The sequence below is a fragment of the Clostridioides sp. ES-S-0108-01 genome (genome assembly GCF_020662285.1).
Lineage (GTDB): Bacteria > Bacillota > Clostridia > Peptostreptococcales > Peptostreptococcaceae > Clostridioides.
The window spans coordinates 57,672-115,342 of sequence record NZ_JADGMN010000002.1 but is presented as its reverse complement, the minus strand read 5'-3'; the positions used below and the strand labels follow the sequence as shown (position 1 = coordinate 115,342).

45 protein-coding genes, 2 pseudogenes and 1 other annotated feature (1 of these 48 only partly in view) are annotated in these 57,671 nt (G+C 30.1%); of the genes and pseudogenes, 5 read left to right on the top strand and 42 right to left on the bottom strand.

Annotated features, from left to right (window positions below; genetic code table 11):
- The 13 genes from acsC to IR152_RS02870 form a co-directional block, all read right to left on the bottom strand.
- On the bottom strand, nucleotides 1-1,150 hold the 5' portion of the coding sequence (acsC, locus tag IR152_RS02930; protein WP_227450323.1) for an acetyl-CoA decarbonylase/synthase complex subunit gamma. The gene continues 218 nt to the left of window position 1, outside the view; 1,150 of the gene's 1,368 nt are visible here — the first part of the coding sequence; its start codon is at nucleotides 1,148-1,150; its stop codon lies off the left edge, out of view.
- 30 nt (nucleotides 1,151-1,180) lie between these two features.
- Nucleotides 1,181-2,125, bottom strand: a complete 945-nt coding sequence (gene acsD / locus IR152_RS02925; protein WP_227450322.1) for an acetyl-CoA decarbonylase/synthase complex subunit delta — start codon at nucleotides 2,123-2,125, stop codon at nucleotides 1,181-1,183.
- A gap of 19 nt (nucleotides 2,126-2,144) precedes the next feature.
- Nucleotides 2,145-2,915 (bottom strand): carbon monoxide dehydrogenase accessory protein CooC, encoded by a 771-nt coding sequence (locus IR152_RS02920; RefSeq protein WP_227450321.1) that lies wholly within the window; start codon nucleotides 2,913-2,915, stop codon nucleotides 2,145-2,147.
- Nucleotides 2,916-2,970: 55 nt separating this feature from the next.
- On the bottom strand, nucleotides 2,971-4,356 hold the full coding sequence (gene lpdA / locus IR152_RS02915; RefSeq protein WP_227450320.1) for a dihydrolipoyl dehydrogenase: 1,386 nt from the start codon (nucleotides 4,354-4,356) through the stop codon (nucleotides 2,971-2,973).
- A 43-nt stretch (nucleotides 4,357-4,399) separates the two neighbouring features.
- Nucleotides 4,400-5,281 (bottom strand): methylenetetrahydrofolate reductase, encoded by an 882-nt coding sequence (locus IR152_RS02910; RefSeq protein ID WP_227450319.1) that lies wholly within the window; start codon nucleotides 5,279-5,281, stop codon nucleotides 4,400-4,402.
- Nucleotides 5,282-5,316: 35 nt separating this feature from the next.
- Nucleotides 5,317-5,991 carry a methylenetetrahydrofolate reductase C-terminal domain-containing protein gene (locus tag IR152_RS02905; RefSeq protein WP_227450318.1) on the bottom strand — a complete coding sequence of 225 codons (675 nt, stop codon included), beginning with the start codon at nucleotides 5,989-5,991 and terminating at the stop codon, nucleotides 5,317-5,319.
- Between the two features lie 38 nt (nucleotides 5,992-6,029).
- A complete protein-coding gene (locus tag IR152_RS02900) occupies nucleotides 6,030-6,902 on the bottom strand; it encodes a bifunctional 5,10-methylenetetrahydrofolate dehydrogenase/5,10-methenyltetrahydrofolate cyclohydrolase (protein WP_227450317.1) in 873 nt (290 codons plus the stop codon).
- A gap of 90 nt (nucleotides 6,903-6,992) precedes the next feature.
- The gene (locus tag IR152_RS02895; protein WP_227450316.1) at nucleotides 6,993-7,625 is read right to left on the bottom strand and encodes a cyclodeaminase/cyclohydrolase family protein; all 633 of its coding nucleotides are present in this window, start codon (nucleotides 7,623-7,625) and stop codon (nucleotides 6,993-6,995) included.
- A 93-nt stretch (nucleotides 7,626-7,718) separates the two neighbouring features.
- A complete protein-coding gene (locus IR152_RS02890) occupies nucleotides 7,719-9,395 on the bottom strand; it encodes a formate--tetrahydrofolate ligase (protein WP_227450315.1) in 1,677 nt (558 codons plus the stop codon).
- A 237-nt stretch (nucleotides 9,396-9,632) separates the two neighbouring features.
- Nucleotides 9,633-10,412, bottom strand: coding sequence for an AAA family ATPase (locus IR152_RS02885; protein WP_054272666.1), 780 nt, complete (start codon nucleotides 10,410-10,412; stop codon nucleotides 9,633-9,635).
- Between the two features lie 405 nt (nucleotides 10,413-10,817).
- Entirely contained in the window at nucleotides 10,818-12,737 is a 1,920-nt protein-coding gene (gene cooS / locus IR152_RS02880) for an anaerobic carbon-monoxide dehydrogenase catalytic subunit (protein ID WP_227450314.1), read from the bottom strand.
- A 603-nt stretch (nucleotides 12,738-13,340) separates the two neighbouring features.
- Nucleotides 13,341-14,252, bottom strand: a complete 912-nt coding sequence (locus tag IR152_RS02875; protein WP_227450313.1) for a bifunctional enoyl-CoA hydratase/phosphate acetyltransferase — start codon at nucleotides 14,250-14,252, stop codon at nucleotides 13,341-13,343.
- A 115-nt stretch (nucleotides 14,253-14,367) separates the two neighbouring features.
- Nucleotides 14,368-14,946, bottom strand: a complete 579-nt coding sequence (locus IR152_RS02870) for a sugar O-acetyltransferase (protein ID WP_227450312.1) — start codon at nucleotides 14,944-14,946, stop codon at nucleotides 14,368-14,370.
- A gap of 227 nt (nucleotides 14,947-15,173) precedes the next feature.
- On the opposite strand from IR152_RS02870, the gene IR152_RS02865 reads away from it, so the two are divergent.
- Nucleotides 15,174-16,097, top strand: coding sequence for a LysR family transcriptional regulator (locus IR152_RS02865; protein ID WP_227450311.1), 924 nt, complete (start codon nucleotides 15,174-15,176; stop codon nucleotides 16,095-16,097).
- 173 nt (nucleotides 16,098-16,270) lie between these two features.
- On the opposite strand, the gene IR152_RS02860 is transcribed toward IR152_RS02865, so the two are convergent.
- Together IR152_RS02860 and IR152_RS02855 are read right to left on the bottom strand one after the other, a co-directional pair.
- The gene (locus tag IR152_RS02860; RefSeq protein WP_227450310.1) at nucleotides 16,271-17,413 is read right to left on the bottom strand and encodes a tetratricopeptide repeat protein; all 1,143 of its coding nucleotides are present in this window, start codon (nucleotides 17,411-17,413) and stop codon (nucleotides 16,271-16,273) included.
- A gap of 17 nt (nucleotides 17,414-17,430) precedes the next feature.
- Entirely contained in the window at nucleotides 17,431-19,185 is a 1,755-nt protein-coding gene (locus IR152_RS02855; RefSeq protein WP_227450309.1) for a B12-binding domain-containing radical SAM protein, read from the bottom strand.
- Between the two features lie 135 nt (nucleotides 19,186-19,320).
- On the opposite strand from IR152_RS02855, the gene IR152_RS02850 reads away from it, so the two are divergent.
- Nucleotides 19,321-19,527 (top strand): hypothetical protein, encoded by a 207-nt coding sequence (locus IR152_RS02850; RefSeq protein WP_227450308.1) that lies wholly within the window; start codon nucleotides 19,321-19,323, stop codon nucleotides 19,525-19,527.
- 4 nt (nucleotides 19,528-19,531) lie between these two features.
- Here the strand turns inward: IR152_RS02850 and IR152_RS02845 are convergent, their stop codons facing one another.
- From IR152_RS02845 to IR152_RS02830, 4 genes are all read right to left on the bottom strand, one after another.
- A complete protein-coding gene (locus tag IR152_RS02845) occupies nucleotides 19,532-20,455 on the bottom strand; it encodes a hypothetical protein (RefSeq protein ID WP_227450307.1) in 924 nt (307 codons plus the stop codon).
- Between the two features lie 253 nt (nucleotides 20,456-20,708).
- Nucleotides 20,709-22,409: an arginine--tRNA ligase gene (argS, locus tag IR152_RS02840; RefSeq protein ID WP_227450306.1), complete on the bottom strand. Its 1,701-nt coding sequence runs from the start codon at nucleotides 22,407-22,409 to the stop codon at nucleotides 20,709-20,711.
- A gap of 414 nt (nucleotides 22,410-22,823) precedes the next feature.
- Entirely contained in the window at nucleotides 22,824-23,237 is a 414-nt protein-coding gene (locus tag IR152_RS02835; protein ID WP_227450305.1) for a DUF523 domain-containing protein, read from the bottom strand.
- 67 nt (nucleotides 23,238-23,304) lie between these two features.
- Nucleotides 23,305-25,683, bottom strand: a complete 2,379-nt coding sequence (locus IR152_RS02830) for an endonuclease MutS2 (protein WP_227450304.1) — start codon at nucleotides 25,681-25,683, stop codon at nucleotides 23,305-23,307.
- A 318-nt stretch (nucleotides 25,684-26,001) separates the two neighbouring features.
- On the opposite strand from IR152_RS02830, the gene IR152_RS02825 reads away from it, so the two are divergent.
- Nucleotides 26,002-27,453: an aminoacyl-histidine dipeptidase gene (locus IR152_RS02825; protein WP_227450303.1), complete on the top strand. Its 1,452-nt coding sequence runs from the start codon at nucleotides 26,002-26,004 to the stop codon at nucleotides 27,451-27,453.
- Between the two features lie 200 nt (nucleotides 27,454-27,653).
- Here the strand turns inward: IR152_RS02825 and IR152_RS02820 are convergent, their stop codons facing one another.
- From IR152_RS02820 to IR152_RS02755, 13 genes and pseudogenes are all read right to left on the bottom strand, one after another.
- Nucleotides 27,654-30,134 (bottom strand): diguanylate cyclase domain-containing protein, encoded by a 2,481-nt coding sequence (locus tag IR152_RS02820; RefSeq protein WP_311315422.1) that lies wholly within the window; start codon nucleotides 30,132-30,134, stop codon nucleotides 27,654-27,656.
- A gap of 467 nt (nucleotides 30,135-30,601) precedes the next feature.
- A pseudogene (locus IR152_RS02810) lies at nucleotides 30,602-30,697 on the bottom strand (IS607 family transposase); the annotation flags it as partial.
- 121 nt (nucleotides 30,698-30,818) lie between these two features.
- Nucleotides 30,819-31,640 carry a nitroreductase family protein gene (locus IR152_RS02805; RefSeq protein WP_227450301.1) on the bottom strand — a complete coding sequence of 274 codons (822 nt, stop codon included), beginning with the start codon at nucleotides 31,638-31,640 and terminating at the stop codon, nucleotides 30,819-30,821.
- A 302-nt stretch (nucleotides 31,641-31,942) separates the two neighbouring features.
- Nucleotides 31,943-32,419 carry an NUDIX hydrolase gene (locus tag IR152_RS02800; protein ID WP_227450300.1) on the bottom strand — a complete coding sequence of 159 codons (477 nt, stop codon included), beginning with the start codon at nucleotides 32,417-32,419 and terminating at the stop codon, nucleotides 31,943-31,945.
- Nucleotides 32,420-32,452: 33 nt separating this feature from the next.
- Nucleotides 32,453-33,031 (bottom strand): HD domain-containing protein, encoded by a 579-nt coding sequence (locus tag IR152_RS02795; protein ID WP_227450299.1) that lies wholly within the window; start codon nucleotides 33,029-33,031, stop codon nucleotides 32,453-32,455.
- Between the two features lie 102 nt (nucleotides 33,032-33,133).
- A complete protein-coding gene (locus tag IR152_RS02790; RefSeq protein ID WP_227450298.1) occupies nucleotides 33,134-35,791 on the bottom strand; it encodes a DUF3656 domain-containing U32 family peptidase in 2,658 nt (885 codons plus the stop codon).
- Nucleotides 35,792-36,284: 493 nt separating this feature from the next.
- Complete coding sequence (locus IR152_RS02785) at nucleotides 36,285-36,968, bottom strand: YoaK family protein (protein ID WP_227450297.1); 684 nt, start codon at nucleotides 36,966-36,968, stop codon at nucleotides 36,285-36,287.
- 308 nt (nucleotides 36,969-37,276) lie between these two features.
- Nucleotides 37,277-37,867, bottom strand: coding sequence for a cell division protein ZapA (gene zapA / locus IR152_RS02780; RefSeq protein ID WP_227450296.1), 591 nt, complete (start codon nucleotides 37,865-37,867; stop codon nucleotides 37,277-37,279).
- A gap of 23 nt (nucleotides 37,868-37,890) precedes the next feature.
- Nucleotides 37,891-40,284 (bottom strand): phenylalanine--tRNA ligase subunit beta, encoded by a 2,394-nt coding sequence (pheT, locus tag IR152_RS02775; RefSeq protein WP_227450295.1) that lies wholly within the window; start codon nucleotides 40,282-40,284, stop codon nucleotides 37,891-37,893.
- Between the two features lie 16 nt (nucleotides 40,285-40,300).
- A complete protein-coding gene (gene pheS / locus IR152_RS02770) occupies nucleotides 40,301-41,320 on the bottom strand; it encodes a phenylalanine--tRNA ligase subunit alpha (protein WP_227450294.1) in 1,020 nt (339 codons plus the stop codon).
- 49 nt (nucleotides 41,321-41,369) lie between these two features.
- Nucleotides 41,370-41,604, bottom strand: a binding site (T-box leader).
- 575 nt (nucleotides 41,605-42,179) lie between these two features.
- Nucleotides 42,180-42,977, bottom strand: a complete 798-nt coding sequence (locus IR152_RS02765) for a TrmH family RNA methyltransferase (RefSeq protein ID WP_227450293.1) — start codon at nucleotides 42,975-42,977, stop codon at nucleotides 42,180-42,182.
- Nucleotides 42,978-43,172: 195 nt separating this feature from the next.
- Nucleotides 43,173-43,844, bottom strand: coding sequence for a potassium channel family protein (locus IR152_RS02760; RefSeq protein WP_054272644.1), 672 nt, complete (start codon nucleotides 43,842-43,844; stop codon nucleotides 43,173-43,175).
- Between the two features lie 85 nt (nucleotides 43,845-43,929).
- A complete protein-coding gene (locus IR152_RS02755; protein WP_227450292.1) occupies nucleotides 43,930-45,306 on the bottom strand; it encodes a TrkH family potassium uptake protein in 1,377 nt (458 codons plus the stop codon).
- Nucleotides 45,307-45,735: 429 nt separating this feature from the next.
- Between IR152_RS02755 and IR152_RS02750 the strand changes: the two genes are divergently transcribed.
- The gene (locus tag IR152_RS02750; RefSeq protein ID WP_227450291.1) at nucleotides 45,736-47,478 is read left to right on the top strand and encodes a peptidase M3; all 1,743 of its coding nucleotides are present in this window, start codon (nucleotides 45,736-45,738) and stop codon (nucleotides 47,476-47,478) included.
- A 604-nt stretch (nucleotides 47,479-48,082) separates the two neighbouring features.
- On the opposite strand, the gene IR152_RS02745 is transcribed toward IR152_RS02750, so the two are convergent.
- From IR152_RS02745 to infC, 9 genes and pseudogenes are all read right to left on the bottom strand, one after another.
- Nucleotides 48,083-48,733, bottom strand: a complete 651-nt coding sequence (locus IR152_RS02745) for an ABC-2 transporter permease (RefSeq protein WP_227450290.1) — start codon at nucleotides 48,731-48,733, stop codon at nucleotides 48,083-48,085.
- Nucleotides 48,730-49,722: a GntR family transcriptional regulator gene (locus IR152_RS02740; protein WP_227450289.1), complete on the bottom strand. Its 993-nt coding sequence runs from the start codon at nucleotides 49,720-49,722 to the stop codon at nucleotides 48,730-48,732. Before IR152_RS02740 ends, IR152_RS02745 begins: the two co-directional genes overlap by 4 nt.
- Nucleotides 49,723-49,984: 262 nt before the next feature.
- Entirely contained in the window at nucleotides 49,985-50,218 is a 234-nt protein-coding gene (locus IR152_RS20355; protein ID WP_255624365.1) for a hypothetical protein, read from the bottom strand.
- A gap of 36 nt (nucleotides 50,219-50,254) precedes the next feature.
- Nucleotides 50,255-50,320: pseudogene (locus IR152_RS20350) on the bottom strand (hypothetical protein); the annotation flags it as partial.
- On the bottom strand, nucleotides 50,313-50,498 hold the full coding sequence (locus tag IR152_RS20345) for a hypothetical protein (protein WP_227450288.1): 186 nt from the start codon (nucleotides 50,496-50,498) through the stop codon (nucleotides 50,313-50,315). The pseudogene IR152_RS20350 and the gene IR152_RS20345, both read right to left, overlap by 8 nt.
- 161 nt (nucleotides 50,499-50,659) lie before the next feature.
- Complete coding sequence (locus IR152_RS02725; RefSeq protein ID WP_227450287.1) at nucleotides 50,660-52,555, bottom strand: bifunctional metallophosphatase/5'-nucleotidase; 1,896 nt, start codon at nucleotides 52,553-52,555, stop codon at nucleotides 50,660-50,662.
- 714 nt (nucleotides 52,556-53,269) lie between these two features.
- Entirely contained in the window at nucleotides 53,270-53,626 is a 357-nt protein-coding gene (gene rplT, locus IR152_RS02720) for a 50S ribosomal protein L20 (RefSeq protein ID WP_227450286.1), read from the bottom strand.
- A 55-nt stretch (nucleotides 53,627-53,681) separates the two neighbouring features.
- Nucleotides 53,682-53,876: a 50S ribosomal protein L35 gene (gene rpmI / locus IR152_RS02715; protein ID WP_038810756.1), complete on the bottom strand. Its 195-nt coding sequence runs from the start codon at nucleotides 53,874-53,876 to the stop codon at nucleotides 53,682-53,684.
- 27 nt (nucleotides 53,877-53,903) lie between these two features.
- On the bottom strand, nucleotides 53,904-54,413 hold the full coding sequence (gene infC / locus IR152_RS02710; protein WP_227450476.1) for a translation initiation factor IF-3: 510 nt from the start codon (nucleotides 54,411-54,413) through the stop codon (nucleotides 53,904-53,906).
- Nucleotides 54,414-55,036: 623 nt separating this feature from the next.
- Here infC and IR152_RS02705 point away from each other — a divergent pair.
- Nucleotides 55,037-56,440: an ATP-dependent metallopeptidase FtsH/Yme1/Tma family protein gene (locus IR152_RS02705; protein WP_227450285.1), complete on the top strand. Its 1,404-nt coding sequence runs from the start codon at nucleotides 55,037-55,039 to the stop codon at nucleotides 56,438-56,440.
- A 647-nt stretch (nucleotides 56,441-57,087) separates the two neighbouring features.
- Here the strand turns inward: IR152_RS02705 and IR152_RS02700 are convergent.
- A complete protein-coding gene (locus tag IR152_RS02700) occupies nucleotides 57,088-57,477 on the bottom strand; it encodes a BlaI/MecI/CopY family transcriptional regulator (RefSeq protein WP_227450284.1) in 390 nt (129 codons plus the stop codon).
- Nucleotides 57,478-57,671 lie beyond the last annotated feature (194 nt).

Genomic DNA, 57,671 nt, shown 5'->3' with positions numbered 1-57,671 from the left:
TACCAGCAGCCCAAGATGTAAGAACTGAATATCCACCTGCATCTGGTATTACTAACCATACTGGAACTTTTGATCTTTCTATATCACCAGCAACTATGAAGTAAGTTAATGCAAAGTCAACAGTAACTAATACTGGAGAATTTTCATCTGGGTTGTTGATTGGATAAATCTTTGGTTCAACTCTCATTGGTCTTTGTGGGTCAGTGTATATGTTTTGTCTTAATGCGAATAATGGTAATGCCTTAGCATAATTAATATCATCTATTACTATTATAGAACCGTATTTTATAGTAAATATTGATGATAAAGCTACTTCCATCATAGGGTTTGAATTAGATAATCTATTTGCAAATACTATTGAAGGATATCCAAATGTTCTATCTTGCTCTTTTAAAGCTATTCTTCTAACTTGTATAGCATTAGTGTAAGTATCTTTTATGTTTTCTCCTGTTACATCTAATACTAATTCTTTATATCCAGCAGTTTGAACTAATTCAACTGTTTCATATAATTCTTCTAAGCTACCAGCTTTTACACCTAATGGTAAACTTGCTCCCTTAACAACTTCTATCATATCTTTGTAGTTCTCTTTAGTTGCTCCATATACCATTGGTCTAGCATCTTTTAATACTTCAACAGCTTCTTTAACTACTTGTGCATCATCACAAGCTAAAATATAAGCTATTTCTAATCCACTGCCTTTTATTTTATCAATTAATTTTAAATATGCATCTTTGTCTCCACAATACTCTAAAACAGCCATTTCAACTTTCATTTGTTCACCAATTCTTACATAGTCAACTTTTTTCATATTAGCTATTTTAGCATCTACTGCTTCGTCACTCATACATGTACAGAATGAAACTGCATATCTATTTCTACTTACTAATGTTTTTTCATGTCTAAATAATACTGTTTCTCCACCTAGTTCATACTCAGATGCACCAGCACCAACTTTTAAAGCTTTCATTAAAGGTGCAGTAGCCTCTGATAATTTTGCTATAGCGTCATCAGACATATGTGGGCATTTACCTACTTCTACAGCTCCTGAAGCAACCTTCATAGAGAAAGCCATACAAGTTGGGAATCCACAATCCTTACAGTTTTTCTTTGGTGTTAATTTAAATATATCTAAAGCTTTTAATGCCATTATTTTTTCCCCCTAACCTTAACAATTTAATTAAGCTAATGCGTTAACCAATTCTTTTATAGTTTCTATTGATTTTGGATGACGAAGTATAACTGCATTTGAACCACCTACTAAAACACTTGCTGCAGTTGAAACTTCCATTGCTATAGTTCTTTCTTCTGGACAACCCCAATCTGGCTCATCTTCTATTGGAGCTATAGCTTCTTTAACATGACCTACTTCAAAAGCTACTGGTGTTATGATAGGCATTTGTAATGTCTTATCATTTTGACCAAATGCTGCAAGTCTAATTCTATCCATAGTAGATGCAACGTACTCATATCCATAACCAACTGCTGAACATCCAACATTCATAACTATATTTTCACCTTTAACGCCTAGTTGAGTTAACAATACGTTTAATTGTTTAGCTAGGTTTATATCAACAGAAGATTCAGCTCCTACTTTATGTGCATAAGCCATACCAGCTGATGCTCCTACTCCTTTGTAGTTATCTTCTACTGCTGACATAAATAAGCAGTTATGTCCATCCAATGTTTGAGCTAATTTTTCAAACAATTTACCATCTTTTTCATGATTTCCTGAACCAGCTACAACTAAAGGTAATTTTATTGCTTCAATTACTGCCTTAGCTACATCAGCACATTCATCAACTGACTTATCTAATCCATTTGGGTCAGAACCATCAAATTTTAAACAAATAAAGTCTGCTTGTGTATTAGCTTCAACATATTTAGCCCATTCTACTGGACAGTTAGCTACATCTTTGTATAACTCCTTATATGAATCAGTCCAGCTTTCAGGATAAATGTCTGATATTTGTATACCTATTTTTGGAGAATTACCTACTTCTCCATCAAAACTATAAAAAGGTAATACATTTTCCCCACCTAATTTAATTGCTTTTTCCCCTATTCCTACTTCAACTTCTGATATTTTTCCAGAATATTTTTGAGTAGACATTTTAAATGCCATATTTTTTTCCCCCTTAAGCCTATTTTAATTCTAATTTAGCAAAAATTTCTTTCATAGCCACTTTAGATTTTGAATCTTCAGGTAAATTAACTAAAGGAATACCTGTAGAATCATATTCATATATCAATTCATCCATAGGTACGACACCGATTAGCTCTAGGTTATGCTTTTCAATTTCTTCTTTAACACCATCATTCATAATCCCATTTGGAACTTTGTTTACAATTAAAAGTATTCTTCCAACATTTAATTTTAGTTCCTCAGCTAAATCTCTTATTCTAGCAACAGCTTGTATGCTACGTCTTGAGCAATCACTAACCAATAAAAGTGTATCAACATGTCTAGTGACTTTCCTACTTAGATGTTCCATACCAGCTTCGTTGTCCATGACCAAATATTTGTAATGACCAGATATTTTGTTTACTTGTTCTCTAAGTATCCCATTTACAAAACAGTAACATCCTTCACCTTCTGATCTACCCATTACTAATAAGTCGTATCCTTCACCTTCTTCAATTATAGAATTCAATCTAAATTGTAGATATTGTGCTTTTGTCATACCACCAGGGAATGCATTGCCTAACTTTTCTCTTTGATTTACTTCTTCTCTTATTTCTCCTATTGTTGCTTCAACTTCGATACCCAATACTTCATTTATGTTAGCATTGGCATCAGCATCTACAACTAATACTGGTCCCTTATTGTCTTTAACCAAATAATCAATCAAAAGCCCTGTGAGACTTGTTTTACCAGTTCCACCTTTTCCTGCAACAGCTATATTGTATCCCATTTTAAGACTTCCCCCTTAAATCTAGCCACAGAGCCTTATGTACTCTGTCTATTTATTATAATTTAGGTACAGAATGAACACATTCTCCATGTACATCATGAAGTGCTTCCATTAGTCCTTCAGATAAACTTGGATGTGGATGTATTGCATCCCCTACTTGTTCTACTGTTAATCCTAGATGAACAGCTAGTGACAACTCTGTCAATAAATCTGTAGCATGAGGTCCTACTACTGCTGCACCTATTATTTTATCTGTTTCTTTATCAGCTATAATCTTTACAAATCCTTGGAAATGTCCTATAGCCTGTGCTTTTCCAAGACCTCTAAAATCAAATTGACCTACATTGTATTCTACACCTTCAGCTTCAAGTTGCTTTTCAGTTTTACCAACACCAGCAACTTCAGGCTCAGTATAAACACATCTTGGAATCGCTCTGTAATCTACTACCTTAGTCTTACCTAAAGCATTTTCAACTGCTACGATACCTTCTTTAGAAGCAACATGTGCTAAGAAAGGAGTGTCTATTATATCGCCTATTGCGTATATACCTTCCACATTAGTTTCAAGATGTTCATTAACTACTACTTTTCCTCTTTCCATCTCAATTCCTATATCTTCTACTCCAGAATTATCAAGGTTAGGTCTTCTACCAACACATACTAGTGCATATTGTGCTTCTATAACCTTTCCATTAGAAAGAGTTGCAACAGCCTTACCATCAACTACTTCACAAGTTTGTACTCCAATACCTGTGATAACTTTAATTTTATCTTTCTTAAATTGTCTAAGTAGTTGTTTAGCTACATCTTTGTCTTCATTTAATAGTATTTGGTCAACCATCTCAACTATAGTTACTTCTGTTCCTAAGGCTCTAAAGAACTGCCCTATCTCACATCCTATAACTCCACCACCTACTATTAACATAGACTCAGGTATCTCTTCAAGTCCAAGAACTTCATCACTAGTTATTACTACTTTTCCATCATATGGGAACATTCTTGGTACAACTGGAACAGAACCATTTGCTAGTATTATCTTATCTGCTTTTATAGTTTCTACTGTTCCATCATCCTTAGTTACTTCTATAGTGTTTTTATCAATTAACTTTCCAAAACCATTAACTAAGTTTACTCCTCTTTTTTCAAATAAGAATTCTATACCACTTATTAATTGATTTACAACCTTGTTTTTTCTTTCCATTATGGCAGTGAAGTTTGGCTTAACTGTACCATCTATTTCTATACCAAAATCCTTTGCTTCTTTTACAGTATTCAATACACCTGAAGAAGCAAGAAGTGCTTTAGTTGGTATACAACCTGCATTTAAACAAGTTCCTCCAACTCTTCTTTTTTCAATAACTGTTACCTCTGCACCAAGCATAGAAGCTTTTATAGCTGCTACATATCCTCCTGGTCCACCACCTACTACTACTATCTTCATCCTTAATTCCCCCAAACCTTATATAATCTACAATCTTGCAATACTATAAACCTGCGGCATCCAGTATAGCAGGTATATTTTCTTCTGCCCCAATTGCCATTATATGAACACCATCACATAAATCCTCTTCTTTTAATTGTTTGATAAGTTCTCCTGCCATTTTTATTCCTTCACTTACCCAGTTTTCTTTTCCAACTGCTCTTAATCTTTCGATTTGTTCATCTGGAACAAATATCCCTGGTACATTTGCTGTCATAAATTTAGCCATTCCTGGAGATTTCAAAGGTACTATTCCTGCTAATACCTTACAATCCATATCCCTTGTTAATTCTCTAAACTTTCTCATTGTATTTATGTCATAAAGTGCTTGTGTTTGGAAAAATTTAGCCCCTGCTTTTATTTTCTTTTGCATTTTTAATAATTGAACTTCGATTGGAGAATATTCTGGAGTTACTGATGCTCCTAGATAAAAATCTGGAGAACCTTTTAATTTATTACCAGCCATGTCCGTACCTGCCATTAAAGTCTCAGCAGTTTGAAGTATCCCCACAGAATCTAAATCAAACACGCCCTTAGCCTGTGGATGGTCTCCTACGCTAGTATGGTCTCCTGTTAATGCCAACAGGTTGTTTATTCCGAATACACCTGCTGACAACATTTCTCCTTGTATAGCTATCCTATTTCTATCTCTCCCTGTTATTTGGATAACTGGTTCTAATCCAACATCTTTTAGTAATTTACATGTAGCAAGAGAAGTTGCTCTCATAACTGCCGATTGAAAGTCTGTTACATTTGCTGCGTGAACTCTTCCAACCAGTGGCTTTGCACATTCTATTAAATGTGAAAGGTCAGTCCCTTTTGGAGGAGCCATCTCAGTAGTAACTGCAAATTTTCCACTTTCTAATGTTTCTCTTAATAAGCTCATCTCTAATCCCCCTTTTAACCTTCTAAAAAAAACTTTTATGAATTTGCTGCTGCTTCTTTCTTTTTCTTTGCACTTAAACTTCTTGGATTATTTTGCTTAGAATAGTCTTTTGGTGGTCTTATTTCTGCTAAGTTATCTAATTGTCCTATAGCTTCTAGTCTTTCATATATTTTTATCCAAGCACAATCATTCTCTGCGTTTACTTCACACTTACCATTTTTAGCTCCACCACAAGCTCCATTCATAAGACCTTTAGCACACATAGTTACTGGACATATCCCACCTGTCCAACCAAGTTCACAGTCTCCACAAGCTTTACAAGCTTCTTCATATTCTCCAACCCTTTGTACTTCCCCTATGAACAAAGTGTTGTTAGCTGGGTAAACTGGCTTATCTTTTAGGTTCTTAACTATTGTCTGCGTACCATCTCCACATGCCAAAGATAAAACTGCATCAGCTTCCTTAGTTTCTTCTTTTAGAGCCTTTAAATCCTTTTTAGACTTTAAAAGGTTACAAGCAGGGTCAAGCATTACATATCCTAAGATTTTTTTGCCTTCGCCTTCAAGAGTTTCCTTCATTTTTAAAACTTCTTCTTCCCCACCACTTTTACAAGTTGCTGCACATTGATTACAACCAACTAAAACTAGCTTGTCAAAATTCTTTAAGTACCCTAGCACTTCTTCTAATGGTTTATTTTCAGAAATTATCATATCTACTTCCCCCCTAAACCTTCCACATATATATATATCTATTTATTGTTTTGTAATTTACAAGCCTTAACTACATGTTTTGCAAGTATAGATGTTGTAACTGAACCAACTCCCGCTGGAACTGGAGTTATCATTGATACTTTATCTAAAACTGCATTTGTATCAACATCTCCACATAAATTACCTTCTTCATCAACATTTATACCAACGTCTATAACCACTGCCCCATCTTTAACAAAACTTTCATCAACCATCTTAGCTCTACCAATAGCTGCTATTAATACATCAGCCTCTGCAGCTACACCTGATAGGTTTTTAGTTTTTGAATGACATATTGTAACAGTTGCATGTTCGCTTAATAAAAGCATGGATACTGGCTTTCCAACTACCATTGATCTTCCAAGAACTGTTACTTTACTACCTTTTAAATCAACATTATAATGTTTTAATATTTCTACTACTGCTGTAGGAGTACATGGTGGGAATCCGCTTTTATCACCTTCCATTACCTTAGCAGAGTTTATTGGACTGAAACAGTCTACGTCTTTTTCTGGTGCAATAACATATTTTATAACTTCTTCATTTAAGTGTTTTGGAAGCGGTCTAAAACATAATATACCATTAACATTTTTGTCATCATTAACTCTCTTTAATACATCAATATACTCCTCTTGAGTTATGTCTTCAGCTAACTCTAACACTTCTGTTGTTATACCGATGTTTTGACATCTTTTTAATGCTCCTCTTTCATAAGATAAATCATCACTTCTTGCCCCAACTCTAACTATTGTTAGTTTAGGATTTATACCTTCTTTAACTAGTAAATTGACCTCTTTTATTAATTCTTCACTAATCTTATCAGCTACAGGTTTTCCTTTTATAATTTGTCCTTTAGTTGACATTCCTTCCATATATCCACAACTCCCCTACAAGCAAACTTAAATTAATTTATTCTATATACCACATATTAATAACATAGTATCTACTTTCGTCATTAAAAATTATTTTCCAAGAGCTTTTTCAACTTTCGCATAAACTTCATCACAAATTTTTACGCCATCTTCAACTAATTTATCTACTTCTGTTTTTACTTTGTTAACATATTCTTTATCTTGTATAGAATTTATATTTATAACTACATTTAATTGTCCACCAAGTATAGCAGCTCTTAAACATTGAACTCCTACACCAACATCACTTATAGCAAGTCTTGAACCTTTATCAACTAAATCTTCATGTAACTTAATAGCTTCATAGCAAACTCTCACTATGTTTAATGGTACTTCACAAGCAACTTTAAGTGCTTTTTCCATTGTTTCTGCTTTTATCCTTTTTTCTTCTTCTGTTTCTTTAGGAAGCCCATAAGCTTTTGATAATGGCAAGAAACATTCTGCATCATCATCTATCATTTTTAATAAATCTTTTTCTAACTTTCCTGCCTTATTTAATATTTCTTTTACACTTTCTTCATATTCAGCATACTTCTTCTTTCCTATTGTAAGGTTACACACCATACTACCTAAAGCCATACCGATTGCACCAACTAGTGCGGCAGCCCCCCCGCCACCTGGCACAGCTTCTTTAGAAGATAGTACTTCTACAAAATCAACACAAGTTTTATCTGCTATTTTCATGATAATCCTCCTTGAAAGGATGTAGGAAAATATCTCAAATTATTCAATCTATTTTAAGATATTTCCTACTCTATTATTTATAAATTAATGTACTTAGAATAATCCAGATATTACTCCATTTTCATCAACATCTATTTTTTCTGCTGCTGGAACTTTTGGTAATCCTGGCATCTTCATGATTTCTCCAGTAAGTGCAACTATAAATCCAGCTCCTGCTGAAATTGTTGCTTGTCTTACAGTTATTCTAAATCCTGTTGGTCTACCTAATTTAGTTTGGTCATCAGTTAAAGAATACTGAGTCTTAGCCATACATACTGGAACCTTAGTAAATCCAAGTTTTTCTAAGTTAGCTATCTCTTTATCAGCTTCTGGAGTATAATCTACGCCATCTGCTCCATAAATCTTAGTAGCTATAGCATTTATCTTGTCTTTTATAGATAAATCATCTTCATAGCAGAATCTAAAGTTATTTTCTTCCTCATCTAATAATCTTAAAACTTCTTTAGCTACTGCAATTCCACCTTCTCCACCTTTTGCCCATACTTCAGAAAGAGCAACATTAACACCTAATTCTTTACACTTGTCTTCAACAAGTTTAAGTTCAGCTTCTGTGTCAAGCGGGAATCTGTTTATTGCAACAACTGCTGGTAACCCGTATACTTGAGTTATGTTTTCAACATGTTTTAATAAGTTTGGAAGTCCTTTTTCAAGAGCTTCTAGGTTTTCTTCATTTAAGTCTGCTTTAGCAACTCCACCATTGTATTTTAATGCTCTTACAGTAGCAACTATTATAACAGCATCTGGTTTTAAGTTAGCCATTCTACATTTTATATCTAAGAATTTCTCTGCTCCAAGGTCAGCACCGAAACCAGCCTCAGTTATTACATAATCTGCAAAGTGCATAGCCATTCTTGTAGCTATAACAGAATTACATCCATGAGCTATATTTGCGAACGGTCCACCATGTACAAATGATGGTGTTCCTTCAAGAGTTTGAACTAGGTTTGGTTTTAAAGCATCTTTTAATAATGCAGCCATAGCACCATTAGCTTTTAGTTGTCTAGCTGTTACAGGCTCACCTTCGTAGCTGTATCCAACTATTATATTTCCTAATCTTTCTTTTAAGTCAGATATGTCACTTGCCAAACAGAACGCTGCCATTATTTCAGAAGCAACAGTTATATCGAATCCATCTTGTCTAACTGCTCCATCACCTTTTTTACCCATACCATCAACGATATTTCTAAGTTGTCTATCGTTCATGTCTACACATCTTCTCCAAGTTATTTTCTTAGGGTCTATTCTAAGTGTATTTCCTTGATGAATATGATTATCAAGCATAGCAGCTAAAAGGTTATTAGCAGCTCCTATAGCATGGAAATCTCCTGTGAAGTGTAGGTTTATATCTTCCATAGGAACAACCTGTGCATATCCCCCACCAGCTGCTCCACCTTTAACACCAAATACCGGTCCTAGAGATGGTTCTCTTAAAGCAACTAATACGTTTTTGTCTAACTTAGCAAACGCATCAGCAACACCTATAGTAGTAGTAGTTTTTCCTTCGCCAGCTGGAGTTGGATTTATAGCTGTAGTTAGTATTAACTTAGCTTTTTTACCAGTCTCTCTCTTTAATAGATTGTAGTCAACTTTGGCTTTGTATTTACCATACAGTTCTACATCATCCTCACCTAGTCCTAATTTTTTTGCAACCTCTCTAATATCTTGAGGTTTAGCTTCTTGAGCTATTTCAATGTCAGATTTAAATCCCATAACTGAATCTCCTCCCACAACCTAAATAGATTTAAAATATAATTTTTGTAAAAACTGTATTAATATGTAAAAATTATATTTTATAAGATAATTATACATGTAAAATTGCTTAAAAACTAGCTACTAAGCTATTAAAATATTCAAACTTAATAGCTAGTTATTTATCTAATTACTTATTTATTACCTATCTATTACCTTTAACCAACTTAAAATCCCAAATCAAAAATTCTATATATTCTATTTATCTTTAAGTGACATTAATTTATCTTTTATTGCTTTAATTTGTGCTTTCGTTGTTTCACTAGAATCATATGGAGATTGATTCGCTCTATCAGAATCTATAACGTCTTGATTATAATAAATAAATCCTAAAGACTCTCCATCTTCTAAGTTTTGGATTATAAATTCTTCATCTTCCTTATTTCTAATTTTATTTCCTACTACAAATACTTTATTTACACCTATATCATGTCCAAGTTTTTTAACTTTTCTATAGGTTTGTAAACTTCTCTCTCCTGGCTCTACAACTACTATGAAAGCATCTACACCTTGGGCTGTACCTCTTCCTAAGTGTTCAATTCCCGCTTCCATATCCATAACCACTACATCTTTATTTTGTAGTATTAAATGTGAACAGAGTCTCTTTAAAAGAACATGTTCTGGACATACACATCCAGTACCACCAGAATCTACTGTTCCAAGTGTAAGCAATCTCACTCCATTGTATTCCTTACAGAAATTTTCAGGGATATCGTCTACTTTTGGATTCATCTTGAACATCTTTCCAAATGAGCCTACAGAAGCAGCGGTTCTATCTGAAACTAATTTTTTCATCTCTGATATAGGTACTATTGATTCATATACTTCTTTTGGAAAACCTAGTGCTAAAGCTAAATTAGCATCAGGGTCGGCATCAACAGCAACAACTCTGTATCCGTCTTCAGCAAACATCCTAGAGAGCATTGAAGAAAAAGTCGTTTTACCTACTCCACCTTTACCTGTTATTGCTATCTTCATAATCCCTACCACCTTTATTACTATTTGCTTTTTATGTAGTTAAATTTATAGTTAAGTATTTTTTTATACACTAAAAATAAACTACAGCTAGTCCTTACAGGAACCGATTATATTTACCCTACTAGCTTTTCAAAGCAGCATGTATAGTTTTATTATTCTTCATTATTTTTATTATTCTTCATTATATTGTTGTATTTTATTTAGTTGTAATTTAGTTGTATTGTTGTATTTTATTTAGTTTAAAATTGTCTTTATTTTTAATTTATTTCTTTTAATATTGTTTATATTTTATTCATTCTGTATATTCAATGTATTTTGACAGTTCTTCCTTAACGCCTAGCCTTACTCAATTGTATTTAACTTTCTTAAATCATAAAATCGTTTTTTCTATACCTTTACCAATTCTTAAGCTTTAGCTTTTTCTGCCATTTTTTCTTCAACTAATGCTTCAAAGTGAACACGTTTCTTCTCTATATCTTCTATTATTGTAGCTGCTAACTCTTTTGGATTTGTATTTACAGTAAATGTTGCTCCAACTTTATCTTTTAATTCACTAGTTAATATATCTACTGCTCTTGAAGAACCAGCTATTGGAGGCATTATTCCTAAATAAGTGTCTATACCAGAAGCTACAACATAGCATCCTATAGCAACTGCTTTTTCTGACATCCACTCTGGAGCTATACCTACAACTGGAAGGTCGCACATATCCATATCTAAGTAATTAGCTGCTGCTCCAACTAAATCTAGTATACGGCTTATATCAACACAAGAACCCATATGTAGTACTGGTGGGATTCCTACTAACTTACAGACAGTTGCAAGACCTTTACCTGCATATTTTTCAGCCGCATCAGCTTCCATTAGACCAAACTTAGCTGCTGCTGAAGCACCACATCCTGTAGTAACTACTATTATGTCGTTTTTGATTAATTCTTTCATTATTGTTACGTGAGCCTCATTTGAAACTCCTTTAGCATTGTTACATCCAACTACACCAGCTGCTCCTCTTAATACTCCAGATTTTAGACAGTCTGTTAATGGCTTAACTGTTCCTGCTGGGTCTATATGAGAGTTTACAACTCTGTCTAATTGATTTACTACTGCTTCTACACTATACCCAACTGTTGCCCCTGATTTTAATTCAGGTATAAGTACTTTTGATTTATCTCTATTTTTAAAGTTTAAAATAGCTTCTTTAACTATTGCTTTAGCATCATCAAGTGCTTGTTCTTCTCTAAATTCAATATAAGTTGAACCTGTTATCTTAGCTTTTGGAGAAGTTGTTACAAATTTAGTATGGTAACAATCTGCTACTCTAGCTAATGCAGGGAATATACATTGAACGTCAACTATTACAGCTTCAACTGCTCCAGTTACTATTGCAAGTTCTTGTTGATGGAAGTCTCCTGCTATTTTTACACCATGTCTCATTGTAATCTCATTACCTGTACAACACATACCTGCTAAGTTTATTCCATCAGCACCAACTTCTTTAGCTAAAGCTACTAAGTCTGGCTCTTCTGATGCTAAAACTATCATTTCTGATAATGCTGGCTCATGTCCATGTAATATTATGTTAACTTTATTTTCTTCTAATACTGCTAAATTAGCCTCTGTTCTTCTTGGCACTGGTGTTCCAAATAAGATATCGCTTAAGCGAGTACCTATCATAGAACCACCCCAACCATCAGCCATAGAAGTTCTAAGACTCATGTGTATTAAACTGTCTATATCACCAGTACATCCTATATGAGTAGAGTGCATTATTGTTGCAATTTCTCTATCTATAGCTCTTGGCTCTATAGCATATTCTTTCCATATTTTTTGTCTTGGTTCTGGTGCATTTTTTATAAATCTTAATGTCCCAAAAGGTTTTCCAAATTCCATTAATGCAATTTCTGCCACTTCATGTGCTACATCATAGATATCTCTACCTTCTGTCTCTACATCCCATTCTTTAGCTAAAGCAATTAACTTAGCTTCATCTCTTATTTTATAGTTTCCATTTGGATCAGCTAATGCTAATGTATGTGCGATATCTCTAGCATGGTCTGAATGGGCAGCTGTCCCACCAGCAACCATTCTTGCAAAATTTCTACCTACTATAGTATGCTCATCTGCTCCACATAGTCCTCTTGGAGTCTTAGGGCTTATTCTACATGGTCCCATTCCACATATTCTACAGCAAACACCTTGAAGACCAAAACCACATTGTGCCTTAAAGCCCTCTTTTCTATCATACATTGTTTCTACGCCTTCTTCTCTAGCTTTAGCTATCATCTTCTGGCTGTTTAAATCAATTGTTAACATTTTTTCATCCATATTCCTATCCCCTTTTTTTGATTTTTAAAATCCCCCAGGTGACTGACTTCATGTCATAAAATAAAATAAATGCTTTCTAAGTTGATTATATACTAATTTTTAGCACTTTGCTTTAGATTTAAATATTTTTTTAACAAAATTAGATAATACATAAAAATTTTATTTTTTACACCTAATTTAAGTTAATTTTACTGCTTATTTTTGGCTATTTGTTAATATCTAAACCTACTTTTTTTATGCTTCAGTTTAATTAAATTATGTTTTGATTTTTTTAAATCAAATTTGAAATTTTTCTAGTCATTTTTATGTTGTTACAGATTGTTTGTGTATTTATTATCTTTCACTACTTTTGGACTTATTACAGATTTTTACTCCCTAAACCTAATTAGTAAAAACTTCTTAGAATAGCATTTTTTGAACTAATTTTTTTGAATTTTTTTTATTTTTCCTACTTTAATATTAATTATAGCTTCAAATTTAACATTTGTATATATTCATTTGAAGCTATAATTATTTTTTATATAAAATTTTTTTAATATTGTATTAATTTAGACATTTTGACTATTTTTTCTACTTTAATTCATTTATTTCAAACTATTTATCCTATTTCATACTCTTAGCTACGATAGCCCCATATGCAATAGAATATAATTTAGATTCATGTGAATCAGCTCTTGATACTAAAACTATAGGAGCTTTTGCACCCATAATTATACCTGCTGATTTAGAGTCTGCCATATATGTAAAGGCTTTCCCTATTCCATTACCAACCTCTATTGTTGGAACCAATATGATATCTACATCTCCAGATACTTCACTTTTAAAACCTTTTATTTTACTAGCTTCTCTTGAAACAGCCAAATCAAAAGCCAAAGGACCTTCTACAATTACATTGTCACCAAATTCTCCTTCTTTACAAGCATTTGCTAACATATCTGCATCTACAGTTGCCTGCATTTTAGGATTTACTTTCTCTTTAGCTGCCAAGCATGCAACTTTTACAGTTTCCATCCCTAAAGCTTTTGCAGCTTTTATAGAATTTTTTAATATCTTTGCCTTTTGTTCATAATCAGGTGCTATGTTCATTCCTCCATCTGTAGTTATAAGTAATTTATGGTATTTTTCTAGCTCATATACCATGACATGGCTTAATAAACTATCAGTTCTAAGACCATAATCTTTATTTAACACTTCTTTTAGTATGACAGATGTATCTAATAAGCCTTTCATTACAAAATCGGCTTCTTTACTTGATACTAATTTAACTGCTATCTCTGCACACTCTTTGATGTCATCCTTATCCACTATTTTGATACCATTTAAATCAAATCCTATTTCTTTTGATATTTCTCTTATTTTTCCCTCATTTCCAACCAATATAGGAGTAATTATATTTCTTTCTACAGCATCCTTTATTGCCATTAAAACTTCTTTGTCATGAGCTACTGCTACAGAAAGTACTATTTTCTCTCCTCCCTTAAGTTGCTCTAAAATATCATCTAATTTTTTTATCAAAAGTAACCCCTCCCTTATATATATTTAACTAAATAATACCATATTTGCTATACTTTTTTTCAATTTATTTTTTATGTTATAAAGAATTTATATAACTAAAAGATAGTTCAACATTTTATTCTGGAATTTCATCAATAACTCTTAAAATCTTTGCAGGAACACCACCCACAATAGTATTTTCTGCAACATTTTTTGTGACAACTGCTCCAGCAGAGATAATTGCATTATCTCCAATAGTAACTCCTGGGACAATAGTTACATTAGCACCAATCCATACATTTTTTCCTATTATAATTGGAGAAGGATAAGTTGTACCACGTTTGTCTGGTGCAATACCATGGTTAAGTGTAGCCAATACAACGTTATGCCCAATTTGTGTGTTATCTCCAATCTCAATACCACCCTGGTCTTGAAAATGGCAACTGCTATTTATAAAAACATTTTTTCCTATAGTGATATTTTTTCCACAATCCGTATAAAATGGTGGAAACATAAAAAATGATTCATCCACTTTCTTTCCAATTAACTCAGAAAACAAACTACGGATTTCTTCTGGCTCATGATAAGAAGAATTTAACTTACTTGTGATTTTCATTGCTTCATTACTCAACTTAACCATAAATTCATGTATTTCTGATTTACTAGAGACAGGTTTTCCTTGATTGACATGTGTTAAAAATTCATTGATATTCATTTTATACATCCTTTCAATATACGCTTTAATTTATTTATATATTCTAAATAATAATATTTTTTATAAAAATTAGTTTAATTAATTTTATAAGTAATATGATTACTCCTTTTAGTGTAATATACTACTCTCTCTATATCAAATACCTATATTAAATACTTAAATATACTTAAAAAGCATAAAAATTGATATAATTACATAATAAATAAGCTAGTAAAGGAGGGCTAACTATGGAGCTAAGAGTATTAAGATATTTTTTAGCAATCGCAAGAGAAGAAAGTATATCTGGTGCAGCGACCTTTTTGCATATAACACAACCAACACTTTCTAGACAGATTATGGAGCTTGAGGAAGAGTTGGGAGTTAAATTATTGATTCGAGGAAATAGAAAAATTACATTAACGAATGAAGGTAGACTTTTACATAAAAGAGCCGAGGAAATTATATCATTAGTTGATAAAGTAGAATTAGAATTTGACAATCCCAATGAAATTATTAGTGGCGATATATATATAGGAGGAGGAGAAACCGAAGCTATGCGACTTATCGCTAGAACTGCACATCATTTTCATCAAAAATACCCCAATGTAAGATACCATATTTTTAGTGGAAATGCTGATGATGTAACTGAAAAATTAGACAAAGGACTGCTTGACTTTGGGATTTTAATTGAACCTGCAAACATACAGAAGTATGATTATACACAAATTCCTGCTACTGATGTTTGGGGTCTACTAATGCGTAAAGACAGTATCCTTGCCTCACAAAATACGATAAATCCAAAAGATTTATGCAATATTCCTCTTATTATTTCAAGGCAGACACTAGTTGATAAGGCAATTTCTAAATGGCTTGAATATAGTACTGAAAAGCTAAATATTGTTGCAACATACAATTTAGTTTATAATGCTTCTCTTTTGGTAGAGGAGGGTCTGGGCTATGCTTTGTGTTTAGATAGACTCGTTAATACTACAGAAAATAGTAATCTTTGTTTTAGACCGCTATCTCCTCCTTTAGAAGCTAAGTTAAATATTATATGGAAAAAGCATCAAATATTTTCAAAAGCAGCAGAAAAATTTTTACTTCAAATACAAAAAGATTTTTCTTCTATCATGTTGGATACATCTAAATTGGATATATCTGAAGAAAAGTAAATAACAAGAATAAAAAGTGGGTGTGTCTCAAAATGAACTTTTTAGTTCATGAGGCACTCTTTTTTGTATAAAGTTAAATATGTTTTCATCATTTCAGCAATGAAAAAGAGGCTTATCTCTATTTTGAGACAGCCCCACTTAACCAATAAATGAAATACAATTTAACAATACTCTTACTTATTTATTCCAAGCTCCCTTAAGCAAGCAATCGTAATTTCATCTTGTGGATTTAATTCATAAGCTCTTTCTATATAGTAAGTTGCATCATCAATATCACCATTATTTAAATAAGCCATTCCTAAATTACAAAGTATTTCTGGGTCTTCCTTTATCTTAGCAGCTTCTTCAAAATACTCTATCGCTTTATCTAGATTATTTTTATAAGCCTCACAAAGCCCCAATTCCACTATAGAATCCACTTGATTAGGCTTTATTATCAATATCTTCTCAAGATACATCTTAGCCTGTTCTATTTCGCCCATACCCTTATATCCAAGGGCTATCATGAACAACAAGTTCCACCAATCCATATGTTCTTCTTCTAATGGAAGTAACTTCTCTAATCCTTCTTTAAACTTACCTTGGAATACAAGCGTATATCCCTCTTCATATTGAACTTTGAAGTCCATCTTTCCTAAATTGTCTTGTATCTCAGCCACCAAATCAGCATCTAACCCCAGTCTTAAAGCATCTTCCCAAGTTAACTTAGTCTTTAAATATTGACCTTGATTATAATAATGGTAACCTAAGTGATAATAACCTAATGCAAAATTCTCATCAACATCAATTACCTTTTCAAGCTTAGCCATTGCTTCAAGTAAGAATGCATTCATCGCCTTATCATCCATATCTTTTTGATACTGTTTTGCTATCTCTTGGCAAACAATCGCATAATTATACATTGCATCTAAATCATCTGGATACATTGTTATAAATGCTTTTATATATATTAAAGAATCTGTATGTTCACCAATCTCAAAGTACTTTCTCGACATATATCCCATATACGCTTTCAAATCTAAATCAATATCTTTTGCTAAAGCATTTAAAAACTTCTCATACTCTGCATTGTTTTTAAATTTACTATCTATCCCAATTATATATATCATTGCATCTGCTATAGACATTGAATTTAACTTATCTTGAGCAGTCTTTTCTTTTATTCCTTTTACTAATACCTCATTTTTTATAGGTACATCTAATCCACCTTTTGGTATTTCATAGCCTTTTAATTTAAACTCTCCACCATGTTTTATAGTTATAAAAGCTAATTCCTCTGATTTTTTTAGCAAATATTTTTCTATTTTAAAATCCATTTTATCCTCCTAAATACTTAAATCTCTACTTTATGAGTTTTAGATTTCTCAAATATTTTTTTAGCATCATACTCAAATAAGACTACATTTTCTTCTTCTCTTATTTCTGTATTTATATCATTTTTTAAATCCACAACATTAAATCTAAATGACTCAAAATGAACATATTTTATTATATGTTTAGCTGGTTTATCAACAAAATTAGGTAAATATGTTGATAAGTTATCATTATCCTGTAAAAATACATGGTATCTATTCTTAAAATCATCCACATCTAGCTTATTAAAAAACTTCGGAATATTTGATGTTTTTCCCAGTGATATATAGTCATACTTTAATATATCATTGAATACATCATTATCTATATTAATTTCTTCATTATAGAAATCCATAAATATTTTATATAACTGGTTCTTCCCTTGTGCCAAATCAAAGTAGCCATTTTTATCAAAATACTTGGAAAAAGCCTCAAAGAATTTAAAAGGGCTTTGCTTGTAAAATCTGCCTATAATATATCTCATAGATAACACAAAGTTTTTAGAATTGTAGTATCTCTCAAGTATATCTTCTATATCCTTTAGCTTCAAAGTTTCTTCATAACTTATATAATTATTGTATAAAAATTCATATGGAGCATAATCCTTATATTTAAAACCATGCTTATCTGCAACTTTTCTCATACCTGTCCCTTTAATCATCTTTAAAAAACCTAATTGTAGATGCTCTATACCTAGATTAAATACATCATTAAACGAATTCTCAAAGCTCTTATAATCTTCATAAGGCAGTCCTGCAATTAAGTCTAAGTGCTGATGTATATTTCTATAGGATGCTACAGTCTGCACAACATGAGACAATTTTTTAAAATCATCTCTTCTTCCTACTGCATCAAGTGTTTTTTCATTTGTTGACTGCACACCTATTTCAAATTGGAAAAGACCTTCTTTACAATCAGCTAAAAATTCAAGCATCTTATCATCTATCAAATGCGCTGTAACTTCAAAATGATAAGTTGTATAGCCATTATCATTCTTCATAAGAAAATTCATGATTTCCATAGCCACTTTTCTATTTGCATTAAAAGTCCTATCAATAAACTTTATCTGTGATACTCTTGCATCTATTAAAGCTTTTAAATCACTCTTTATCCTATCTAAGCTAAAATATCTTAGACCTGGAATAGTAGATGATAAACAGTACTGACAGTTAAAAGGGCAACCTCTTGATGATTCATAATACACTATTCTATTTTCATATTCTTTTGGATTCAAATTTTCATAAGGGCTAGGAATCTCATCCAAATTTTGAAGTAATTCCATAGGCTTATTTACTATTATCTCATTGGCTTGTCTATATACAAGTCCATTTACATAATTTATTTCCATCTTTCCTTGCAAATGGAGTACTAAGTCTCTAAAAATTAACTCTCCTTCTCCATAAAGTATATAATCCACAAAATCATACTTTTTCATTGCCTCATAACTATCATAACTCACTTCTGGTCCACCTAAAGCTATTTTAGTATTAGGTCTAATTTTTTTTAGATTATCACAAAGCTTAACTATATCTCCCACATTCCAGATATATGTTGAGAACAATATTATATCATATTCATTTTTATATATATCCTTTAAAATATAGTCCAAATCATTGTTTATCGTATATTCTTTCATATCAACATCTATCAAATCTCTTACAAACTCTTTTAGGTATCTTATAGCTAAATTTGTATGAATAAACTTAGAATTCAACGTTGTTAATAAAATTTTCAAACATTTCTCACCTCTTTTTAATATTATACTGTCTTTTTGTACCACTTATAGGTTAAAATAGTATATGTAAAGTTTAAATAATATCTATATAATTAATTTATTAATTTCAAGTAATGTGAGGAAAGGAAGTTTTTTATGGAATTAATTGAAAAAGTATCTATCAACTCTTTATCAAAAAGAGATTTACTACTTATTATAAAGTCTCTTGAATACACTAATGAAAATACTCAAATTAGTGATTTCATCGACCTTAGAAATAATATAGTAAAAGAATTATGTTTTTTAACTGACACTAAGGAAGAAGATTTTTTAGATTATCTAGAAAAAAATAGTACACTCTAATAACCTAAACCTTTTTAAACTTCAATATATAAATACCTGATTTAGAGTTTATTTTTATACTTAATATATTATCATTAAAGGTTTTTGACATAACTGTTATTTGATTAAATATAGGGTCTATCGTAGTATTGCCTTCTTCAAGTCTTATAAGACTTCTTGGGTCTATTTTTTTGTTATATGCTTTAACTCCAACTTTATATTTTCTCAATTTAACAATATATTCTGACATAGACAAAATAAAATCTATATTATCTTCGTTTAATTTACTATCTTCACCTAAAATGGATAATATAGATTTTTTTATGCTATTAATTCCTTCATTTTCTACAGTTCTATCTTCCATATATACATCATATAGAACATTTAAAACATTTAACAGAATACTTTCTTCATCATAATCGTCAAATTTCAAATCAATATATTTATCAATTAATTGTATTGCTTTAATCCTTGCCATCTGAAACTTTACAATATCCGATTTGTCTAATTCTATAGAAAATCCGATTATCTTGTCTTTAATACTCTGTAGTAATTCGACATATTCTATTTTACTATTATTTATAAGATTGTGCATAATGGAATTATACACTACAGAACCTAATAAATAATCAAATAAAAGTTCTTCTTTTTTAAAATAACTAACATACTTTTTTATTAGTTTAATAACCTCATCTTCACTTTTTTGAATATTAGTATTTGATAAAATTAGTGGTAATAAAATATTTAAAAAGTTGATGTTTCCTATTTTTTCTCCATAAAATCTATAGTAAATAAGTTCATCTCTCAGTCTCTTTTCGTCTATATATACACATCTTTGCGTTTTATCATCTATTAAGGATTTTGTATTTATTATAATTAAATCTTTAAGAGCCCTACTTGCACTACTAAAAGAAGATGTGTATACCTTTTTTAGTAAATCGTCATTCATAAATATATCCTTTCTGAAAAATTGAATCTAAATATTTTGTTATTAAAAAAAAAGAGACAGCCCGTTTAAGAAGCTGTCATATATAGGGGGATAGTAGTGTACAAAAATCATTGTAATCTACTATCTATATATTATTATACGATACTACTTTTTTATATGTAAAGTATCAGTTTTCGACATTCCTATATTTTACAGTTATACAAATTGCGTACTAAGTTCAATTTTATTCTTTTTATTTCAACATTTTATCGTACTACATTCTTTCTGGAGCGTGCATTCCCAACAATTTCAGAGAATTTTCTAAAGTTTGTTTTGTAGCTAGAACTAACGCAAGTCTTGCTTTTCTGATTTCCAAATTTTCTACTAAAATTGGATTATCATGATAAAATTTATTAAACGCTTGAGCTAAATCTAACATAAATCTAGTCACTATATGTGGCTCATTTTTCTTTAGAGCAAGTAAAATATTCTTATTGAATGATTCTATAACTCTAAGAACTTCTGCACTATCTTCATCAGCTAATAGACTATAATCTATATCAGAGGTCACTTCTACTTCTGCTTTTCTTAAAACTGCACAACATCTAGCATGTGTATACTGAACATATGGTCCAGTTTCACCATCAAAACTCAACGTTCTTTCCCATGAGAATGTATAGTCTTTAATTCTACTATTAGATAACTCTTGGAACACTACTGCCCCAACACCTACTTGCTTAGATATTTCATCTACATTTTTAGCATTTTGGTTTTTAGCTAGTATAATATCCTTAGTCTTTTCTATGGCTTGATTTAAGGCATCTTCTAAAAATACGACTCTTCCTTTTCTAGTTGACATAGTACCTTCTTCAAGGGCTACCATGCCAAATCCAACATGAATTAAATCTTTTGCCCAATCATATCCCATAAGCTCAATTACCTTAAACCATTGTTGGAAATGCAAATTTTGTTGAGAACCAACTACATATATACACTTGTCAAAATCATAAGTTTCCTTTCTATATATTGCAGCAGCTAAATCTCTTGTCATATATAACGTTGAACCATCATTCTTAGTAATAAGCGCTGGTGGCATCTTATATTCTTCTAAATCAACAATCTTTGCACCCTTAGACTCCTTTAAAAGCTTTTTCTCTTCTAATAGTTCAATAACCCTGTTCATCTTATCTGAATAGAAACTCTCACCTGCTAAAGAATCAAATTCTATATCTAAAAGTTTATAAACTCTGTTAAACTCTTTTAAGCTCTCGTCTCTAAACCATTGCCATAATTCTTTTGCTTCCTCGTCGCCATTTTCTAATTTAGTAAACCATGCTCTTGCTTCGTCTTCCATTTCTGGATGCTGTTCAGCTTCATCATGGAATCTTACATATAATTTTAGTAATTCTGGAATTGGATTAGATTCTACTACTTCTTTTTCTCCCCACTTTTTAAAGGCAACTATTAACTTACCAAATTGAGTTCCATAGTCACCTAAATGATTTATTCTTATAGTCTTGTATCCTTGTGAATCATATATCTTATATAAGGCATTACCTATAACAGTAGTTCTTATATGTCCTATGTGGAAAGGTTTTGCTATATTTGGAGAAGAGTACTCAACTATTACAGTTTTATCTTTTCCAAAATCACTATGTCCGTAATTTTCTTTTTCATCTAAAACTTTTTTGATTACAGTTTCTGCTAATTGAGATTTATTTACAAAGAAATTTACATATCCGCCTAATTGTATTACTTTTGTTATCTCTCCACTTGGTTCTATACTTTCTGCCAATTCACTTGCTATCATGTTTGGAGCTTTTCTAAACACTTTAGCCAATTTAAAGCATGGAAAAGCATAGTCACCCATGTCCTTATTTGGTGGAACTTCTATAAGTGCCTCTATCTCTTCTTTCGATAAATCTTCTATTTTTTCTTTAAGGCAATTTGATATTGCCACCTTAAAATCTTGCATCCTGTTGCTCCTCTCTACATTGTTCCTGATTTATATTGTGCTTATCTCTTTATGTTAAATCAAATTTCGTGTTTTTTCAAGTATTTCATTACAGTGTAAAACACTTTAATAATTATGTTTTCTGTATATATTAAAAATACTATAATTGCAGTTTTTAATCACGCTATTATTGATTTTTTATAAGCCTTTTTTCTATTTTATTGTTTCTTATACTATCCAGTTGACTTTATATACTTTTTTTAATCTTTTATTAATTTTCATACATCAATGTTAATTTTATATACTTTTCTTTTGTTATTTTATCAATTTTCATACATCAATGTTAATTTTATATACTTTTCTTTTGTTATTTTATCAATTTTCATATATCAGTGTTAACTTTATATACTTTTCTTTTACTCTTTTATTAATTTTCTATAAATCTTTTTCACTCTTAACTTTTATTCCTTCTTCTTCTAATAACCTTGCTGTTATGCCTTTTCCTGGTATCTTTTTACCTGAAAAACTACCATCATATATTAGATTACATCCACAAGAGGGGCTACCCTCTTTTAGTATTGCTTCGCTACATACATATAAATTTGCTATTTTTAGGGTTTCCTTAGCCCCTCTTACAAAGTTTTCTGTCACATCCTTATTATCTTTAGTAATTACTTTTCCATCAACTATCTCAGCAGGTGGTCTCGGTGTAGATAGACCACCTAACTGCTCTGGGCATACAAGCGTAAATTCTTTGTCTTTTAAATATTCCTTAACTTTTTCATTTTCATTATTATCGCCACTATATTTACAATTTATTCCTATTAAACATGCAGATACCAATATCATAAAAATGTGCTCCTATACAAATTCTTAATATATTCTCATACAAATTACTAATGTATTCTTATACAAATTATTTTAATTTAACAATTGTTACTCCTGCTCCACCTTCTCCATATTGACCACCTCTTTGTGATTTTACATGTCTATTTCTTCTTAAAATATCTTGTAGCCCTGCTTTTAATACTCCTGTACCTATTCCATGTATTACTGTTACAGACTCTAAACCTGCCACATATGCATCATCAAGATATTTTTCTACTTCCATAATAGCTTCTTCTAAGTTTAATCCTCTAAGGTCAACTTCATTTTTTACACTACCAGATTTTGACCTTATAATGTTTCTCGTTGATTTAGTTACATTTGTTGAAACATCTTTTCGTGTTTTTTGTAAAGATTTAAAAGGTAGAGTCATCTTCATTATACCAATTTGTACAACTGCTTCCTTTCTCTTTTTATCCACTGAAACCACACTACCATTTTGATTTAAAGTTATTACCTTAACTTCTTCACCCGGCTTTAGGTCTTTTATCTCTTTATTTGAGACTTTTGGAACTATCATACTTTTTACTGTTGGTTGAAGACTTCCCATAGAACTAGTCAATTCTTTTCTAAGTTCTTCTATCTTACGATTCTTTTCTTTTGAAGCTCTTTCTTGTTCGAGACTTCTAAGTTCCTTTATTATGATGTCTACTTCTTCTTTAGCTTGTCTTATAATTGAAAATGCTTCTGATTTAGCTTTTTCAATCATCTTATCTCTTTGACTAACCAATTTCTCAAGCTTTTCATCATACTCTACTTTCAGCCTTTCAATCTCCTCTTTTAATCTTTCAGCTTCTTCTCTGTCTTCTACTGCTTTGATTCTATTTTTTTCAACATTCTGTAAAACATCTTCTAAAGCTATGTTCTCTGTATTTATATATTCTTTAGCACGTGAAATTACATAGTCACTTAGCCCAAGTTTTCTAGAAATCTCAAATGCATTTGATTTTCCAGGAACGCCTATAAGCAGTTTATATGTTGGACTTAAAGTTTCTATATCAAATTCAACTGCTGCATTTTCTACACCTGATTTAGTAAGAGCATAGTTTTTAAGCTCACTATAGTGAGTAGTTGCTATACATTTAGCTCCTACAGAATTTATATCTTCTAATACTGCTATCGCAAGGGCAGCTCCCTCAACAGGGTCTGTTCCTGCTCCTAACTCGTCAAATATAACTAAAGAGTCTGCTGTTACGCTTTGTAATATTGATACTATATTCGTCATATGAGATGAAAATGTTGATAGACTCTGCTCAATACTTTGTTCATCTCCTATATCTGCAAATACATTATCATATACACACATACTACTTCCATAATCAGCAGGTATATGAAGTCCACTTTGTGTCATAAGTGCAAATAGACCTACAGTTTTTATTGTAACAGTCTTACCACCTGTGTTTGGACCTGTTATAACCAATGTGTGGAAGTCTCTTCCTAAATAAATCGTATTTGCTACTACCTTTTTCTTATCCAACAATGGATGTCTTCCATTTTTTATGTTTAAATATTTATCTTCATTTAAAGTTGGTTCTATTCCTCTCATTTGTATAGAAAGTTTTCCTTTTGAAAATGCAAAGTCCAACCTTCCAAGTATCTCTTGATTAGAAATTAGGTCTTCACTCACTTCTCCAACCATAGCAGAAAGCTCTGATAAAATTCTTTCTATTTCCTCTTGCTCCCCTAGTTTCAACTGTCTCAACTCATTGTTCATCTCTACTATAGTCATTGGTTCTATAAAAAGTGTTGCACCAGAAGATGACTGGTCATGAACTATACCAGCTACTTGTGACCTATATTCAGATTTTACAGGTACTACAAATCTATCACCTCTTAAAGAAATTATTGCATCTTGTAAGTATTTTTGATAAGTAGTTGAACTTATTATTGAATTTAGTTTTGACCTAATGGATTGATTTTTTTGGGCTATTCTTCTTCTGATATCTCTAAGTGTACTTGAAGCATTGTCAGATATTTCTACTTCACTAATTATAGCATTGTATATCTGGTCTTCTATGTCCTTATACACATATAGAGAATTTGATAGAGATTGTATTATTGGATAATTGAAATCTTCTTTATCACTGCTAGATAAACTATTTTTTAATCTTCTAGCCACTCTTAAAGTATCTGCTATCATAATTAGACTTCCTGGGTCAAGGGATGCACCTATATAAGCTCTCTTTACCTTGTCTTCTATATCATGAATACCTTCCAAACCTACTGAACCTCTTTTTATAATAATTGATTGAGCTTCACTAGTTTCTTCTAGCATAGATTTTACTTCTACAAAATCAGTGTTTGGGACTAAATTTTCTATATATTTTAGACCTAAAGAAGATGAGGCTTTCTTCTTTAACAAGTCTATTATTTTATTGTATTCTAAAACTCTTAACGATTTCTCATTCATTTTCTATATTCACCATCCTCGATATTTTAACCTTTTTATTTAATTTTAAAAATGTATGATTTCAAGCATTTCCAATCAAAACTGCAAGTTTTATTTCTTTTTCATTTTTAAAATTATTATATTTTTTCTCTTTTAGATATATTTTACACATATTTTGTATTATACTATGTATGTAGCTATCTATATATTATACATAAACATGCTTTATTTGTAATATAATCTGTTAAAAAAATCTTCTTTAATATTTTTAAAGGAGTTTATTTTAGCTTATTTTAAGCATAGCTACTTATATAAATAAATTAAGGAGGAACATGAGTCATGGGAAACGTATTAGAAGGATTAAAACCAGAAAGTGTTTTTAAAAACTTTGAGAAAATATCTCAAATTCCTAGAGGTTCTGGAAATGAAAAGGGCATAAGTGATTTTTTACTTAGCTTTGGTAAAAATTTAGGTCTTGAAACTATTCAAGACGAAAGCTTAAACATAATAATAAGAAAGCCTGCTACAAAAGGATATGAAAATTGTCCAGGTGTAGTTCTTCAAGGACATATGGATATGGTTTGCGAAAAAGAAAAGAATGTTGAACATGATTTTCTTAAAGACCCTATAAAATTAAGAATTGACGGTGACATGATATATGCTACTGGAACTACTCTAGGAGCTGACAATGGTATAGCTGTTGCTATGGGTATGGCTATATTAGAAGACAACACTTTAGAACATCCTTCACTAGAAGTTTTAGTTACTGTTAATGAAGAAGATGGTATGAATGGTGCAGATGCACTAGACCCTAACTTAATTAAAGGTCAATACATCCTAAATATGGACTCCGAGGAAGAAGGATACTTATTAGTTAGTTGTGCTGGTGGTAAAACTTGTGTTGTTAGCTTACCTGTTGAATACAAAGAAGTTGAAGGTGACAAGCAAGGATTATTAGTTGAGGTTACTGGACTATTAGGCGGACACTCTGGTATGGAAATTGTTTTACAAAGAGCAAACGCTAACAAAGCAATAGCTAGAGTATTAAGTGTGTTAGATGTTGATTATGAATTATCTTCTGTTGATGGTGGTACTAAGCACAATGCTATACCTCGTGAAGCTAAGTGTGTAATAGCTGTTAATAAAGCTGATGTTGAGTCTGCTAAAAAACAAATAAATGACATTTTAACTGCATTTAAACATGAGTTTACTACTTCTGACCCTGGTATGACTTATTCAATAGCTGAAACTTCTGTAGACAAAGTTCTTACTAAAGATTGTAAAGAAAAAGTTGTTCAAATGTCTTGCTTAACTCCTCATGGAGTTCAATCAGTAAGCCTTGATATAGAAGGATTAGTTGAAAGTTCTACTAATTTCGCTATAATTGAAACTAAAGAATCTACTATTGAATTCTTAACTTCTGTTAGAAGTTCTGTTATGTCTATTAGAGATGAAATCGCCGATAGAATAAAACTTTTAGCTCAAGCTTTGGGTGCTAATTACGACCTTATAGCTCAATACCCAGCTTGGGAATTCAAAAAAGGCTCAAAACTAGAAAAAATATGCAGTGAAACTTATGAGAAATTAACTGGTAAAGTTCCTACTGTTATGGCTCTACATGCTGGTCTTGAGTGTGGATTATTACTTGATAAACTTCCTCATGCTGAAGCTATCTCTATAGGACCAGATATGTTTGATGTTCATACTCCAAATGAACATGTTAGTATCCCTTCTGTAGCTAATGTTTGGGATTATGTTATTGAAATATTAAAATCTATGAAGCAATATTAAATTTAAGATTTGATTCTAAATAGACTTTAATTTTAAGTAAATCTATATAAAATTAACACAATTAATACTAGTGTTGGTATAACATTTAATGTTAGTATTAATTTATAGAAATAAAGCCTAATGATAAGTAATAACATGTATCATTAGGCTTTATTGTAATTTAAATATTATTAAGCTTTACTCTGTTTTAAAATTAATTCTTATACTATTTTAAATCTATTTCTTCCTTGTCTCTTAGAATCGTAAAGAGCATTATCTGCTATTTGATATAGTTCATCATATTCTTGACCACGTTTTGTTATAACTACTCCCATACTAATCGATAAACTTTTTCCGTTCGGCAATTTAATAAGATGAATCTGATTGTAAACATCATTACATTTATTAATAAGTTTTTCCTTATTTATTATATCCTTGATATAAACACTAAATTCATCTCCACCTAAACGACCTACAATATCATCTTTTGCAAAACTTTCGTTAAGTACCTTTGCAACATCAACCAGTACTTTATCTCCTACCAAGTGTCCATAAGTATCATTAATTGACTTAAAATAATCAATATCTACAATCAATAAAGCTCCGTTTTTTTCAGTTGATAAATTCAATAAATTTTTTGTAGTTAATTTTCTAATATATGCTGCATTATAAATATTTGTTAAACTATCCCTTTGAACCTTATCCAACAATCTATTTTTTTCCTCTTTTTCAGAATCAATATTAGCTATTTTCCCAATTACATACACTGGTATATTTCTGTCATTATAAATTATTTTTGAAGTAATTCTAATCCAATGAAAAGTATCATCAAACATAATAGAATACATTTCAGTTGTTCCATTTTCTTGTGATTTTATTATATCAAAAAACTTTTTATTATATTCTCTTCTTATTTCATCTTTTTTATTTGTTATATTATCATTTTCATTTACACCATAATATGTCTCAATACCCTTTTCTGGCATAGAAATTATCAATTTATCTTTCTTATAATCATACTCAAAAAAGTATTCGCTTACCATTTCATACAACTGAACATGTTTTTTGAGTTCCAAAGATATTTTTTCATTCATAGTTGTACGAGTATGTAAACCAAATGCCATAAATCCAATGATACAAAGCAATAAACTGGCTACAATAAAAACAGTCTCAATTGGATTTTGTTGCATAATATAAGTCAGTGAGAAATCTTGTCTATATGTAGTATTTTGGTAAACAATAGATTGCATTTTTTCTGATGAAATACTTATAATGGCTTTATTAAATATACTCAATAATTCTTGCTTGTCTTTTTTAGTTATCCCAAAGCAAATACTCTGTGCTTTATATGTCTGAGGAACTAGACGCACATTTTTATACTTAGGCTGATTCATATAATACTGCATAGAATAACCTTCACCATAAGTATAATCTACATATCCTTTATTAACAGCTTCTATACACTCTTCTAAAGTATCATACCATACAACATCCTCTTTAAAATTACCATCATAATTAATACCCTTAGTTAGAGCTATACGCTTTCCATCTAAACTATTCTCATTTAATTTATTATTAATCATCATAGCATATTGGGTGGAAACAAATGGTCGAGACATAGATATATTATGTTCACGAGAGTATTCATAATCATAAATCATTCCTGCTACAATATCAATTTCATGATTTTTGGTCATTCTTTCCAAATCTTCTTGGGATTTTACAGACACAAGTTCAAATTCCAATCCGGTTAAATCACATATGTGATTTAATAAATCAATTGATATACCTTTTAATTCACCTGTATCTTTATCTATATTCTGAAATGGTGGTTTATTTAAAAGTACTCCCACCTTTAATTTATCTGTATCTTTAATGTATTTAGTTTCTTCATCAGATAAAAACATCTGATTATTCTCTGGTGTAAAGTATTTTTCATATAAAGTAGTTGAAAAATATGGGTCCTTCTGTTCAATATTATTAATTGCCGAATTGAGTCTTTGAGTTAAGTCTGTACTACCTTTAGGAGTAATGAAATAAAATGGTTTTGGTGAGAATTTTGCTATAGTACGTACACCTTCCATAGGGTTCATACTCACATTAAGAAGTACATCTGCTTTACCATTCTTTAGTGCTTCTAATTGTTCATCACTCGTCTTACAGTATACCAACTCAGGTGACATCAAATTCATCTTACAATACTCATCTAACTCCTTAAGCCTAGTATTAGAATTTTCTATTACAGCAATACGAATTTTTTTCACGTTTTGTGAACTCATTATATTATCAATCTCTGTATTTTCATATAATGCTTGTAGCACTGTATTTACTATTCCATAACTATTCCCTGCATAATTATACATTTTTTGCAATGGCTCATTGTGTAACATACCTCCCATTATATCAATTTCACCATTTTCTAACATCTTCATTAATTTTGTAATAGATTCATTTATATCTCCAGGAACTTGAACAAATTCATAATTCCATCCAGTATACTGTGCAATTTCTAGTAAATATTCATATGTATATCCAGAATAGTTACCTTGCTCATCTATTTCAGTTAGACCTTTTTGAACAGGATAAGCAACCCGAATGGTACGATTATTATTACCTATAGCATTAATACTAAAAGAAAATATGTAAGAAGTGAATATAGATGTAATTACAATAATTAATAAAAGCAATTTTTTTAAATTCACTACACAATCCGTTGCCAAAACCTTGTAAAACTCTATCTTTAAGTTTTAAATCTTTCTTAATACTTCAACATTGACTACAAGTCTTTGATGATGGATAAAGTCTCCTAAATTCATAAAAACATTGTTTAGCTATCGCTTTAGATAAATGTTTGTTTTTCATCATACCACTAAATCTTCTATAACAACTCTGTATGGTTTGGCTTTCACTATACTTGTTGTAGTTTGATGAAGATAGTTATTTAGTCAATCTTCTGTGTATTTATTGTATCTGTTTTTCAAGTTTTACAATATTTTTAGTTTTGACATACTCCTTTCCTTTTTTATTTTTTCATACTTTCTACTTACTTTTTTCTATAATCTTTTTAACCTTTTTTCTGTTTTTCTAACTATATAAGTTTTATTAGTATTCTTATACACTATACCATTAGAGCATACTGCAAGGTCTTTTAGTCCAAAATCAACTCCTGATGTGGTTTTAATACACTTTTTTTATCCCAATCTCTTAACATCTGAGTTGTTTTTTCAATAAGCTTTGAAAATTTTCCTACAGAACAATATTTCATCTATCTCACCTCTTAAAATTATTATACTACAAATAATATAATAATTTAACAAAGTTTTATATAGTCATATTAATAGTTATTCAACCTCCATAATTTTACAAATTATAGCGAAGTTTAAGCCCTATACTGTCTCAAATTTAGCAGTATTTCTATTTACAGTTCTTTTATATTTCACATCTGGATAGCCTAATATAAATGAAGTTATAACTGCTTCATTCTCACTCATTCCTAATAGTTCCTTTATCTTTGGTTCTACATTTGATGCCATAACAAAAAATCCAATATAGCACATTCCCAATCCTTGAGAATAGGTCATAAGTTCCATATTAGATGCAGCCAATCCTCCATCTACATATGCACTTGCACCTAGGGACACGTCACCTACAACTACCATAAGTAGTGGGGCATCATAAAATAGAGAATCAATTCCTTTCTCTTTATATCCTTTGTACATTCTCTTAAATGTATTTTTATACATAGAACGTACAGGGTCGCTGTCATCAGTATCTAGTGCTAAATTATAAAGACCTTCTATAGCTAGTTCTTTTACTTCTTTTAGTTTTTCTTTTACTAATATGTATCTTATAGGCTGTCTATTTCCACCTGTTGGTGTGTATCTACCAGCTTCCACTATGTTTTTTATTTTTTCTTCTTCTACATCTATGCCTTTATACTGTCTTATACTTCTTCTAAATTTGATGAAATTCAATAACTTTTCAGGTTCTAATTCAAAACTTTCACGATTATATTCTATTACCTCATTTTTATTAAATCCCTGCATTTCTATTGCATCTGTTGGACAAATTGCCATGCAGTGACCACAGTTAATACAGAGAATATTTTTTACCCTTACTTTATCATCCTTAACTTTTATTGCATTTACAAGGCAGTCTGATTCACACGTACCACAGCCTACACATTTTTCTAAATTTATATCTATCATTCCAAATTATTCCTCCATTTAAAAAATTTACTTTAGTATAAAACAAATAATTATCTAAGTCAATTTTTATTTTTTCAATAATATATTGGCTTTAACTACAATTTAATTAAGAAATCTATATATAAATTAGAACTTCTCCAAAATTAAAGATAAGAAAAAATAGTGGTGTCAATAACCACTATTTCCCCAGCTATTATTGTTTATCTTAATATTATATCAATCAATTTAATTAACCTTAAATTACATTCTTAAGTTGTATCTTTAAACTATGTTCTGAAATGTATCTTTAAACTGCATCTTAATTAATCTAAGAAGTTTACACTATAATCTTTCAGTTTCCCATTATCATATACTATCTTTGCACTAAAAACATTTCCAGTCTTAGCCCAATTTAAAAACAACCTGTCACCTTCCCACATATTTAAGTCAAATATTTTGTCATTATCAACCCAAATCAGTTTTCCTTCTTTACAATCATCTAAACTTTTTTCAGACAATTCTCCTTCAAATTCATCCGAAAAATACAAAAACATATACCAATCTTCTTCTTCTTTAAATTTTGGAAAAGTTATCAACCCTTTATATGACAATGATTTAAGAATAAGACCAGTCTCTTCTTTAACTTCCCTGATTACACATTCTTCTGGAGTTTCTCCTTGCTCAAACTTTCCTCCAACTCCTACATACTTACCTTCATGTACGTCATCTTTCTTTTTATTCCTGTACAACATCAAAGTCTTGTCATCTTTTTCTATATAACAAATAGTCGTAAGTTTCATATATCTTACCTTACTTTCTCTTTATATTTTCAGCTAATTATTTTCAGCACTTTCAAGCACATCACTTATATTCTTCATTGCATTAAGAGAAATCTCTGCAAATTCATCAAATGGAATCCCTATGTCTTCTATACTTCTCATTGCATCTCTATTTACATTTGAAGCAAATCTTGTTTCTTTCATTCTTTTGATTACAGACTTCGTCTTTACACTAGTAAGTTTTTTATCTGGATAAACTAAAGCTATAGCAGTTATAAACCCAGTTATAGGGTCTGCTGCATATATTGCTTTTTCCATTAGACTAGTTCTTGTAACCCCCATTCCATCATGATGACCAAGTATTGCTCTATACATCTCTTCATCACCGAAGTTTTCTTTTTTAAGCAGTTCTACTGTCGTTGTAGCATGCCCTTCACAGATTTCTCCTGGCTTTCTTCCAACTATATCTGAATCCAAATCATGTAAAAGACCTGCAACTGCCCACTCTTCTTCTTTCTCTGGCTCTAATCTTTTGGCTAATTCTCTCATAACTGCTTCAACAGCATAGCAGTGTTTTCTCATTCTATCAGTTTCTAAATACTTAAATAAAATTTCTAAAGCCTCTTCTCTCATTTTCACTAATCCCCCTGTTTTTCATATATACGATATTTTTATATATCAATACACATAAATTCAAGTTTTTTTATATATTTATGCATATTTTTCATGTTATATCTATTCTACACCTTTATAGTAGTGTCCTGCAACTGTTCCAATTTCGTCTAGTTGCTTATACAAGTCTGTAGCTTTTTTCCCAAGTTTATAATTATTGCTTAAGACCTCAATATGAGCTTCAATAACCTTTTTAACCATCTCACTATCTTCCACTGTAAAATCTATTCTAAATACATCTATTCCTATTTCTTCTAACTCATATAGATTGTCCAACATGCAAGTAACCTTTGAATTGTAAATTGTACTTCTACAGAATATATCTTGTGTTATCCTATAACTTGCATCTGTAAAATCTCTCAAAGCATAACTACTTTCCTTACATTTAGCAACTCTCTTATCCTTTTTACAATCTCTAACAACAACTCCCATAGGACAATATTCTGTAACCATCATAGGAGTATATCCATATATTACTGCTTCAATTTCTACATCTGTATATTTTAAAGTTTGCTTAATTTCATTTAAGTTTAGTTCTTGTGACAAACAAACTGTACTTGCTCCCTCATCTTTGAAGTGATTTATGCTTTCACTGTTAAATGCATTTAAATAGAAATCTATATTTAAATCTTTTTCTTTAAAAAATTCCATACAACCCCAATTACCAGCTTGAACATTATCGATTCCTTTTATATTATCTAATATCTCAAATTGCTTGTACTCTTTATTTCTGACAATCCTTGGTGCTGAATACATTAATTTCTTGTTAGTGACTCCCGTATTAGAATTATTTTCATTCAAAGTATCTATGTTATTTGAACTCATTGATTCTTTAGAAATACTTGAAGACGTAAAAATATCTGAATCCATAGAAGTACTTGAATCCGCAGAAATACTTGAATCTATAGAAGTACTTGAATCCATAGAAGCACTTGAGTCTGCAGAAATACTTGAATCTATAGAAGTACTTGAATCCATAGAAGTACTTGAATCCATAGAAATACTTGAGAGCATTTGTAAAGCTTTTGATAATGTACTTATATCTTCATAATAAATTAAATCCACGTCATATTTTAATACTGCTTCTAATTGCTCCAAATTCTTAACTTTAACTCTAATTTTAGGAACTGTATTAAGTTCTTTCTGTTTATTTGTTCTAACTGGTTGATATTTTAATCTATTCTTCTTAAACTTTCTATCTTTTATCTTTATTCTTTCTTCATCTAAAAGCTCAATACAATCTCTTCTCATTTGATTTAACACGCTTATAGGCATGCTTACACCTTCATCCAAATCAATTTCTATCTCTTTTAATTTATAAGGTGTATTTCCAAGCTTTTGAATTTGTGCTTCTATTTTTTCTTTATTTAAAGCTACTTTTATGGCTTTTTCAACTATCCTTTCTCCCTCTACAGTCGATTTATTTCCACAAAAATCACTTATAGAAAGTACTGGTTTTTTACCTAGTTTAATACTCACTTTTGCACTTATATTAGTTTTTATAAATTCTTTATCTTGTTGGAATGTAGCTTGTACCCTATCTATTAATTCGCTATCAGAAGTTTTAAATATAAGTTGATTTCTTTTGGCTTCTCCAACAAAATCTAATTCTATCAAATCCCCTTTATGTGCTATTGTAATTATCTCTCCATTTTTTATTATCCTTCCAATAGTACCTCCACCTAGGTTTATTCCATCACCTTTTTTAAGGGTATTTTCCAGCATTACTCTAAGTCTTTTGTTTTTTCTATTATAATCCAAAACTTTTCCAATATATAACCCTTGATTATTAGGTCTATTAGAATTCATTATATCCTTACCAACTTCACCTAAGATATATCCTTTTGTAAACTTTCTGTTGAATATAGTATACAAATTATTTATTATTTCCTCAGAAATACTTATTTTATGCTTATCCATAAATTCATTAATCGCTTCCCTATATCCCGAAACCACAGTAGCTACATATTCTGGCTTTTTCATTCTTCCTTCAATTTTTAGAGACAATACACCTGCTTCAATTATTTTATCCAAATCTTCTATAGTACTTAAATCTCTGGGACTCAACAAATAATTTCCATCACTCTTTACCATTTCCCCTGTATTTATATCTATCAACTCGTACTTTTGTCTACATGGCTGTGCACATCTGCCTCTGTTTCCAGACCTATTTCCTATCATACTACTCATGAGGCATTGACCTGAGTAACACACACATAAGGCTCCATGTACAAAAACTTCTATATCTACAGTTGTATTTTCACAAATCCATTTTATCTCATCAACATTCAGCTCTCTAGCTAAAACAACTCTATCAAATCCTACACTTTGAAGATACTTCACATCTTCTAATGAATGTGCTACCATTTGAGTACTTGCATGTAGTTCAAAGTCAGGTAATAGTTTTTTTATAAGTCTTGCCATTCCTATATCTTGTACTATTAAAGCATCAATATCTATATCATATAAAAACTTTACATACTCTACAAAATCTTCTATCTCATACTGTTTTATCAATGTATTTACAGTAACAAAGACTTGAACTCCCCTTATATGAGAGTATTTAACAGCCTCAATCAACTCATTTCTATCAAAGTTATTTGCAGATGCTCTGGCACTAAAGTCTTTACCACCTAAATACACAGCATTTGCTCCATTTTGTACGGCTGCTTTTAATGAATCAAAAGAGCCGACTGGTGCAAGTAATTCTATCTTTTTCATATTTTTCTCCTCTATTTATACTTGTTAGGTTAATATAACTATATCTATAACTCAAATATTTATATTAAATATATATTACTTATTCTATTTAAAATACATCAATTAGCTTATACATTACTTATTTATACTTGTACTTGATGCATTTTAGCTAACATATATAGTACTTACCATATTTAGGGTGTTTCTATTAACTTGTACATTACTTACTATATTTTAAATACTTCAATTAACTTATACACTTATTACCATATTTTAGATATTTCAATTAATTTATACACTACTTACTATACTTAAAATACTTCTGCTAACTTATACACTTATTGCCATATTTTAAATACTTCAATTAACTTATACACTACTTACTATACTTAAAATGCTTTAATTAACTTATACATTTATTACTATATTTTAATTAATCAAATAACTTGTATAATATTTACTATATATAAAGTATATCAAATAATGACTTCTTTTTTTGTCAATTTGCAGAAAGTCAATTTTCATTAAATGAATTCTCTTTATTAATAAACATAATTCCAAAAACCACTGCCAAAACAAAGAAACATATCAGTATTGATTTTTCTACAAAAATTTTTGTAAAAAAGCTTCCTAAAATAGCTCCAAATATAAAGAATATAATAATAGCATAATACTGCAAACTCTTTTTTATCATAAAAATATTCTTAGTCTGTATATAATGAAATAAGGTTTCTGTGGCACTTCTTAAATTTCCAGTACACATTGTTGTTGCAAAACTATTTCCATTTACTTTTCTAAAACTCTCCACCTGCATTGAGCAAATAAAAGAAATAGCAACATTTACAAACATATCAAATCTTCCTCTAGGAACAAATGAAACAATAAGTATTGTAATCATTTCAATTATAATGATAACCTGACGCCAATGAATCTTTACATTATTATTTGTAAAATACTTTCTTATCTTCTCTGCTATAAACACACCTAACATAAACGCCAAAATAGGAATCAAGTAATAAAACGACTCCTTTACATTACCTTCTGCTATATTAAGCCCAAATAAAACTATATTTCCAGTCTGTGCATTAGCAAAGACCTTTCCTCTTACTACATAAGTATAAATATCTAAAAATCCTCCTGTTATTGCCAATAAAGAACATAAAAAGAATGATTCAGACATCTGACTCTTGCTTGTCATACATAAACCTCTCGCTTTCTAATAATAGATACAAACTCAACCTCCCATGACTAAAGTCACAAGTGTGCGTAGCTATTTTTAATCAAAATTATTTTAGATACCACTTTTCATTAACATATAAAAATTATTTATATTTATATATTATCTATATTTATGTATTATCTATATTTATGTATTATCTATATTTATATATTATCTATATTCATACATTATTTATATTTATACACCATTTATATTTATACACCATTTATATTTATACATTAAAAGAAGCTGTCTCAAAAAACAAGAGAGACAGCAAATCTTTTAATTTATTCCACGTTTTTTACATCATTATTTAACCCTGTACATTTTAGCTGTAAATCATAAGCTTTGTTTTGAAACTCAGAAGCTAGGTTTTCAGCTATAGTAGCTCTTTCATTTGCTTCTTCAAGTTGAGCACTTAACTCCTCAATCTTGTTTTTATAAGCATCTAACTCGGCTCTAGAACCTTCTGTCGTATTACTAAGTTCGAATATTTCTTGCTTTTTATTTTCTATAATCTCAATTAACTCTTTCATCTTAGCCTCAGCTTCACGATTTTCTGCTTCTTTTTCTGCTATAGTAAGCTTTAAAGACTTGATTTCTAATTGAAGCTCTTCATTAGATGCTCCAACCTTCTTACTCAATTCTTCATTAGCTTTAATCAACTTCTCATTCTCATCTGAACATTCAAATAAAAGGTCTGATATATTTAATGCAGTTAATATTGCAGCAACTGATAAGCTTAATTTCGGGTTTTGACGTGTTATTTTATCCATTTCTTTGTCTACAAAATCAGCAATACTAATCATAAACTTCTCTGATTTGTCTCCAACCATTGGATATTCAGCGCCATGGATTTTAACCATTACTTTGTTCATCCTAACCTCCCCGACATTAGTTGTTAATTTGATCTTAAGTTAGCATTCAATTTTTCGCTTAATTCACTTAATATCTTATCATGCACCTTAGCTACATCTTCATCTGTCAAAGTTTTATCCTTACTTCTATAAGTTATTGAATATGCAATTGACTTGTATCCAGCTTCTATTTGAGAACCTTTATAAACGTCAAATAACTTGTAGCTTTCTACTAATCCTTGACCATTTTCCTTTATTATATCTTCTATTTGTTTTACAAATACATCATCTTTAACAATAAGAGCTATATCTCTTGATGTAGATGGATATTTTGGTAATGGTACGTAATTCTTTGTTCTATCAGAATTATCAAATACAAAGTCAATATCTATTTCAGCGACATAAACTCTTTGACCTAGATTGTAGTTTTCTATAACATCTGGATGCAATTCACCTAATGTACCTACATATTTATTATTATATACTATTTTAGCACATCTACCAGGGTGGAAGGTAGTATTATTATCTTGAGGTTCAATTTCATAACCTTTAAATCCGACATTTACAAGTATAGTTTCTATAGCTCCCTTTAGTGCAAAGAAATCAACATCTTTACCGTACATACCTATACACATTCTATTTTCTTCCTTAGGCAATTCTGAATCTTGTGGTATAAATATATGCCCACACTCAAAAGCATATACTTCTTCTATTTTATGAGATATATTAGTTGATAAAACATCTAACATATTTGGTATTAAAGTGGTTCTCATTACAGAAGTTTCTTCTCCTAATGGGTTAAGTAATTTAACAAAGTTTCTCTTAGCATTACCTTCTGGTACTCTTATTTTGTCTACTCCCTTAGGGCTTACAAATGAATATGTTAATATTTCGTTTAACCCTACAGCAGTTGAATTATCTTTTAAAGCTTCCATGAATTTTTGTCTTGAAGTTTTAATTCCTGCTGTTGTATTTCCTTCTAATTGTACAGAAGGTATATTTTCAAATCCATAGATTCTAGCTATTTCTTCCCATACGTCAGCTTCTTGCTCCATGTCTGTTCTAAAGCTCGGTACATCTATTTCTAATTTATTATCAGCTACTAAATTACATTTAAATTCTAATGATTCTAAAATTCCTACAAACTGCTCCATTGGTACATCTACACCTAAAAGCTTGTTAATTCTTTGAGGATTTACTACTAACTTTTTAGGTTCTGGCTTATTTGGATAAACATCCACAATACCTTTTAAAACTTTTCCTGCTCCTAACATTTCAACAAGTTGTACAGCTCTATTTGCTGCTATCTCTGCAAGATTAGGGTCTAAGTCTTTTTCATTTCTTGAAGATGCCTCTGACCTAATTCCAACTTTTTTAGCTGTCATTCTTATATTTTCTGGTTTAAAATTGGCACTTTCAAAAAGTACAGTCTTTGTATTATCAGTTATTTCTGAATTAGCACCACCCATTACACCAGCTAAACCAAGTGATTTTTCTCCATTTGTTATGACTAGCATATCTTTGTCTAATGTTCTCTCAACATCATCTAATGTCACAAGTTTCTCTCCATCTTTAGCAGTTCTTACTACTATTCTTCCAGTCTCTACTTGATTTATATCAAAGGCATGAAGTGGTTGACCAAGCTCTAGCATTACGAAGTTTGTTATATCAACTATGTTACTTATAGGTCTTACACCTGCTTCTGTAAGTCTTCTTTGCATCCAATATGGAGAAGGTTCTATTTTTACATCTGTAACCATTCTAGCAACATATCTTCTACATAAATCTGGATTGTCTATTTCAACTTTGAAGTCTATCTCTTCATCACTTTCTTTTACTTCGATTTCAGGATATTTTACTTTTGTTCCTATAGTTGCAGCTGCTTCTCTAGCTATACCTATCATACATTTACAATCAGGTCTGTTTGAAGTTAATTCAAAGTCTATTAAAGCATCATTTAACCCTAAAACATCCTTTATATCTTTTCCTAATTCATAAGAATCTTCGTGGTCTAAAATATATATACCACCTCTTTTGTACTCTTCAATGTAATGTTCATCTATACCTAGTTCAGCTGCTGAACACATCATACCATCTGATAATTCACCTCTAAAATCAGTCTGTTTGATTTCAACTCCTCCAGGTAATTTAGAACCATTTACAGCTACTGGAATATAATCTCCTTCTGATATATTTGTAGCTCCTGTAACTATTTGAACAACTTTATCTCCAACATCTACTTTAGTTACAACCAACTTATCAGCATTTGGATGTTGTTTTATTTCTAAAATCTTTCCAACCAATATATTTTCTATTTCTTCACCATAATAATCTATTGTTTCAACTTTAGTCCCTGTCATTGTCATTTTATCAGCGAACTCTTTTACATCCATGTCTATATCAACATAGTCTCTAAGCCATTTTAAAGATACTAACATCTACATACCCTCCTAATTAAAATTGATTTAAGAATCTCATATCATTTTCGAATAATAATCTAATATCATCTATTTCGTATTTAAGCATTGCAAGTCTTTCAACCCCAACTCCAAATGCAAATCCGCTATAAACTTCTGGGTCTATTCCACAATTTCTAAGCACATTTGGATGAACCATACCTGAACCTAATATTTCTATCCAACCTTCATATTTACACATTGGGCAACCTTTACCACCACATTTGAAACAAGTAACATCAACCTCTGCACTTGGCTCTGTAAATGGGAAGTTGTGAGGTCTAAACTTAGTTTTGATATCAGAACCAAACAATTTTTCAACGAAGATATCCATAGTTCCTTTAAACTCTGCCATAGTGACATCTTTTCCAACAACAAGCCCTTCTATCTGATGGAACATTGGTGAGTGTGTAGCGTCTGGAGAATCTGACCTAAAGCATCTACCTGGTGCAATTACTTTTATTGGTAACTCTTGACTTCTCATAGTTCTTACTTGAACTGTAGATGTTTGAGTTCTAAGTAAAACATTATCATTGATATAGAATGTGTCGCTCATATCTCTTGATGGATGGTCTTTAGGAGCATTTAAAGCATCAAAGTTATTTTCTACTGTATCAACTTCTGGACCTTCTGCTATAGAGAATCCCATTCCGATAAATATATCTGTTACTTCATCTATAATTTGAGTTATTGGATGTCTCTTTCCAACCTTTAAAACTTTTCCTGGTTGAGTAACATCTATTACTTCTTCTTTTAATTTTCTTTCTTTTTCAATAGCATTTATTTCTTCTTTTTTAGAATTTATGCTAAGTTCAATATTTTCTCTTACCTCATTGGCAACCTTACCAACTACTGGTCTTTCTTCAGCAGACAATTTACCCATTTCTTTAAGTATTAAAGTTAGCTCACCTTTTTTTCCTAAGTACTTAACTCTTAAACTTTCTACACTTTCTATGCTTTGTGCCTCTTTTATTTCTGCCAAAGCTGCTTCACGTAAAGCAAGTAATTTTTCTTGCACACATATCACCCTTTCATTTTTTTGTATAAAAAAAGCCCCTCAATCCCTGTCTAGGGACGAAAGACTATAGTTTCGCGGTACCACCCTAGTAGTTTAACAATTTAAAAATCATCAAACCACCTCTAACAAACTTAACGCGTTTTTGACGTCAAAGCCTACTATAAAATTTCAGCTCTGTTACTCCAGAGGGAACTTCTCCTGACCTCTTAGAAAACACTCCCAGCCTAGGTGTTTATCTCTTTACTAAGTTTAATCAAAATACTTTCCTCTTTCATTGCATTTACAATATTATATTGTTTATTTTAGTATTATATCATTTCCATTTAAATTATGTGACTAATTTTAATATACATCTAATATATAATTAATTTAATTAGTTTTTTAATATAATATACATCTAATATATAAGCAACTCAATTAGTTTTTTAAGTATAATAAACATCTAATATATAAGCAACTCAATTAGTTTTTTAAATATAATACACAACTAGTATATAATTAACTCAATTAGTTTTTAGGTATAATACATATCTAATATATAAGCAACTTAATTAGTTTTTTAAGTATAATAAACATCTAGTATATAATTAACTCAATTAATTTTTTAAGTATAATACACATCTAGTATATAATTAACTCAATTAGTTTTTAAGTACAATACACATCTAATATATAAGCAACCCAATTAGTTTTTAAGTACAATACACATCTAGTATATAATCAGCTCAATTAGTTTTTAAGTATAATACACATCTAGTATATAATCAATTCAATTAGTTTCTTAAAATATATTGACTATTTTTGATACTCTACTATTTAATTCAAGATTATAACATGACATTATATTTATTACAATACATTAAATTAAGTATTTTTTTATTTCATACATCAGTATGGCAGAACTTATTGCAGCATTTAACGACTCAGCTTTACCATATATAGGTATCTTAACCAAAATATCAGACTTTGATACAAGTTCTTCATTTATTCCATTTGCTTCGTTTCCTATCACCAATGCTACTTTTAAACCATAATCTATTTTATCATAAAAATTATCTGTATTTAGGTAACTTGAAACTATATTAAAATCCAATGATTTAAGCATGTCCACAGTTTCATCTTGTGAAGCATTAATTATCTTCATATCAAAAATAGAACCCATAGTCGACCTAATTACTTTTGGGTTGTATATATCGACACATCCCTTTAGTGCTATTATGGCATCTACCCCAGCAGAATCAGCAGTTCTTATTATAGTGCCCATATTTCCTGGGTCTTGTATTCTGTCTAAAATCAATACAAATTTATCTTTTTTACTTATACTTTCTCTTAATTTTTTTTCCTTAAATGAAACTACACCTATTATTCCTTGAGTATTTTCTGTATCTACTAGTTCTTTAAAATTTTTATTTGTAGTCTTATATATCTTTGTGTTTTTTTTATCTAAATCTTCTAATAGTTTTACATGTTCCTTCTTATTTTCAAAGTCCTCATTGATAAATACATACTCAAGATTTGCCATACATTCAAGTGCAAGTACTACTATTCTGTAACCTTCTATTATGAACTTTGACTCTTTATTTCTGTTTTTTGATTTTAACAATGCTTTTGTATACTTTAATTTTTCATTATCCTTACTGTTTATATTTGTAATCATTTTATCTAAATGCTAATAAATGGTAAATTTTTATATTAGCACAACCTCCTTGCTCTATTTTTAATATAATTTCTCTTTATATAATCTTACATCTAAGTTCTACTTTTGATTAAATAAAAATAGTATCATATAACTATTCATAATTATATGATACTATCTACTTTCATTGCAATTAAATATATATTAAATAGTAAATTATCTTCTTCTAATTATCCCCTTATTTCCAGATGTTATTGCTGTTATACTAGTATTTTGACCGATTATAACTAGGATACTTCCAGCTATAAGTTCCTCATCTGGAGAAGGTGTAACATTTATATTTTTACCTGTTTTTATAGCAAGTACAGTTATCTCATACCTAGCTCTTAATTCAAGCTCTACAAGTGTCTTGCCAACCCAGCTATTTGGAGTTACGATTTCAACAATTGAATACTCTGGGTCAAGTTCAATATGGTCTAATATATTATCAGAAACTAAATTGTGTGCAACTCTTACTCCCATATCTCTTTCTGGGAACACAACTCTATCTGCACCAATTTTATAAAGTACTTTAGCTTGTAGCTCATCCTTTGCCTTACATATTATCAACTCTACACCCATTTCTTTGGCTATAAGAGTCGCCATTATAGATGCCCTTATATCAGAACCTATTGCAACTACTGCTACATCAAAGTTACCTAAACCTAATGACCTTAACGCTTGTTCATCAGTAACATCAACTATAAGTGAATGAGTTACCTTGTCGGATATACTTTGAACTGAATCTTCATTTTTGTCTATTGCCATTACTTGATGTCCTAAAAGATGCATAGTAGACGCAACTGAACTTCCAAATCTCCCACACCCAATGACTATATATTGCTTCATCTCGAAACTTCCTCCCTAACACACAATTTATTTATATTGCTATTTTATGCCTAACATCAATGAATTTTTATTACTACTTAGAAACTTAACCAACCATAATTCTACCTTCTGCATATCTGATTGGTTGGCTCTTTCTTCTACCTCCAGAAAGTATTGCCATAAATAAAGTAAGAGAACCAACTCTACCCATAAACATAAAGATTATTATTATAATCTTTCCTATAGCATTTAAGTTTGGAGTTCCAGCTAAACTTGACCCAACTGTAGCAAGTGCTGATGTAACCTCAAATGCTGATTGAACTAGTGTAAAATTAGGCTGAGTTATTGAAATAATCAGTGTTCCAAAAATAACTGCTGATATACTAATTACAAATATACCCAGAGATTTTTTTATAGTTGATGGAGCTAATCTTCTTTCAAAAGCTTCTATATCTGACTTTCCTGATAGAAAACTTCTAACTGTAATGATTAAAACGGCTAGTGTCGTTGTTTTTATACCTCCACCAGTTGATGCAGGTGATGCTCCAATAAACATCAAAATTATCATTATAAATACACTACTTTCTCGTAAAGTAGCTAAATCAAGCGTATTAAAACCAGCAGTTCTTGCAGTTACTGATTGAAATATTGCTGATAATAATTTTCCCTTTAAAGGCAAGTCTGCCATAGTGGCTTTTTGATTAAATTCTATAAGAAAAATAAATAATGCACCCACTAAAATAAGTGTCGCAGTTGAAAATAATACAACTTTAGAATGCACATTTAATTTTGAAAATCTTCTTTTTCTTACAATATCAAGTACAACAGGGAATCCTAACCCTCCAAGCACTATAAGTGCACAGACAGTCATTGATACTGTAAAGTTATTTACATAAGAATTTAACGATGTAAATGGTCCACTTACACTCCCCATCAAATCAAATCCGGCATTACAAAACGCAGATATTGCGTGAAATACACTATACCATATCCCTCTAGACAAACCAAATTGTGGAATAAAGACAGTTGATAAAACTAGTGCACCTATTCCCTCTATTGTTATGGTTATTATCAATACAAATCTTGTAAGTCTTACAAGACCCGATAAATCAGCTTGATTTAATGACTCTTGTATTAACAATCTTTCTCTTAGTTGTATTTTTTTTCGTGCCATAAGTGAAAACATTGTGGCTACGGTCATAAATCCAAGACCACCAATTTGTATCAATGTTATTATAACTATCTGTCCAAATAAACTCCAATAAGTTGCTGTATCTACCATAACTAGACCAGTAACACAAACCGCTGAAGTAGCCGTAAATAGAGCATTTAATAAGCCTATACTCTCTCCACTCTGTGATGCTATCGGGAGTGTTAACAACAATGCTCCAATTAAAATAATCGCAGCAAACCCAGATACCATTATTTGAGTAGGTCGCATTCCATCTGCATAGAGAATAAGTCTTCTAAGTATTGTTTTCAACTTTCTTTATACCTCCTTAACATAAAATCACTACTGTTAAGACCTTTAATTTGTTTATTTTTAGAGCTTTCCTCTAAATTATTATTCTATTATAGTATAAATATTATATAAAGACAATGATATGAACTTTTATAATTTCTATTTGAAATATTTTAAATTTATATATATGTCTTTTAATTTAAATTGCACCAAAAACATCTATATTTTTTACATATAATAGGTCTAAAACTATCATAGTTTTTACTATTTTGTACTTAAAATTTATTTATCATTTTACTAGTATAAATTTCATATACTTTTTTGAAGTTAAATTTTTTATATTATTTATAATTCTGTCTATACCTTATATGTTAAATTTTCTTAACATGCATTTTTTATATTTAATATAGTAAAATAATTAATAACTATATCCACGATTGGAGGATTTTTATGGTTAAACCCAAAAAGAAAATATTTGTTTCTCTACTTTTAATTGCAGTTTTTATTATATTTGCATCATACATAAGAAATTATACTAATGATACAAAAAAAGATTCTGCTAGAGGCACTATACCCTTTGAAAAAATGGAATATAAGCGTCCTAATGTAAAGTCAATCTGCGAAAATATTAACAAGTGCAACGACAAACTCTTAACATCTAAAACTGCTAAGGAACAGTTAAATTTATTTAATGAGGTTGATAAACTTTATCAAGATTTTTATAGTACACTTACTATAGCAAAAATTAGAAACAATGTAGATTCATCAGAAGAATTTTACTCTAAAGAATACAAGTATCTTATGAGTAAATCAGTAGATGTTGACATGTCATACAAAGACTTTCAAGATAGATTTGTAACTTCTAAATTCTCTAAAGAATTAGAAAAAGAACTTGGAAAAGATACATTTAATTACCTAAAGAACATTGGAAAACTTAATTCTAAAGAAGTTGAAGGCTTACTTAAGAAAGAACAAGACCTAGTTGTAAAGTACGAAGACTTGTTATCTAAGTCTACAGTATCAATAGATGGTATAGAAATAGACTTTGAAGAAGCCTTATCAAGACCAAATCTTAGCCCTGAAGAATATGTAAAAATTTATTCAGATTACTTAAAAAAATACAATCCTATCTTTGGCAACATATTTTTAGAACTTATACAGACAAGAACTGAAATAGCAAGTAAACGAGGATTTAAGAATTATATAGATTATGCCTATATGAACCTAAACAAAGACTATTCTCAAGAAGAAGCTAAAAAATTTAGACAAGATGTAAAAGATTACATAGTCCCATTATATAGAGAGATTTCATCTAAGCCTTCTGATTCTTCTATTTATATCAAAGTATATAAGAATCGCTCATTTAGGAAGTTTGATAAGGTACTTGAAGATATATCTCCAAAACTAAAAGAGAGCTTCGACTATATGAAAAAATATGACTTGTACGATTATTCTTCTGGAAAAAATAAATCGCCTGGAGGATATACTGCTTATATAAATAAGTACAAAGCACCTTTTTTATTTAATACATGGGACAATTCTTTTTTAGGTGTTACTAGTTTTGCTCATGAGTTTGGACATTTTTATAATTACTACAACAGCATTAATCTAAATAATAAGATACAACCAAGTATAGATATATGTGAAGTTCATTCAACCTCTTTAGAAATTCTATTTTACAAATATTTTGATGATTTTTTTGGTAAACAATCTGAAGCTATAAAAAAAGAACACTTGTTGATTGTTCTAAATACTATTATTGACGCTTGTCTTTATGATGAATTTCAAGAAATCATATACAAAAATCCATATATGAGTTTAAATGATATCAATAAATTATTTTTTGATTTAGAGGAAGAATATGGAGTATCCAATAATGTACTTAAAGAAAAGAATGCCCCATTTTGGATACTTGTATCTCATAACTTCCAAGTTCCTTTTTATTACTTGAGTTATGGTCTTGCCTCTGATGTATCACTTCAGATATGGCAACTGTCACAAGATGATTACAGAAAAGCGGTTGACGTATATATGGATTTTTTAAATCAAAATACTGACGCTGGATTTAAGGATGTGGTAGAAAAGGTGAATTTGCAATTACCCTTCCAAAATGGAAATTTGGAGGAAATAAGCTCTGCTTTATATGATTATTTTGGTATAGATAATCCACTTGAACTAAAAAATGCCTCTTAATTTCTAATACTTATTCTTAAGATTTAATATTAGCTTTCAACAAGTGATACCTTTTAAGAGTGTAATAAGTATAACTGTTGCAACTGCAATTATTAAAGGAAATTTCAATCAACTCATATATGCTTGTAAGTCTATTGCAATAATTATGAGGTGGATGCTTCTATGTTTAATATTTATCATATAGAACCTGCTAATGATAATAATTCTGATAATTTGGTAACAGAGGTATGTTTCCCAGTTAAAAAGAAGTAATTTTATCTTATACTTTAATTATATATAGATACTAACATAAATTAGTTTTAATAACAAAATAATAAAAAGAGTAAAGTACAAATAATTTCTCTGTACTCTACTCTTTTTCAATCTAAATAGAACTATATTATCTTTTCTTATAAATTATACTTTTTATTATATCTTTATAAGTTCTTATATGCCAGTATAACCTGTATTTACAGGCTATGCTGGATTTTTCATATTGGAAGACCTTCTTATATATTCTATTTTTTCCTACGTTCACGATACTTCTTTATAGTTAAATTTCTAATCAGTATAAGAACTATAGCAACAATAATAATTACAATGGTTTTTATCATTGTGTTCCTCCTTAATGGTTGCCTTTTTCAACAATCCTCGTTGATATGATTGCTGAAATAGCTACTATCAATACCATCATCCCAATTGCCCCTATAATGAGAACCATGTTATTTGGAACAAAATTTAGGGTTGAGTTAACTTTATTTTCTGTTAGTAACTTCACTAAATAGTAAAACAACAGAAAACCTACTGTCGGAATGAACATGAACATTTTCCCTTTAATGGAACCAAAGCGGTAATATCCTGGAATTTGCACACACGCATAAATACAAAATAAAGCCGCACATGAAAGGAATGATACTACTATCTCTTGTGGAGAAGGGGCTGATGTCTTGAAGTTCAGGATAATAACCTGTACTAACAGAGTAAATACCAAAGCGGCAAAACCTGTCAAAAATATAATCAAATATCTGCCTAAAACCAAAGCATTTCTTTTTACCGGAAGAAAGCCATAAAAACGGTCAAGGTTATTTTTTTCAACTACAGAAAAAGTATATCCAGTTGTCATTGCCATAACAGTTGCAGCAAAGGACAATCCTTCAAAAAGTGTCCCTGTAAAAAAGGTAATCAGTAACGGAACAAGTAAAACAAGAAGCATGGACTTCAAATACGGTTTTAGAAGTAATAAGTCCAATTTCATGCATTTTATTGTATAGTTCATCTGTATCCCCCCTTATCTTTTTCTGCCTGTCTGCTCATGAACACGACAATATCATCAATACTTGCAATAAAATTTTCTGCTTGTGAAGCATATAGTAAATCTTCGGTTTTGATAAGTGCTTCATATCCTGTTGCAAATGTCCTTAATCCAATCAGCTTGCTTTCCAATTCTTGTTCAAGAGATTTTTTGTCGCCATTCACAACTCTATATCCATCTATAAATTCCTCTTTCCCTCCAGTAAATATTAGTTCACCCAAATTAATGTAAGTAATGTAATCCGCAATTTTCTCTAAATCACTTGTTATATGTGTTGAGAAAAGGACGCTATGTTTCCCATCTTCAATATAATCAGAAAGTATCTCTAATAGCTCATCACGAGATACAGGGTCAAGCCCACTTGTAGGTTCATCAAGTATTAACAATGTGGCATCGTAAGAAAATGCACAAGCCAACATCAGTTTCATCTGCATACCTTTTGATAACTCTTTTACTCGCTTTTCTTTTGTAATTCTGAATTTAGAAAGCAAAGACCAGTATTTTTTGGTATCCCATGCAGAATAGAAACACGTAAATGCTTTTTCCACATCTGACATATTCCACTCGTCCACAAAGTAACTGCTGTCAAATACGACACCAATATTCTTTTTAATTTCCTGCTCGGCTGAATTACCAGCTTTTTTTGCTTCGCTAATCGCTTGCTCCATTTTTTTTGTAGCTTCGTCAATTAGGTGCTGTTTAATTAAATCTGAACTTTTTTCTGCTACAAAGCAGCCTTTTCCTTGTATGTTTTCTATGTATCCCTCGTCTTCTAATTCTGTATATGCTCGATTAACCGTAAGAACGCCTACTTTTAGGTCTTTGGCTAATGCCCGTATTGACGGCAATGTGTCACCTGGCAATAGCTCGGAAGTTAAAATTGCACGAAGAATTTGACGTTTAATTTGTTGATATATGGGTGTCTTATAGTTATTTGATACTACAATTTTCAATGCTCCTCCTTATAAAATATTTATTCAACTGTTTTACTGTTATGCATATGAGTATAACAGTTGAAAATCATTTTATCAATTGGGAAAACATGGTATATAGATATTAACTATTCTTGTCAAGACCATGATATGTGTAATCATGTGTAAAAGGAGGTATGAATAGACAAGTCTACACAACACAGACATATTGAAAGTCTGCTTGACGATATAATCATTAAATTTCTTATAAATAAAGTTATATCATTAATAAGATATAAAACTCTTATTCCTTAATATGCTGTTGCATTAACCAAACCTTCATCATCATCTTTTGTGGCAATAGTTTTGCTAAAAAATGACTGGATTTTGTATTGATACCATACACAGAAATATCTTTATTTTTATTTGTATCCTTCAATGCTTTTTTAGCAACAACATCTAGAGTCACTATGCCCGGGAAATTTTTTGTCCCTTTTTCTGTTGCAACTATACCTCTCTTAAATAGGTTTGTACTCATCCATCCTGGACATACAGCAATTGCATTTATTCCTTTATCTTTAAGTTCAACATTTAATGCTCTTGTATAATTTCTTACAAACGCTTTAGTTGAGCTATAAATCTTTTAAAAAAACTTTTACCTTACTCCCAAATTCGTCTACTAATTGATTTAATCGTTCCTTGTTTCTTGCAATTGCCCATATCTCTGTTATTTCTTCTTCATTTATTAATAACTTTAGAAACTCCTTACCAACACCACTATTAGCACCAGTTATAATTGCAATCTTCTTATAACTCATAATTTTTCTCCTTTACTATAAGTTTATACGCTCAAACTGTAAACTTATTTTTTACAAATAAAACGCCCTCTATTCAGATGTTATATTCATATCATTTTCAACAATTGTTACGTAGTATAAAAAATAGTATTAACAATGGCTTATATATCTATCATATAAATTTATTTTATTACTTTACTGTATTTATTAATGATATTCCACTTCCCATTTTCATTTCTTAATTCAAAGCTTATTTTTGAATAATAATCTTCTCCAGATTGTGTTACTATGACCTCATCCCCAAACTTATTTTTGTAAATATGTTCTTCTATCTTATTTTTCGTATGACCTACAACAATAGCGTCTATTCCACCTACCGACATTGCAAGTTTTTTTATCTCACTACTTGGATTTTTTAGAGTACTATTATTATCTGAATGTACAACTGTAACAATCACATCAGGATTTTCCTTTTGCATGACTTTTACCCACTCTCTTGCATCTTTTACTAAGTTATTAGTATATAATTTCTCTGCTTCTTTAGGAGCTTTCAAAGTCTTAGAGACTTTGCTTAAACTTGAGCCACTTAAGTCTTTTTCAACCTTATCAGTAGTAGTAAGACCTAATACTCCAACCTTTATATTTCCTTCCCTAGTTTCTACATTATGAATTATATAAGGTTTTACATAATTTTCTCCAGATTCATCATATATATTAGCTGATAAGACTGGTATCTTCATTTCTTCAAAGTTTTCTATAATATAATCCAACGTGGATTTTTTTTCAAAAAAATTCTCTTTATCCGATGTAAGCTCATGGCTACCAAGTACTACAGCATCATAACCAAGATATATAATTGGCCATTCATTTATTTTTTTATGGATACCTTTATTTTCATTGTATTGCCACTCTTTAGCCCATTTAGTCATTTCTTTTGTATTAGCATTTATAAAATCTCCAGTATCTATAAATATAGGTTGAACAGCTCTATCTCTTTCATTGAACAAATTAACTGCCATTTCATCTGAAAATTTTGGATTCAGACCAGAGGTTGTAATTATATTTACTTCCTTTCCAAAAACTTTTAATTCACTATATTTATCTTTTATAAACCACTTCTCATTCTTCTTATCCAACTTAAAATTAATCTTTGATACACTATTACCATGAGCTCCAGGTTGTGTTACTATTACTTCTTCACCAGAATTATTTTTATATGTATGCTGTTCTATTTTTTCATGCGTATGACCTGCTACAATAGCATCTATTCCCTCTACAGTTGTCGCTAGTTCTTTTATTCTATTTCCTGGATTTTTAGGATTTTTTGGTTCTTCACCTGAATGTACAATGGCAACTATTATATCTGGCTTTTCTTTTTCCATAACCTTTACCCACTTATTTGCATCTTCTACTAAATCATTTGCATATAATGTCCCTTTATATTGAGGTTGCTCACCAAGTTCTCTAGCTTTTTTATCTTGTGCAAAACTTTTAAATCTAGAACGTTCCCCTATTTCTTTTATAGTCAGACCGAGTATTCCAACCTTTACAACTCCCTTATCAGTATTTACATTTTTCATTACATATGGCTTTACGTAGTTTTCTCCAGATTGTTCATATACATTTGCCGACACTAATGGTATGTTATTATTTTTAAAATCAGAAACCAATTTATCAAGACTCTGTTTGTCGTTAGAGACAAATTCATGATTTCCAAATGTAACTGCATCATATTTCAGCTTTGCCATCTTTTTAGCTAAAGGAACTTCTCTCTCACGTGGTTCAGCTATTTTTTTGTACTCTGGTATCCCATCTTTAAATCCTACAAGTTTTTGTCCAGTAAACCAATTGTTCATTTCGCTACTTTGCATGTCAAAAAAATCTCCTGCATCTACCATAAGTAGATTTTCATCATACTTTCTTTCTTCCTGCACATAAGAGACTAGATTATCTGGAATAATTGAATGTAAATCACTTGTAGCAAGTACATTTATTTCTGTATCTTTGGTACTTTGACACCCCACAAGTAATCCTATTAAAAATATTATTGATGTCACTATAATAAATTTTATTTTCATAAAAACGTCCTCCTTAGATTTTTGGATGATAATAAAATTTAATATCATACTTTATCTTTGCTATATAAGTTTGCACTATTTATTATACTAAAAAAACTATATGTAAATTCCTTTTTAATCAAATCTACATATAGTTTTTTTAGTTATAAAAAATATCCTCATTAATAAAAAACTTCTTTGTACTACTTCACTTTCTTACTCTGAAAATGTACAAAGAAGTTCATTTAATATACTATATCCCACAGATATACAACATCTTTTTTTGCACTTATCATTTACAAGCCAATCAGAGACATTTTGCTCTGGATATATACTCTAAATAAAAATAACAGCTTAACACAAAAATCAAACTGTTATTTTTATCCTTTATTTACCTTCATATCCCCCATGTTTATCTTATTAATGAGATAATATTGTCGTGTTGATAATATTGATTCAAGATTGATTGGAAATTTTATACATAGGATAACATCATTTCTACAGTAAATTTTTTATTTCTATAGTAAATTTTTATAGTTCTCATAAATAATTGTGATACTTTTTATAATAAATATCAGTTAACTATACTGTATTGATTATTTTATTCAACGTATTGATTATTTTATTCAACATTATAAAATTGCTTGTACATCGTAAAAACAGTTCTTTCTCAAAAATAAAAAAGCCTTTGAACTATTTACATAACTCAAAGACTTTACATCTTATAATTCAATATTAAGCCAATTTTGCTTTAGCAACTTCTGCTAATTTTGCAAATCCTTCTGGGTCTTGTATAGCCATTTCAGATAACATCTTTCTGTTAACTTCAATACCAGATAATTTTAATCCATTCATTAATCTTGAATAAGATATTCCATTCATTCTAGCAGCTGCATTTATTCTTTGTATCCAAAGTTTTCTGAAGTCTCTTTTCTTTAACTTTCTTCCTATATAAGCATTTTTCAATGCTTTCATTACGAATGTATTCGCTGGTCTATATAATTTGCTTCTAGATCCTCTGAATCCTTTTGCAAGTTTTAATATTTTCCTATGCTTTTTACGAGCATTCATAGCTTTTTTAACTCTTGCCATCGTTATGACCTCCTTCTATATCCCTCTTCTATAGTTATTATTTATAATCCGTATCCTAGTATGGTAATAATTGTGCTATTCTCTTAGCATCTCCATCACTTACTAAAGTTGATTTTCTTAAGTTCATTTTATTTTTTGCAGATTTTTTAGTTAATTTATGTCTTTTAAACGCTTTAGGTCTCTTCAACTTTCCAGTTCCTGTTTTCTTTAATCTCTTTGCTGCACCTCTATGACTTTTCATTTTAGGCATGACAAATTCCTCCTCTCAGTTAATCATCTATTTTTTTGGATCTATAATTACAACCATATTATTTCCCTCAAATGCAGGGGCTTTTGTTGGTTCTCCAAACTCTTTTATTATATCTAAAAACTTAAGCATAACTTCTTTGCCTATGTCTTTATGTCCTAGTTCTCTTCCTCTAAATCTAAGTTCAACTTTGACTTTATCCCCTTTTTTAAGGAACTTTATAGCATTATTAGCTTTCGTATTTAAATCATTTTGTTCAATACCTGGTCTAAGTCTTACTTCCTTTACAACTATAGTTTTTTGCTTTTTCTTAGCTTCTTTGTCTTTTCTCGCTTGCTCATATCTAAACTTTCCATAATCCATTATCTTACATACTGGTGGATTTGCATTTGGCGAGATTTGAACTAAATCTAAGTTTTTGCTATTAGCCATTGCTTGAGCTTCTTTAGTAGGCATTACTCCAAGTTGTTCACCTGTTGATGAAAGGACTCTTATTTCCTTATCTTTTATTTGTTCATTGATTGCTAATTCTTTGCTAATTGTAGGACACCTCCAAATTTTTTATAAAATAAAAAGCGAATGATATAATCATCCGCAATATAAGTTACCAAATTTAAACAAGCTTAAACTAACATTAAGCTTTAACTTATATTTACCTTACTAACCTTCGTCGTAAGGTGAGAAGCGGACTTCTTCTTTGTTTTATTCTTACCCTATCTACTATATCACTTAATCAAATTATTTGCAACTATTTTTTTAGTTTAGGAAAAATTTAATTACTTTCTCCTACTACTAATTATATGCCTATGCTACTCATTTTGATATTAATTTTTAAATTTATATCCTAAAACCTTTTATATCTGAATATTATACATAACACTATACTTAATATACCTTAAATGTATACAATATAACATTTTTTATCATTTTCATTTTATTTAGTTTTATCACATTTTACTCAATATTATCTATATTTATCACTTTTTATTCAATATATAAAATCAATCTCTATATATACATAAATTCACTTTTTCATACATATCACAAATTTATTTTTATTTAGATAACATGTATATTTTTTCCATGAAAAATAAATAATAAAAAATAGTAAATATGGAAAATATAAAATTGATTAACAATAATTAATTACCTGAGGTGTGAATATGAAAATGCTAAACAACTTTTTTAAGAAAATCAACAATCCAGCTCCTGTCTTTGCACAGACAAAAATGGAAAGAGACAATCAAACAGATGATTCACTTTCTACAAAACCAAAGACTACATTTAGAGACGTTGCTGGATTAGACGAAGTAAAAGAAGAACTATTTGAAATAGTTGATTTTATGAAGTCACCACAAAAATATCAAAAAATGGGTGCAAAGATACCTAAAGGAGTATTATTTTATGGTCCCCCAGGAACAGGGAAAACTTTACTTGCATCTGCTGTAGCTGGTGAAACAAACTCATCATTTTTCAATGTTACAGGTTCAGAATTCGTTGAAAAATATGTAGGTGTAGGAGCAAAAAGAGTTAGAACTTTATTTGAAAAAGCTAGGAAAGAAGCTCCAAGCATAATATTTATAGACGAAATAGATGCTGTAGGAGCAAAAAGACATCTTGAAAGTAACAATGAAAAAGACCAAACACTAAACCAACTTTTAGTTGAAATGGATGGATTTAATAAAGATTCCAATGTATTAATAATAGGTGCTACCAATAGACTTGACTTATTAGATGAAGCTTTACTTAGACCAGGAAGATTTGACAGACACATTCATATAGGTGCACCAAATTATCACACTAGATTTGAAATTCTAAAGGTACATACAGATGATAAGCCTATAGACAAATCTGTAAATCTAGAACTTTTAGCTAAAAAAACTCATGGTTTCAATGGAGCCCATCTTTCAAATATAGCAAATGAAGCAGCTATATTTGCAGTTAGAGATGACAGTGAATGTATTACATCAGAACACTTTGACAAAGCACTTGAAAGAGTTATTGCAGGATTAGAATCTAAAAACTCTGCACTAGTTGAAAAAGAGAAAAAAATAGTAGCGTATCATGAGGCTGGGCATGCTCTTGTAAGTGATATAGTAGGAATTTGTCCTATACAAAAAATATCTATAGTTCCTAGAGGACAAGCATTAGGTTATGTTCTTCAACTACCTGATGAGGATAGATATATTTATACTAAGGACGAATTGGTTGGAAAAATAAAAATATTACTTGCTGGAAAGGCTTCAGAAGAATTAATATTTAACCACAAATCTACTGGTGCAAAAGATGACTTGAAGAAAGTCACTGAAATAGCTAACCAAATGGTTTGTGAATATGGTATGAGCAACTTAGGATTTATGACTATTGATGGAAATGATAAGACTTTCTTATGTGATAAGGTTCAAAAGGAAGCAAATCGTATAGTTGAAGTTTGTTATAAAGAGACTTTAGAGATGTTAAAGGATAATCTTGAAGATTTACATTCTGTTTCTAAGTTCTTATTTGAAAAAGAAACTATGACTCATGAAGAGTTAAAAGATTTAATAGGAAAAGAAGCCGTAAACTAATGTAAATTTAAAAAGATGAGTCTTATCAAATTTAAGACTCATCTTTTAATTTTATCTGTTAATATAAATATTACCCCTACATAAATACATTAAAATTTATCGTCAACTAATATTAGCCAATAGTCAATACCTTTTATATACTATTTGTAAAATTGACACTTCAACGTCATTCACTGCTAATAATAAAACCTGATATTTCATAAATTTTCCTCCTAATTTTTCATTAAACCTTTTTTTATATTTTATCAATATTTTTTATTAATCCTTCTTTTTTTCAGCATTTTTTATTGCCTCCTTATTTTATCAGTTTAAATACGAAAACACTATGGCATATTTGTAAAATATATGTTGACATCCATCTTAAAGCTTCACAGTTTATATTTAAAAAAATACTTTAAATCTCACTGTCTCTATTTAAAAAGCTACCTTAATTGTACTTATATAATTGATAAGTAAAGGTAGCTTTTTAAATTTAATTAAATAGAATATCTATTATTAATTTATGTTTACGTTTGACCTTATTTAAATTTACATTATAATATTATAATCTACTTATAAGTGGTTGTTATATTACTTAAGTAGATTAATATATTACACAAATATACTTGCATATAATTTATATTGATACTATATAAAAATACGTTTACTTATACGTTTTCCTCCTCTTTTTTTAGATTTTTTATCCACTCTTCAATAAATAATATATCATCTTTACTCAAATTAACATTTTCATGTAATGATAACAATAAACTTTTTATAGAAGAATCATGAATATTTATAAGGAAATCTCTTGTTTCAACAATTATGTATTCCTTTTCTTTAATTAAAACTTCATAATGTGTATATTTATCTATCTTTTGAGAATTTAGAAAACCTTTTACTACCAATCTAGATAAAAGAGTCAAAGTTGTTGTTTGCTTCCATTGATATTTTTGTTCCATTTCTAAAACGATATCTCTTGATGTTACTTTCGAATCTAACTTCCATATAAATTTCATTATCCTTAATTCTGATTGCGGCAACTTTTTTATATTCATGATAAAACCTTGCTACTCAGAATATAGACAAGCAATATCCATAATAAAATTTTTCGATTAAATACATCTTATACGGATTTATATAAGCTTAGATTTATAAGATATTTTTCAATCTTAATCCTAAATTTAGCTATTTGTACACAGTAAATATATATAAATAATGTCAAAATTCTCTTGTATTATATTGCTTAATT

Excerpts from the sequence above, each read along its gene's own strand:
- IR152_RS02795 (WP_227450299.1), bottom strand. The coding sequence starts at position 33,031 with ATGAGAGAAGAGGCTTTAGAAATTTTATTTAAGTATTTAGAAACTGAT.
- IR152_RS02825 (WP_227450303.1), top strand. The coding sequence starts at position 26,002 with ATGGGAAACGTATTAGAAGGATTAAAACCAGAAAGTGTTTTTAAAAAC.
- IR152_RS02765 (WP_227450293.1), bottom strand. The coding sequence starts at position 42,977 with ATGATTACAAATATAAACAGTAAGGATAATGAAAAATTAAAGTATACA.
- IR152_RS02745 (WP_227450290.1), bottom strand. The coding sequence starts at position 48,733 with ATGAACTATACAATAAAATGCATGAAATTGGACTTATTACTTCTAAAA.
- IR152_RS02750 (WP_227450291.1), top strand. The coding sequence starts at position 45,736 with ATGGTTAAACCCAAAAAGAAAATATTTGTTTCTCTACTTTTAATTGCA.
- IR152_RS02860 (WP_227450310.1), bottom strand. The coding sequence starts at position 17,413 with ATGGATTTTAAAATAGAAAAATATTTGCTAAAAAAATCAGAGGAATTA.
- cooS (WP_227450314.1), bottom strand. The coding sequence starts at position 12,737 with ATGGATGAAAAAATGTTAACAATTGATTTAAACAGCCAGAAGATGATA.
- IR152_RS02800 (WP_227450300.1), bottom strand. The coding sequence starts at position 32,419 with ATGAAACTTACGACTATTTGTTATATAGAAAAAGATGACAAGACTTTG.
- IR152_RS02900 (WP_227450317.1), bottom strand. The coding sequence starts at position 6,902 with ATGGAAGGAATGTCAACTAAAGGACAAATTATAAAAGGAAAACCTGTA.
- IR152_RS02805 (WP_227450301.1), bottom strand. The coding sequence starts at position 31,640 with ATGATAGATATAAATTTAGAAAAATGTGTAGGCTGTGGTACGTGTGAA.
- IR152_RS02885 (WP_054272666.1), bottom strand. The coding sequence starts at position 10,412 with ATGAAGATAGCAATAACAGGTAAAGGTGGAGTAGGTAAAACGACTTTT.
- pheT (WP_227450295.1), bottom strand. The coding sequence starts at position 40,284 with ATGTTAGTATCTTTAAAATGGCTTAGAGACTATGTTGATATAGACATG.
- IR152_RS02705 (WP_227450285.1), top strand. The coding sequence starts at position 55,037 with ATGAAAATGCTAAACAACTTTTTTAAGAAAATCAACAATCCAGCTCCT.
- IR152_RS02790 (WP_227450298.1), bottom strand. The coding sequence starts at position 35,791 with ATGAAAAAGATAGAATTACTTGCACCAGTCGGCTCTTTTGATTCATTA.
- IR152_RS02785 (WP_227450297.1), bottom strand. The coding sequence starts at position 36,968 with ATGACAAGCAAGAGTCAGATGTCTGAATCATTCTTTTTATGTTCTTTA.
- rplT (WP_227450286.1), bottom strand. The coding sequence starts at position 53,626 with ATGGCAAGAGTTAAAAAAGCTATGAATGCTCGTAAAAAGCATAGGAAA.
- acsD (WP_227450322.1), bottom strand. The coding sequence starts at position 2,125 with ATGGCATTTAAAATGTCTACTCAAAAATATTCTGGAAAAATATCAGAA.
- IR152_RS02865 (WP_227450311.1), top strand. The coding sequence starts at position 15,174 with ATGGAGCTAAGAGTATTAAGATATTTTTTAGCAATCGCAAGAGAAGAA.
- IR152_RS02850 (WP_227450308.1), top strand. The coding sequence starts at position 19,321 with ATGGAATTAATTGAAAAAGTATCTATCAACTCTTTATCAAAAAGAGAT.
- rpmI (WP_038810756.1), bottom strand. The coding sequence starts at position 53,876 with ATGCCTAAAATGAAAAGTCATAGAGGTGCAGCAAAGAGATTAAAGAAA.
- IR152_RS02895 (WP_227450316.1), bottom strand. The coding sequence starts at position 7,625 with ATGAAAATAGCAGATAAAACTTGTGTTGATTTTGTAGAAGTACTATCT.
- argS (WP_227450306.1), bottom strand. The coding sequence starts at position 22,409 with ATGCAAGATTTTAAGGTGGCAATATCAAATTGCCTTAAAGAAAAAATA.
- IR152_RS02700 (WP_227450284.1), bottom strand. The coding sequence starts at position 57,477 with ATGAATATAAAAAAGTTGCCGCAATCAGAATTAAGGATAATGAAATTT.
- zapA (WP_227450296.1), bottom strand. The coding sequence starts at position 37,867 with ATGAACAAAGTAATGGTTAAAATCCATGGCGCTGAATATCCAATGGTT.
- IR152_RS02910 (WP_227450319.1), bottom strand. The coding sequence starts at position 5,281 with ATGAGCTTATTAAGAGAAACATTAGAAAGTGGAAAATTTGCAGTTACT.
- IR152_RS02835 (WP_227450305.1), bottom strand. The coding sequence starts at position 23,237 with ATGATATTGGTATCTGCATGTTTAATAGGAATAAATTGTAAATATAGT.
- IR152_RS02830 (WP_227450304.1), bottom strand. The coding sequence starts at position 25,683 with ATGAATGAGAAATCGTTAAGAGTTTTAGAATACAATAAAATAATAGAC.
- lpdA (WP_227450320.1), bottom strand. The coding sequence starts at position 4,356 with ATGAAGATAGTAGTAGTAGGTGGTGGACCAGGAGGATATGTAGCAGCT.
- IR152_RS02845 (WP_227450307.1), bottom strand. The coding sequence starts at position 20,455 with ATGAATGACGATTTACTAAAAAAGGTATACACATCTTCTTTTAGTAGT.
- IR152_RS20345 (WP_227450288.1), bottom strand. The coding sequence starts at position 50,498 with ATGAGTTATAAGAAGATTGCAATTATAACTGGTGCTAATAGTGGTGTT.
- IR152_RS02905 (WP_227450318.1), bottom strand. The coding sequence starts at position 5,991 with ATGATAATTTCTGAAAATAAACCATTAGAAGAAGTGCTAGGGTACTTA.
- IR152_RS02870 (WP_227450312.1), bottom strand. The coding sequence starts at position 14,946 with ATGAATATCAATGAATTTTTAACACATGTCAATCAAGGAAAACCTGTC.
- IR152_RS02760 (WP_054272644.1), bottom strand. The coding sequence starts at position 43,844 with ATGAAGCAATATATAGTCATTGGGTGTGGGAGATTTGGAAGTTCAGTT.
- IR152_RS20355 (WP_255624365.1), bottom strand. The coding sequence starts at position 50,218 with ATGAGTACAAACCTATTTAAGAGAGGTATAGTTGCAACAGAAAAAGGG.
- IR152_RS02890 (WP_227450315.1), bottom strand. The coding sequence starts at position 9,395 with ATGGGATTTAAATCTGACATTGAAATAGCTCAAGAAGCTAAACCTCAA.
- IR152_RS02920 (WP_227450321.1), bottom strand. The coding sequence starts at position 2,915 with ATGGGATACAATATAGCTGTTGCAGGAAAAGGTGGAACTGGTAAAACA.
- IR152_RS02725 (WP_227450287.1), bottom strand. The coding sequence starts at position 52,555 with ATGAAAATAAAATTTATTATAGTGACATCAATAATATTTTTAATAGGA.